Genomic DNA, 43,474 nt, shown 5'->3' on the forward strand with positions numbered 1-43,474 from the left:
GATGTACGCAATCTTTAAGATGCATCTTGGCGCTAAAGTTAAAGCAAAATTCAAAGTGCGTAATGATGAAGATCTTGCTTCTGTTATGCCTGAGGTTAAACGCCAGATTGAAATGCTTAGTCATTTGCGTCTGGATGAAACAGGCTTAAACAACCTACGCGAGAAAGCGCCGTTCTACGATGAGACGTTCTTTGAGTACCTATCAATGTACAAACTGAACAGCAATCACATCTCAATTACGCAAACAGGTAAAAACAACCTAGAAATCGAGTATAACGGTTCTTGGATTGGTTACATTCTTTACGAAATCTACGTAATGGCTATCGTCAGCGAATGTCGTAACCTATACCTGTACCCTAATGCAACAATGGAACAATTCCAAAAACCACTTCACGAAAAAATCAAATGGCTTAAAAAGCAACGTGAGTTAGGTCGTATTGATGAAAACTTCCATTTCGCTGACTTTGGTACTCGTCGCCGTTTTTCTGGAAAAGTACATGAATATCTTGTCGAAACACTAAAGCGTGAGTTGCCAGAACATTTCGTTGGCACTTCAAATGTGCGCCTTGCCTCTCAGCACCATCTTACAGCGATTGGCACTCAAGCGCATGAATGGTTCCAAGCGCACCAGAACCTTGGATACCAGCTTGTCAATAGCCAGAAAGCTGCGCTAGAAAACTGGGTACAGGTTTTCCGTGGTGAGCTAGGTATTGCTCTAACAGACTGCATTTCAATGAAAGCATTTGTTAAAGACTTTGACCTGTTTTTTGGCAAGCTATTTGACGGACTTCGTCATGACTCTGGTTGCCCATTTAAATGGGGTGAGATGGCTATTCAAGCATATGAAGATCTTGGAATCGACCCTAACACAAAAACACTCATCTTTAGTGATGGTCTAGACTTAGAGAAAGCTGTAGACATCTACAACCACTTCAAAGGTCGTATCAAAATGTCTTTCGGTATCGGTACATTCCTAACTGCTGACATGGATATCGAAGGTTTCAAAGCAATGAACATGGTGATGAAGCTTGTTGAAACTAACGGCAAACCAGTAGCTAAACTATCTGACAGCCCAGGAAAAACCATGTGTGAAGATGAGGAATTCATCACTTACCTGAAAAAAGTTTTTGATTACAAAGAAGAAGATCTTTTAAGTTAATTATTTGATAACTATAATCTAAAAGTGCAAAGCCCTGCTTGCAGGGCTTGATTAATAATTAAATTGGAAAAGTTTATGAAAAATACGATCCGCGTGAGCACCTGCTCTCTTAATCAGACCCCTATGGACTGGTATGGCAACATCGAACACATCAAAGAAGCCATTCAGCAGGCAAACAAGGATGGCGCAGCAATTCTTATCACTCCTGAATTGTCAATCACAGGCTATGGTTGTGAGGATTTCTTCTACACGCCTCATCTAAGCGAAGAAGCTTTAAAGCACACCCTGGAACTCACTCAACACGTTCCTGAAACGATGGTTGTAGCGGTTGGCCTTCCTGTTCTGATCAACAACCGTGTTTATAACGGTGTTGCTATGCTTACCCACAATGGGATTAAAGGCATCTCACTGAAGCGAAATCTTGCAGCGAACGGTCTCCATTATGAGCAACGCTGGTTCACTCCTTGGACAAGCAAGAAAAACGCACTAATCAACCTTCCTGGCATCGAAGAAGAAGTTGCAATTGGCAATATCGTTTATGATGTAAACGGGGTAAAGGTTGGTCTTGAAATCTGTGAAGATGGCTGGGTATCAGCTCGTACAGCACAAGGTCTTTTCGATCAGGGCGTAGACATTATTGCAAACCCAAGTGCGAGTCACTTCTCAATCGGTAAATTCCTGACGCGTAAGCGTCTGGTAGAAGAATCAAGCCGCGCATATTCAGCTTGTTACGTGTATTCAAACCTGTCGGGTTGTGAGTCGGGTCGTTCGATCTATGATGCTGGCGCGATGATCGCTGTAGACGGTAAACTCGTCAAGCAAGGTAAGCGATTCCACTATTCTAACTGTGAAGTTGTAACTGCCGATATCGACCTATCTCAAAGCCGCATTGGTCAGATTAATACTAGCCAGCGTTACTACTCCGACTTTAACGCTGAAAATCAAACTATCAAGGTCAAACTTGAACACAACTTTGATTCGAAAATCTTAGATAAGACTTTCGACATTGAAGCTTGGGAATTGAGTGATAATCTGGCTCATGAGGAAGCCATTCGAGCAATTTCAATTGGCTTGCGTGACTGGTCAAGAAAAACAAAAACTCAAGGTTACGCTCTTTCTCTTAGCGGTGGCGCTGACTCAGCTCTTGTAGGTTCAGCAACATTCCTATCTGTGTACTTTGAACTTGCTGAATTGATCAGCAAGAAAGACAATGGTGCCTTCTCTATCCCTGAACATTTGCTTCAATACATGGATGATGAATTGGTTAGCAAACTAGAGTCACTAGATAGCTCTAATGATTCTTTGCATAAACTAAAAGTCGATATTTGTCCTTCAATTGTGTCCAAGTACCTAACTTGCGCTTATCAAGGCTCTAGCAATAGTGGTGATGTGACACTTAACGCAGCGAAGTCTCTTGCGCGTGAAATCGGCTCAAAATTCCACAACTTTAATATTTCTGAGCTTGTTGATAGCTATGAAGGCATGATTGGAACATCACTAGGTATCGAATTTGATTGGGATAAACACGACATCGCCCGTCAAAACATTCAAGCTCGCGTTCGTTCTCCGAGCATTTGGATGGTAGCGAACCTAGAAAACAAACTTTTGCTAACCACCAGTAATATGTCAGAAGGCGCGGTTGGATATGTAACAATGGATGGTGATAGTTCTGGTGTGCTAGCGCCAATTTCAGGGGTAACGAAAACTCGAATCCTCTCTATGTTGCAATGGCTGGAAGAACAAGGCGTAACAGTAAATGAGGAATATTCTGTATGCCTGCACTCTCTGAGCTTCATCAATAACCAAAGACCTACTGCTGAGCTTAGACCTACTGCACAACAAGACGAAGATGATTTGATGCCATTCCCTATCCTAGATCGCATCCTAATCCTTACTCTAGAAGCAGGAAAAAGCCCAACTGAAACATGGGAAGCCATCTGTGTTGAGTTCCCGAACTTCAGTAAGGCAACTTTGTGTCAATACGTAGTACGTTACTTCCAGTTACTATTTAGAAACCAATGGAAGCGAGATCGTCAAGCTCCAGGTTTCCACATTGAGATTAACAGCCTGGATCCAAAAACGTATAAGCGATTCCCTCTTCTTTCATCAGCATATGAAAAAGAAATCTTAGAGTTACAAGCAGAAGTAGATACTTTTCACTAATTAGTAAACCTCGAAAACTCCAATTCAAAGGAAACAAAAACACCCGCTTGGAAAGCGGGTGTTTTATTTTTGTTACTAGGCGGCTAGGTCGTTTATAGACGTTGGTAAGCTGGGAGCCGTTCCAGTTCATACCCAATGAAGCTAAATTATACGAATCCATTTTCTCAGTCAAGATAATTTAAAGTCACACAATGCCCTATCAGTTTTTTTACAAAAAAATAAAAAAGGATTTTATTAGTTTAAATAATGATTTAGACTTATGAAAAATATAAATAAATGGAAAATGATTAAAAATGAATATATTAGAAAAAATATCCGACTTTCTGGATAACCTTTCAAAAAAGCCAGACATGTCTACTTATGAGTTAAGGCAAGCTCGATACAAGGAAACCCTTCCTTGGTTTGCTTTTTTTACTATCTGCATGATTGGCATCATATTCTTAATGCCAATGACTATCGATAGTGGTAATTCTAAGAGTTATTTGGGCATTGCATATCCGTTAATGTTCGTTACAGCTTTGTATACTTTCGGAACCATGTTTATTCCGTTTATGGATACATATGCAAGCATTGATGATGAAAGCTTTTTGGATAAGATATTACCGTTTAAGCTTCTAAAAAGCATCAAGAGAAAACACCCTTTTAATGTTAGCTACTTATGGTTTCACGCTATTATGCTAGCCGCTCCAATATACATGGTTATTACCATATTATATCCATTATATGGGACATACCCACTTATGGAGCCAAGCGCTTTATTCTTTGAATCTGAGAAAGTAACAAGCATTTACGAAGGTATATCAATTTTTGTAATGTTCATTTACCTATTCGGAAACACCAGAGAGCAGAATTATGTTGAATTTCAAGCAAAAGAGAAAAAGTTTGAAGAAAAGAACATAGTAATCGCAAAGCAAAAGATCACATATAAACACCTACAATTAGCAAAAGTATTGTGTATCTTATCCATCATGATGGTTGTATTGATAAATTTTGCTAACATGAATAAGAACTTGTTAGAAACTAACCTTCCAGTTAAGTACGTCAGCGAATCAGAAACAAAAATTATTCCATATAATCAGATAAATGCAATTTCAAGCTACGGTTCTCCTGACATAAAAATGTACAATGCTTCTTTGATGGGTGATCCTCTTGGTCAATTAATTTTATTAAGCGCATTTACAGAAGTTGAATATAAGGAAACGCCTGAACTATCTAGAGCAGTTGCTTTCTCGTTAATGAAAGGATTAAACGAATTTCAATCAAGCAAAGCTAGGGTGGCACTAATGGTTGAAAAATATCCGATTCTGCAAATGCAAAAAACACATTATGAACTATTCAAAAATCAGGATATAGACTTAGAAGTTAAGATTCTCGATTTAATATACAAAAATGATTTAACAGCACTCAAATCAGAACTGGAAAAGCATCATTCGGAAATCTTTATATCCCCTAAAGATGCGGTAAAAGAAGGGAAAGACTCTATTGCCCCACTTTCTGCCATGACTATCAGCCATATGGTTAAATCAGGGAATTTTGAATATGAAGTGTCATACTTTAGAACAAAGAATCGAATTGACTACAAACCTAAACATGAAGCTGCAAAAGAAATGGTTAAGCTAATGAAGTTTTTTGAATCTGCTCATCGAGTTAAATAATAAAAAACGGACAAATCGCTCATGCACTGTCATGGGCGATTTTTTATACTCAATTTAATTAGACTGTTAAAAAATAAAAAACCCAAAGCGATAACTTTGGGTTTTGTATTCAACAGCTACTTGCTATCTCATCATTTTCTTCGGTTTCTGCATTATCTATCTCAACATCCACCTTCGTACTTGGAATCAAATCAGCAACTGAAATTTTTAACATATCATCAATTTCTAAATCACTTACCCTATCCAAAACCACATCATAGAACGAGGTAATACCATGTAGCTTGTGCTTTAACTCATCACTTACGAAGCTCAGCTTTGATAAGTATGAGATTTGGAAAACCCTACCTGCCAGCTCTTTTGCCGTAAATGACTGACCTTTATAGATCTCTGTCATTTCAAACTGTTCGTAAGCGACAAGGTAAGAGAAAATTGATCTTAGCTTAGCATTATCTACGAATGATACACCTTCAGCCTTTGTTATGGCTGAAAAAATTGATATCACCGAATCTCTATTTTTTACAGAAATTTTAGATGTTCCGTAAACGTTGTCGAGGATTGTTAATGCCATATCGATATAGTCAGAAACAAGCTCGTCAATCAACTCATACCATTCGGTTTCAACGGATTCATGGATGACCATTGCCCTGATGATAAATGCCTTCTCAAGCTTTTGAGCAATTGAAGACAACTCGCGTTTCTTGAACTGTTTGATATCTCCGTCTTCGATTTCAAAAGCTTTCATTCTCTCTTTCAGGTTCATATAAGAGCGATAAAGAGAAGCAAGCATTCCAACAACCGTACAGTGACGATTGATGTTTTGATCGATTACGTCTTCCTTGATATCTTTAATAAACAAAAGCTTTGGCTGATCAATCAAATAGGCAATTGCCTCATGATAGTCATCTTCGCGCTTTTGTTGATTACGAAGCCTGTCAAGCTCCTTCCTTTCTTCTTCTGTAAGAACTGGTTTTGGATCTTCATTTAAAGGTTTTGCGCTTTTATTTACTATTAATTCAGACGCAGCTTCTTTCTTTTGTTCAATTTTTTGTTCTTTCCTGTAAAGCTCTAAAGCATAATCAAGCATTTCCTGATGGAAACCCTTATCCTCATCTTTGAGGACTGTTATTACCTTTAGATGCTCTACACCTCCGATCACGCCCATTGTTTTGCAGATGAAATACGCACCACTATCGGATACTAAGAAACGATATTTATGACGTTCAGATTTTTTAATACGCCTATACGAAAGCGTACCTGAGATAAAGCTTAAATCTTTAGCTTTACATGGTGTTAGAGTCTTTATTTCATTACTTAAAACTAAACCTGGAAATCTTTGATTAAATCTTTTGTTAGCGTGATCAGAGAAAACGAATTCATACGGATTCATCCTCTCCACCTTTTATTAATAAATTTATATTTTATTTAGGTCAAAAAGACCCTTTTTCATAAATGATACTAACAAAAGAATCTGATGTTGTACATAGAATTAATAAACAAAAGCCCCGTATTTACGGGGCTTTAAGGCTATTTTTAATTTTATACTCTATATTTTTTAACTCTTGAACCTGAGAGATAAGCTGTATAAATTTTGTCCATTGATGTGGATGGTTGATAGAAATTCCCTTGCATTAACTTAAAGCCTCTGTCCCTAAAGTTATTGCTTGATTTTAGGTTCTCTACCATCTTTATAACTACATCAATAGACTTACCTGCCATATTGTCCTTAACTTGAGACATGATTTTCATATCAGCCTTATTCGATATCATCATTGAGTTTATTTTTACGCCTGTGATGTTCACATTGGCGGATAACTGGCTAACGATCAACGGGCTAGTCATATCATCTACAACAACCCCGAATCCGAGATTGCTCAGGTTAATCAGGTTCTCCAGTACCTGAATATTCCTTTTCATAGCTATAGACTCAGAGACCTCAAACTCAATCATTTCAGGCTTAACTAAAGATGAAGTTAAATGCTTATTCACGATAGAGATAAGCTTTTTCTCCAGCAACTGCTTTTCTGAAAGATTGATTGAAATTTTAAGGTCAGTCCTACCTAGCAACTCAAACTTACGCGCCTCTATGAAGACCTTTTTAACAATAAACTCGGTTAATTTACCCAACCCACCATTCATATAGAACATGTCTATCAATTGCGCTGGTGATACTTGCTCATTTGTCTTATCCCATCTCAGAAGCGATTCTAGAGACACCATACGCTCTGATTTGATATTTATCACTGGTTGGTAGACTAGTGACAACTCGTCGTTCTCCAAAGCAGACGGAAGCTTTAAAGAGCACTCGCTTACATCCGTTTCAATATCAAAGAACTTCTCCTGGCAAACTAAGATGTCATCATCGTGTTTTGTAAATGCATAAAGGAGCTTATAGACAGAAATATCCACCTTATCTTCCATGCTTACAGGAAGAGCAAAAATTCTAAAGTGGCAATATGAAGAGTGGTCAGAAAGTCTATTATGAATAGCAATAAGATCTTGTCTTGTAAGAGGCGCTTCTGAACTTACAAAAGAGATCACCCTCTTGAAATCAAGGGAACCAACGTGATTTAAGAAAAGACCGTTTGACTCGTTAATATAGAAAGAAAACGAGTTGATAAATGAATTTACAGTGAAGTTTTCGTTTCTTGTAAGGGCAATATCAAAGACATTCGTGACCTCAAGAACAAAAATGAAGTGATACTTGTATCCAGAATAAACATAGTCAGAGACCGATCCATTTAGCATCTTTTCTCTGAATACCATGACATCATTTTTGGTCTGAAATAGGTCTTTATCAACTCTAAAGAGCTTCTCTGAAGACTCTTTCTTCAAAAGCTTCCCAAACAGCAAATCTTTGGTGCTAAGATCACCTGAGCCAATCATTCTTACTACATTATTTAACCGATCAGACTCTTTAGAATAAACTGAAGATTTTCTCATCAAGATAAGCAAGCAGCCAAGAAGAAGACTGATAGTAATCACATAGGAAGACACATCCACCAGCCTGAAGGCAGAAAAGTAGCTGTTATCATAAGATGGGATGGCGACTATAATATCGACTCCCATTTCACTGTGTTGCTTTGAAACATAGAACCCATCAATCTTAGTCGCTCTTTGCGCTAGGTTCGAATTATAGATTAAATTACTGACAAAACTAGGTTCTATTACTGTACCATTCTCTTCAATGATAATGATTGTATTGTTTACAATATTAAAATAGTCGAAATGGTGCGATTCTTTTAAAGCATGAGTTTCCTCACTTATATTAAAAGTAACCAAAATCGCGTAATCCAAAGGAATGCCATTTTCCAATTTCTGAAATTGGTGATATACACTCACTGATTGATTAGGAACATCATATTTAATCTGATAGAACTTATCAGCAACAATAAGACTCTTATAATTTTGTACACTTAAGACCTTAGGGAACTCCGCCGTTCTACCTATAAAATGACACTCCCACTTTTCGTTATTTTGGGAATAAACGATACTGTCTATTTTATCTTTATCATACATATTTGCTTGTGTTAGCATGATATATGATTGCTTATAAGTCTCTATCCTGTGTATCACCCTAGATAAGTTAGTTTTAGCAATATCGCTTACATGGTAAGACCGCTCGGTTGTAGCTTCTAGATCTTCATATTCTATTTCTAAGATCTCGATAAATAAATTAAAACACAGCACTAATATTACAAAAACGACAATAGCAATTGACTTGGCAAAATTCATACACACCTCTACTCAGGGCGCGAATTCTAACATAAATCAAGTTGTTATAAAAATATAATAAATTAAACAAAATCAGCTAGTTATGAAAAAGAAAATTTATCAAACCATTGACTCTGCCAGCACCGCTGAAAGATATGAAGTAGCAAGAAAGTTAAGGGAGGAATTTCCTGACATGGTTGCGTGTATTGATAGCGCAATGGAAGTGTATATTGATGAAGACATTTTTTCTAAAGACGAAAATGTGCGTAGTCTTGCATATATTGAAAAATTCAAGAAACAGAACAGCCAGAATAATCTGGCATTTATCGATTCTTTGTTTTCTCGTCGTGTCCTTACACTGACGAATACCAAGTCAGGCGGTGGATGGGTCGTTTTCGTAAAAAAGAACCGCGTTATTAGCTCTCAATTTGACAAAAACTTAAACTTTACGAGCAAATTTTCAATTGAAACCAATAAATACAAAAGACTAACCAATCCAGTGAAAAACCTTTATGGGGATTCTGTCATTAACAACGAAGAAATGAGTAAAAAAATCATTACGGCTTTAAAAAGCAAAGTTAGTAAAGAATCATCCGAATTGACTTTTCAATAATTTATGGAACTCATTTACTTTTTCAGTGTTTTGGCAAAGATCTGGGTCTAATAGAACAATAGCCATACATGCTTCAGAGTCTAGCGTATTATTCGTTATTTCATCTTTGCTAAACACCAATTCTTTATTAATTTGATTCAATATATCGAGCTTTACAAGGCTGAGCGCAGCCAAAAATTTCTTTTGGGCGACTGAAAGTTTTGATGATACTAAAATCACTAACCTTTCATCCTCAACAGAAAAGTAAGCAATATCGTTACCATGTAAATTTGCATTTACGATTTGCATTCTTTTCGATTTTATTAGTTTATCAAATGAGTAATTCTTGTTGCCTGTTGTTTTTTCGATATAATTTAGCGCCAAGTTTATTCTTTTCATTATTATTTATGTCACTCTTAGCAGCGTCCTAGATAACTCTTCTGTGAGTGATCCCTCCACATTTTTTTCAACCACAGTCACTCCAAACCCATACTCACTTAAGAAGTATTGGATGTAATCTAGGTCTCTGGGTTGGTTTTCATGATCCATATTGATTGGCTTTCCATAATCGAAAGCATAAAAATTTTCATTTTGTACGTAAAAACAAATCCTGATCTTACCTGTTTCTTCGCAGCTTGAAACGACAACCTTGTAATCACTAGGTTTAGCAATAATTGCTTGCTTCGCAATCTCGTATAAGCACTTCTCAATTCGAACAAACGACAATGCACCCCAAAGCGCTTCATTTGCAAGCATTGGGTTTACAACGGATACGTTATACTTAGATGATTTAAAGATAAACTGAACTAGGCATCTAATATCATCTTGAAATGATTCAAATGATTCATAAGTGCTCGCGCTGTTGAATGACTCACCATTATCAAAGAAGTGGTTTTCAGCATCACGTTTAAGTGAAACTCGCATTGGTATCATGAATAGTTCATGCTTGTCACCGCTAACTGAAATCTCGTCTTTTGCGATTATTTTGAAGTATTTTTCATACTCTACATAATCAAAAATGCCTGGTTTGTAATCTTCATAGTTAAAGATTGAACCTTCAACTTTAACTGTACAAGTCATACCGTTAGCCGAAAAGAATTGCTCAAGCTTACTTGAAAGATTGTTGCGAATAATTGGCGGTAACACACCATTCTCTTGATGAGAGCCAAAATGTGATTTTATGATAACTGGCAACATCACCAAGTATTCGACACGCTTATCATCATTTTCTTTGTAGTACCTGCTTGATGAAAGTCGTCTGATCAGGTCAATGATGTACGAGCGAGTCAAGTCACTATACAGCGAGTGATTCTTCAATTTTTCCAGAAGATCACTTAAAGACTCTTGGTTTTTTAAAGCAAAATTAAATGCCAACTTAACAAAAGATTCTACATCTCTGTTCTCTTCAATACTTTTAACGATCTCTTCTAGAATTAAGCCAGGATTATCCATCTTTTTAGCCGCATCGTAGATGCTGTTTGTAGATTCCTTCATTCACTTGCCGTTCATTTTATATTGAAATTGAGGGAATGATACTCCCTTAGTAAGAAAGAATCAATCCCTCAAGATGGTTTTTTAAGCAGACTTTATGTTGTTGATTTTGTTAGCCTTGTGCGAGTTAAGAAAGCTTGCGCTTAGGTTATTGATAAAGAAATCAGCAAGCGTTTTGAACTCTTTTTCTTTAGAATCTTTTTTATTTATCATTCTAAAAACATTGAATCCAACTTTGCTTTTACCATCAGAACCTACTCTCACTTCCACTCTAAACGCAGCTCCGTTGTCAAAGTTAAAATCGTATTGCTTAACACTTGCATCGGTAGCGCAACATTCTTGCTCAGAAACCAAATCAAAACGTCCCATGTAACCTCTACTGCACTTGATGTTTGCAGACTTAGTTTCATAGAATTTTTGAGAGCACATATAAGTGAAATAAACTTCTATTAAACTCTTTAATGATTCGTACTCAAATGGATTGCTTATGTAACCGTTGTAAGCCTCAACTCCTACAACCTGCATGTTCTTATCGCAGATAGAACGCGCCTCGAAGTATAGTTTTGGAAACAACTTAGACATCCCTAACAGAATCTCTGTGTCGATTCCCGCATCCTGAGAATTAACCGTTCCTGAAACTAAAGCTGTTGAGTCATTGACCAAGCTTACACACCTCATACCAATAGAGTAATCCGCATTTTTGATTATCGACTTAATTGAATTAAGGGAGTATCCCTTACTCTTAAAGTCCTTTAGGTTATGCTGATTGCAGTATGCTACGAAATCTTTAACTACCGATGAATCGCCTGTTACTTTTATTTTATATTTCATTTTATTATTCTTTTCTTTTCTTATTATTTGATTTTTTATTTGGTTTTTTATTTGTTTAATTTATTTTCTCATTTCTTCTTTCCAGTGCTTTCTGCAAAAAGAGACGTATTTGTCATTGCCACCGATATCGACCTGACTACCACTTTTTACAGGATTACCCTCCGAATCATATCTAACAACAAACGTGGCTTTTTTACCACACTTACAAATCGTTTTGACCTCTCTGATCTTATCAGCGAGCGCCAGAAGTCTCTTGCTACCAGGAAACAACTCACCAAATGAGTCTGTTCTTAAGCCATACGCCAACACTGCCAGTCCGAGTTCGTCAGCAATATCTGACAATTGGTCTACTTGAGATTCTGACAAGAACTGAGCCTCATCAACAAACACAGCCCTTACAGGCAGTTCACTCTCTTGTGTTTTGATGATCTCTTTAACTTTTTCAAATAGGTTGTCATTCGGCTTCACAGCATGGGCATCTGCCTTAAGACCAATCCTTGAGCCTATTACACCAACTCCTGATCTGTCATCTACCATAGGAGTCATAAGTATCGTACCCATACCTCGCTCATTGTAGTTGTAGCTTGCTTGCAAAAGTGATGTGCTTTTACCAGCATTCATACTTGAATAGTTGAAATATAGACTCATTTTCTTCCTACCTTTATTTTTTGCTTACTTAATCGTGGGTTAACTATTTCTTTCCTGAAGGCTCGATACAAGCTTTCAAATCCTTCACCATGATGAATCGAGTACTTACTACCCATCTCTAATTCATGCTGACAAAACTCTTGGATTCCATGAGCTGCCTGATGACAAAACATGGTCAACATATGAAACTGCCATATCTTTGTAGAAAACTGCCCTATATCGGGATCATTTTTGAAAGATGAGTACTCTTCTCTAGTTAGATTAAGAGGTTTGCCTGATGGAGAAAAAAATGACTTCATTGCTAAAATTACTTCGCATTGGACGAGACCGTCCTCTGAAAGATTGATTTCTTCATAAAAACCATATGAGTGCTTTCTAGACCGATCCCAATCGAGAGTAACTTTAATGTCAAAGTTCTTTGGAAGTTGTGGTATAAGTTTTCGCGCTACCGCGATACATTCTTTTTTAAGAGGGTCAACAAGCTTACTGGAATCTTCCTTGAGCTTGTCAAAAACTTTATTAATTGAAATTTCTTTTTTTTCTTTCTCTATGTCTCTACTCATTGAGTAGACCCAAGACTTTGCTTTATCCCTGCCTATTAACGGCTTACAGACACATAGATAATCAATACGGTCTCTAAGTAACTCCATCTGCTTCACGTCAGAAAATTTGAATGAAGTATCCTTCCCATTAACTTTCTTATTGTTAATGTGAAAAACGCTCGTCATTCTAGTTTCTATGTCTTGAGCCAGCACAAAGTCTTCAGCGGATAATGAATCCTTGTCCATGCCATGATCATGAACATAGCTAAAAACCAGCATTGGTATTTTTTTTACTATACTCATAGATTTGTCTTATCCAAATTGATTTAATGGTCTTATTTTGATAACTTTACATTCTAAATAAACTAAATAACTTTATCAATTATTATGGAGTCATAATGTGTGATCAAATTCGGCTGAATTCTCAGGCTATTAAAATGCTAAAAAGCAAAACAGTTCGCCCTGAGACTAGCCTTAACCAACAAATAATAACAACACACACTAAGTTTGCTCGCACCAATTTCAAGCTAAACTCTGACAAGGTTGTTATCATCTCGAACGATTTTCAAAAGTCTTGTAAGCTTACAAGCTTGTTTATCCATAAAATTCTAACATTGAGAGATATTGAAACTCTTGATTCAGTTATTTATTTAAATAGGTTTGTTGGCGATCATATTATCATAGATTTTGATCAGCTTAACCATTTACTCACTCATGTTAAATCTGGCACTTCACTACCGAAGTACAAGAAGGTCTACATTATCGCGGGTAAAGATATATGTGATAAACGTATTTATGATGCCAGTATCCTTCTAAGAAATCCGACAGAAACTCAGAATGTTATCTTATGCCATTTTGATTCAGAATCTGAAACCGTTGAAGCTGATGAAGCTAGGAATCCTTTTTCGATGCTGGAAACAACAACATCGACAAGTACAGACACGTTAGAAGATAACGACAATGTACTCATCATTAATAATAATGATAAAAACACAAAAAATGAAAAGCCAGCTTTGGTAACTGACTCTTCAAGTGAATATGTAGAGGGAATCCCAAGCTTTTTGCAGGGAAAGAAGATATCTAACGGTTAAATCCTATTTTAAACGTTAAAGCTTTCACCGCAGCCGCACTGGTCTTTTACGTTCGGGTTAATGAACTCAAATCCTTTATTTAACCCTTTTATTTTATAGTCAAGTATTGAACCATTTAGCAGCACTAAGCTTTTTTCATTTGATACCAATGTTACACCTTTATCCTGGATAATTACGGATTCAGGCTTCTCTTCGTATGGAGCTAAATCGTCTATAAACTCTAAAACATAACTGTAACCTGTGCATCCAGAGGTTTTGACCCCCACAAAGAGTCCTACTCCCTTTTTCCTTGCTTTGAAGGACTCTTGTACCACTCTTGCTGCTTCATCGCTAATTCCAATAGTTTGCATCTGTACTCATTCCTAGTTTTGTTTTGATTTGTAGTTTGCTATCGCGGCTTTTATTGCATCTTCAGCAAGAATTGAACAATGAACTTTCACTGGTGGTAATTCTAGTTCTTCTGCTATCTGGCTATTGGAGATTTCTATAGCCTCATCCACAGTCTTGCCCTTTACCCATTCAGTGACTAAAGAGCTTGACGCAATTGCGGAACCGCACCCATATGTTTTGAACTTCGCATCCTTTATAATTCCATTTTCAACTTGAATTTGAAGTTTCATTACGTCACCACAAGCAGGAGCGCCTACCATACCAGTACCAACATCTTTCGATTCTTTATCCATTGAACCAACATTTCTTGGGTTTTCGTAATGATCGATTACTTTATTAGAATATGCCATTTTTAATACCTGAGTAATTTACTATGGTATTATGTTTTCATATTTAAAGATTAAATTCAAACAATATCTATAAAACCTTATCCGCACATTAAAATTGAATATAAAATCAAAAATACCCATTAATTGACAAACACTTGCGTTTGCAGTAAGTTCTATGCATCGTTCTTTATATTGGTGCTGATATGAATAGAGAATCACTTTTACACTCTATAAGTGGTGAAGTCCTAATTGCTACAGAATTGTTCATAGATAACATGTCCACTGTTCAGCTCAACGGAAGTTGCAATAAGGTAAATGTTCAAGACCTGGTAGAGGATATAGTGATACTATCTAGCTTTCAGGCTTTCACTATATCTGATGACACGCTTAAAAAGGGATTTATTGAGTTTATAAATGATAGTAACCTCAACACGGCATATCAAAAAAGCTCCAGTGGCAATGACCCACTTCTCGGTATGAATCATGATGTTTTCGGCAATCTAGTACTTAAGTACAACCACTTTAATGAGGTAAAGCCAAAATTTCACGATGAACTTTTCGAAAATTCATTTGATTCAGGCATCGAGTTAAAAGATGCTTGTCTTATACAAAAACACTTTTCTGGGAAAAGTGAATTCAACAAACTCCATCCTGTCCTTCGCCGCTCTATGCTCCCTACGCAAATGGTTCGAAATTTTGAAACCACGGGAAATAGTTATTTCTTATTATACATAGATTGCATTCTAAGGTACATTAATGTAAGATATGTGGAATATGCTGAAGCATGTGCAAGAAAAATTGGCATAGCAACGCAAAAGAGAAAAGAAAACCATTGATGATTGAAGCAGGCTCGCCCTGCTTCTCTATTTAAATCATTAATTAATTAAATAAATAAATTGAAGGAAAGAGACAGATGAATTCTCCTGCTCAGATTTTAGATAACAGTGCAATTGCAACATATCAATCACTAATGTTACGTGATGATAAAGGCAGCTATGAACACTACTTGGCTATGGTGTCATTTGCGAACAAATGCAGCACTCAGTATTACGTAAATGATGTTTCAATCATTCCTGATGCAGATTATGACATTCTGTACCGAGAGATTCAAAAGTTCGAAAAATCCAACTCAAACAATATTGAGTCTACCTCACCAACTCAGCGTGTTGGTGACAAGCTTTCTGATAAGTTCAAATCCGTTAAGCATAAGAAGCCTATGCTTTCACTTGATAACGCCTTCGATAACGAAGAACTTAAAAAAACAATGCAAGGTAAAGCAAGCGTTGGTGGCAAGTACGTAGCGGAATTAAAACTGGATGGTCTGGCACTATCTATTTTTTACAAGAACAACAAGTTTGCATACGCTCTAACAAGGGGCGATAAAGAATATGGCGAGGACGTGAGCCATACAGTTAAAACCATCACTGACATCCCTATGGAGCTTGATTGCGACATTATCATCCCTGAACTTGAAGTTCGCGGTGAAGGCTTTATGCTCAAGAAGCAATTAGAAGATTACAATGCCAAAGCCGAAGCAAATGGCAAAAAAGGTTTAGCAAACGCAAGAAACGGTGCTGCTGGCGCAATCCGTCAACTTGATCCTAAACTGAGTAAAGAAAGAAACCTTAGCTTTATTCCTTATGGTCTAGGTTATATTGAAAGTGGCGATCTTGAAATTTCTAACAGTCATTTTGAACGACTATCCATGTTGCATAAGTTTGGTTTCCGTAAAAGCCCATATACTAAACAACTTTCATCAATCGAAGATATGTATAATTTCTACGATGAAATTGAAAAAATTCGATCTGATATTCCTTTTGACATTGATGGAATTGTTTTCAAAGTTGACGATGTTGAAAGACAGGAAGAGCTAGGATACACGAACAGAATCCCTCGATTTGCTATTGCTAGAAAATTCCCTGCAATGACAGCCAACACGGATTTAAAGTCATCTGATGTTCAGGTAGGTCGTACAGGCATTTTAACTCCTATGGGGCGCGTAGAGCCTGTGCATTGTGGTGGTGTTACTGTATCCAACATTACACTTCACAATTTTGAGAAGGTAGAAAAGCTTGGTTTACGAATCGGTGACACTGTAACTATCTCTCGCAGAGGCGATGTAATCCCACATCTTGAGGGCGTACTTGAATCAAATGGTGGAGAGTTAATTAAACCGCCGACTCACTGCCCAGTATGTAATGCACCTACTATGACCAAACCAGATATTATTGGTATCTTTTGTAGTGCAAGGTTAACTTGTCCAGCGCAGGCTATTGAAGCGATCTCGCACTTCACTGGCAAGAAGCAGATGAATATTGAAGGTATCGGTGACAAGATTGTTGAAGCGCTATATGAAAAAGGGGCAATTAAAAATGTCCTTGACCTGTACAAACTAGATATTGACGACATTCAATATCTACCAGGCAAAGGTATCGCAAGCGCTAAGAAAGCGATTGCGAGCATTCAAGCTTCAAAACATTGCCGCTTGGATAAGTTCATTAACAGCATTGGTATTCCTGGTGTTGGCGAATCAACGTCGAACGACTTAATGAAATACTTTGGCTCACTCGACGCGATTATGAATGCCAGCCATGATGAATTAATCAAAGTAAATGATGTGGGTGATGGTACTGCAAGTAACATCATTGAGTTCTTTGCTAGTCAAGAAAACATTGACCTTATCAATGGTCTTCTTGAGGTAGGGATTACCTTTGAAGAAATCGAAGCTGCATCAAGTGAATTAGCAGGTCAAACGTGGGTTGTGACTGGCACATTGGAAAACTTTGACAAAAACAGCATCAAAGAACTCCTTCAACAGAAAGGCGCTAAAGTAAGCGGCTCTGTAAGTAAAAAGACAAGCGCTGTTCTTTATGGTGATAAAGCTGGAAGCAAGCTTTCTAAAGCACAAGAACTACAAAACAGCGGCGTTGATATTAAGATCTTAAACGAAGCCGACTTCATGGCTCAATATATGAGCTAAGAATCAATCTTCTTGCAAATCAAAGCCGCATCAATGATGCGGCTTTTTATTTGAATATAAATATTGTTGAGCGATCTGTCGGATGATATAATTCACATAATATAAATAATAATAAAAAAGAAATGACATGATTTTAAATAACCAAGCTCGCCCAACAAGAAGCTATCAATTTGATAACGCTGACAACGCAATTTTATTCTCTGCAAGGAAAAGACCTCGCATATCTAAATCATATGCTGAATCGCACTTATCCTTATTAGAAGATATGAACAGATGCAAGCAAACCATTTCTGAATCAATTACAGAGTCATTACAAAATGTAAGTGGAAAGGTTTGGAAGATTGATATCAAATCACTTCCATCTATAGGCTTAATTTCATATGTTAGTGAATTAGGACGCGGAATAAGTAAGCCGAACTTTTCAATTGGTTCTGGTTACTTTTACAATGAATTAGATGGCTATCAAATTTCGGATGACCATGTTTATATAGTTTCCAAAAAGCCCATAGAAAAGGACGTAATATCTGATGTTATTGCTTACTCTGTAGCTGAAGAAATTGTTGCCACGATTGAATCCTTATCATCAGAGAATGAGATTCAGATGAAAGCCGAAAAAGTAGGAACCAACCTTATTCTTACGATACCAAACGGAAAAAGGCTCGTCACCACACCAGAACTGGAAAATACGATTTAATAAAAAAAGACTGATTAATAATCAGTCTTTAATTTTTTATTTCGGCATAAACTGTAGGATCTTACCTGCAACATCATTGCAAACAGACTCAAAATCTACTTTAGAGATCTCATTTGCGAATCCTTTATAGCCACTAATAATGCCAATTTGTTTAGAGCTAAAAGGTGACTGTTCAGAGTTTCTCCAAACTTCCAAAATAGGAACCTTACCTGGTCTATCTTCGCATATTACGGCAACCTGAAGCTGTGAATCCTTATAGATTAGCTTCATTGCCCTTTTCAATTCTAGTGACCCAAAATATTGAATAATCGCTTCTTGGTTATTCATCTTAATTTCTGCTTAATTTATTAGTTTTGTTGATTCACAGTTCGTCATTTTAAATAAAACGTAACTTCTAACTTTTGTGGCATCAATCGGGGATAACTTCTGGATTTCGTTTTCTAAAAATGACGTTCTTTCGCAAGATTCACAAGTATCAATGTACCAGTATCTTTCCAGTGGAGTAAGCTTGCTTAAACAGCTTTTGCAAGATGTTGATTCAGAGCTAACTGATACAGCCTCTAAATTTTGCTTATGATTAATAACACCTAACCTCGCTTTATCATCGAAAATCAAGGTCATTCTTTCGATTATAGACTCTGCCTTTTGCGATATATCAACACTCAAAACTTTTACCATTTGATTATTTTGTTTCATGCTATATCAAAAGCAAGGCAATAGTCAATAAAAAAGAAGCACTTAAAGTGCTTCATTCGACAATGTTTCTACTTTGTTCTGTAAATTGGTTTTCTGTTGTAGTCAATTCTACCCTGATTTTGCTTTTCGTAATTCCACCAAAGCTTACATTCCTGGTAGTCATCCCAATCTGACATTTCATGAACCTGATCTCTACCGCTATACGGTACTTTAGATAACTGTGTTTTGATATCTGAAATTGTTTTTTGAGTATTGTATTCTTTTTGCTTAATCAATTTAGCGCGGTTTTCTTCATGCATTTCATTCTGCATTTGATAAGTGGATTCATATTGACCAACCAACTTCTCATAGCGTTGAATCTGCACCTTAAACTGAGCTAATGCCCTATAGGTATTGTATTGGAATTCATGCGCCTTACGCATGGTTTCATCAATAAATGCTCTATTGCTAGAACCGATTCTTGAAACCTTATCCAATTCAGCAGAAAAATGACCAAGCTCAGGGTAAGGACCATCATAGTCAGACACTGAACCAAATTCTCGGCTATAACCTACATTTTTGTACGTATCACAGATTGACATATAAAGCTTTACGTCAACATACCCATAGGAATCTTTTTGCAAAGAGACGTTTTGAGTTGAATATGCCATTGCTGGACTAGCTAATAAAGCAGTTAAGATTCCTGGTAGCATTAATTTCTTAAACATTTTTATGCCTTTGATTATTTATTGTTCTTTTAAATGTATGTTAAACCAATTTGTTTGACATGGCAAAGCATATGAATTAGATTTTAGTTGTGAAATTAAATAAGGAATAAAAATATGATTAAAATTAATAGCAATAGCTTAGAAGTCACTGATGCAATCCGTGCTCATGTTGATAAAGTAATCGGTAAGATCAGTGAGCACTTCCATATGGATTCCGCTAACATTTCATACTCTGCCGAAGGAAGTCAGTTCAAAGCAGTGATTGAGTTCCGCAGCGGTAAGCTTCAAGCTACTGGTACTGCAACTGATCACGATCTGTACAAAGCCTTAACTGATTCGGCAAATAAGGTAGAGAGACAACTCAAAGACCAAAAAGAGAAATCTCTATAACAAGAAAACCCAGACAAGAGTCTGGGTTTTTTTATAAATATAAACTTTGTTGTATAGTAATCCACCAATATGTTAATATTTAAATAATAAATAAAAAATAATAAAGGATTGCTTATGAACATTACTGATTTCAGAAAGGCTCATGACCAATTGTTCGATTGCTTATCAAAAAGTGAACAATTAAAAAATCAAAGCATTCGAGATACAATCAATGCACACGCTGACACCTATTCTCAGAGTGGAACCTTTACTGCAAGTGACGTTGTCACACTATTGAAGAATCAAAACATAAGCAATCCAGACTACATCTCGTACCTGAATAGCTTATCTTCTATTTTGGAGAATGAGCAGTATCCAGAAATATCTGAGAAGGTAAAAAAGATCACTGAGCACATGAAAAAGTCTAAGGACATCCCTGAAGATATGGTTTCTGGTGTTCATTATGCCCTTAAAGAAATTGAAGGCTACAAGGGTAATGATTTGAAATTGCATACCGCTTATCTTAAGAAGATGCTTGGCAACAATGAAGACAAAGGGTTTGTAAGCGGCGCATTGCAAACCATAGAGTTCTTTAACAGCACCTATAAGGCTCCCGTAACATCTAGGTCTAACAATATGTCTACGAAGCTTGGTATGCCAAAAAAGTTTGTGGATTTTTTAGGAAAGCATGAAAATTTATTTAACTCCCTCAGTGAAACTGATAGACATATTTTTAAGCCATTTAAAAATAGGTTAAATAATTATATTGAGAAGTTATGCAGAGCTGGTGGAAATATAGAAAATATTTCTGTTTGCGATACAATTACTTCCCTATTGTACCAAAGCCGAAATGATCCAGAATATTCAAGATACTTAAAGCTTGTTGATAATATATTAGAAAACGAGCAATACCCTGAAGTATCTGAAAATAAACTGCAAATCATCACCCACATGAGGGAGTCGTCTAAAATACCTGAAGAGGCAAAAGACGGAGTTCAGTTTGCTTTGGAGAAAATAGAGGCATACAAAGGTAACGCATTAAACAAATACATCAGCGTTATGATGATAGATCTCGATGAAATGAAATCCGAAAAATCAAAAGATTTTATTAGCGGAGCAACACAAGCGTTGAAGTTTTTTAATCAACAATTCAAATTCCCGACACAGCAAAAATCGGTATCCATCGAAAATACAATGAGTTAAAAAAGGAGGCATAGCCTCCTTTTTATATTTTGCTATGGATTATGCGCTCTTGATAAGAAAGTCTTCCTTACTCGCGCCGCTATCAATAGCCTTCTGAATTGGAGCTGGTGTACGACCTTGACCAGTCCAGGTTTTTTCATTGCCTTCTTCGTCTTTGTAAACGTATTTAGGCGGAAGCTCTTTGCGCTTACCCTTTGACACAGCCTTGCCTTTAGCTCTTGCTAAGACATCTTCAGCATCAATTCCATCTTCTAGCATCATCTTAACGATAAGATCAAGTTTTTCAGCTTTTAGAGCTTCTTGCTCAGCTAATTGCTCGTCTTCCTTTTGACGCTCAACTAATAACTCAGCAGCATTCTCTTGAATACGCTCAATTTGCTCAGTACTTAATTCACGCAACGCTGGACGCATTGAACGCAAAGACATTAGCTGCTTAATCTCAATAGTTTCAGACATTGTTTCACCTCGGTATTGTTCGGTAGCACCCTACTGTGAGAATACTAGACCAACACAACTTTCTATGTCAATTAAATAATTAATATTTATTAGTCATTTACGCAAATCAGTCATTATTTTTTTTCGGTTCATAGCAAAATTGATAGTTTTAGGATTGATACAAAAACCCATACAATCAACCCCTTAGGTGATTTTATCCTGCGTAGCGTTCTTAACAATAATAAGAACTATGTATTTTACTGTATATAATCACAGATAAAGATAAGTCAATTTTTGTGAGGTTGACCTAATTTAATTGATTATATGATCAGCAATTGACAGCATTTATCGATTTAAATCCCTATGATTTCCAGACTTTTATTGAAGTATTTTGAATTTTTCTGTAGTGTTCTAGAAACAACAATAATGAATCCAACTCATGAAAATCCGAAAAAAGTATAAGAAGAGAAAGATTGTGATGAAAGACAAAGAAGTGATGGTCTATCACTGCCCTTTCAAGGGTTGCCCTGCGAGCAAAGAATGGTTTGGTGATACAAAATCTTTACTCACACACATAGTTGAAACCCACAGTGAAGATGAAATTGAAAAAAGGCTTAGAGTAAAGAAGAAAGCTGTTAAAATAAGCCCTACAAGCGATTCAGACGGCTTTAACGTTCCTCACTCGATTAGCGTATTCGTAAACGATAGACTACTGGAAGAAGTCCATATAGAAGATGTAGGCATCTATGAGACAGAGAACGAAGCTGTCCTATCAAAATGTGAAAGCCTCATAAACCTAAAGAACACCTTCGGACTAACCTTTATCAGTCAAGAGCACCATAGTAGCTCATCAACAACATTACAGTTTAAGAGATAACCCCCGCCTTGAGGGGGCTTTTTTATGCCGCTTCTTTCAAAGAACCCACATTCCTAACATTATTTTTCACATTTATTTTCCACCGCCTTTTTGAAACGGGAATAAGCATGTTATGTTTTGTAAGCTCTCTGATAACCTTAGAAGTAGACTTTTTGAATGTGTTCTCTAGAGACTTTTTACTGACATATTCTGAGTTTTTACAGAAGCAGGTTTCAATAGTTTTTCCTGATTTAAATATAAAAATATCATAGAGAAGCTGATCCCAAATTTTCGAAGTGTAAGACGTGTCTAGGGAAGCATGTGATTCAGTTACTTCATCATGGAAACGTTGATTTAGAAGTCTGTCGTTGGAGAGTAAATGGACTGTGTCCGAAGGTGTTATATCATGGTCAGAGAGATGATTCTGCAAGCTTTTGACTAGTAGGTTGTCAGCCTTATCTTTTTCTTGCCGATTAAATATTATAAATTCGATATGGTCGAAAGGGTTCTTGTTCGAAAATATTTCTTTAGGTATTGGAACCTTATTTGAACAGCAGATAATCAGTTTTGTTTTTTCGTGCGGTATTTTCCAGTATGACAATACCTTACTATTACCAGTGTTTTCTATATCCCAGAAAAGCCAGTGCATACAGCCCCCTATATCAGGATACTAGTTTTGACTCATTGGAATCCCCATAGCTCGTAAGATTTTTGAGTTATGCCCGTTCTTTTTGGCATCCTCTATTATTGCGAGCAAAATGTCATCCAGGCTTCTATTCTCCGCCACAAAACTATGTAACCTAAACTTATCAATTTTTTGATTTTTGTTGTTAATCAGCGTATTTCTAAAGCTGCTATCTCCATCTTGGCAGCTTAAAAACAAAGGAATGTTATTTTGGAAACAAACGAGAGCAATCCTTTCAATTAAAGGATGTATGTCATCAACATATACTTGCTCAATATCTTTATTTTCATTCATCATAAAATTCCTTTATTCCATATTAACATTAATTAAATTATAAAAAAACATTATTCACATTAACATTGTATGAATTATCAAACATTGTTAAGAAATCTCTTGAAGAAGGGCTGACAAGCACAAAACCATCACCATCGTTCTGAATAAACTTTCTCAGTGTTTCTTCAGATAGCTGTAGGATTGTTGACTCTAATAAGTCACCCGTAGAAATTGCCTTAGAAATATCACACAACGTCCCATACTCACCATTTGAGTAAATCATCTGCATGATATCTTCACCATTACTAATCTTGTAAAGATTCAAGCAATCTGACGGATCGAAAGCTGGGTTCATTTTCGCCAAATCAATCAATGTATACTTCCAATACTGTGATAGCTGCTCTTTAATATGGTCAATATTGATAGTGTCTTTAGTTTTTGATAAGTCTACAGTCTGGTTAGACATCATATTGGTAAAAAGTTTAAGCCTCATTGGAGTGGATTCCATTAATGTAGCCACATCTGTACCGCTATTAACAAACCTTGCTGCGTATGAAGCTGCAACTCTAGACTTCCACGCGCTCAAAGAGTCACTATTAGGCTCCTGATATATCATAGTTGTCGCACTTAGATACCTAAATACATCATTGAAACTATTCACTTTGTCTCTAGTGAACATATAAAATGCACCTAACATAACGGAGTTAGATTTAGATACGTGTGATGGGTACTCTGATGACAATAATGAAAATGATGATCTTGATAGAACTTCAAGCGCATAGGCATTCTTATACGAAACCCCCAAGTTCTTAGCTTTACTCTCTACGTCATTTCCAACATAGACAATGTCAACACCCTGATATGACTTAAAACCTCCATTTCCAACCCTTTCAAGAAGAGATTTTACATCTGGCGTTTCAATCATCTCATACCCTTTTCCATTGGTGTCTTTATCGATTTTAATCTTCAGAGATAAATAGTAAGCCTTACTAAACAACTCAATTACACGATCTCTAGAATCTGAATCAAATGAGATAATATATCTATCTTTAAAATACGGGTGATGTGATATTCCAGGTTCACCAATTTTAGAAAATATCCGCTCATCAAAATCTGATATCAAATCATTGCTTTTGATTTCTATAGCCTTACCGTAAGAAAAACCATTAGATGTAAGGTCTCCAGCCACTGCATGGCTGGAGACACTTAGAATAGAAAGTATTGACAGTACTATTAATTTCTTAATATTCATATCCGATTTTATCATAAACTTTTTTAATTTCGTTTATTATACCTAATTCACTGAGTTTGAATAGATATTTCATTGCCAACTGCTTAAGTTCCTTTTCAGTAGTTGTGTTGTCAACCAAATACACGTACCCATTGTAAATAGACAAACGCGCTTTATCATCTGGGTGCTTGTACATTACGTAACACAATTTCCCGATTACTTTACCAGCTTTAGTAATCGTTATAGGTAACTTTCTGCAACTCCTTATCCAATTGACATTGTTTGCTCTATTTATTCCATAACCATCATAAAGATCCTTGTAGAAATCATAGTGATCAGAGAATGTATTGACAATGTCGAATCTGATACCATCAATTGTGAGTGAATCAATCAATAAATTTTTTCTTATATGAGATTGATTCAAAATTGATTTGATATCCGATTTAAATCTTTCTACCGATCTTAAAGCACTTTCTTGACTTATAAATGATCCCTCAATATCTATGTAAGGCTTATTGAGATATTCCCTGTTATTTCTATACAACTTGTACAATTGTTCATTTTCTTCAATAAACTTGATTAATGAACCATATACATTTTGATGATATTTACTCTGTATTGACTCTAACTTAGACCAAAACTCTGGGTAATAAGATACTTTATTGTACTGTTTAGAATTTAGAAGACCTTTTTCAATTTCAACATCCTTAAGAGAAATAAGGTCTTTAATAACCTCCGCATGTCTTGGCTGCCTAACAAGTGCTTTCTCAGCTTGTTTTTTCGTAAAGTTAACAGGGATCATTACATTCTTATTGCTAGAATAATAGTGATTTATGATATTTACCGCATGTTCTTTAAGAATGGCTGCGTAACCAATAACCTTACACTTAAGTCTCTTTTCGAGCAATTCTCTATGAACGCCAGATGTAATATAGTCGGGTAATTCTAATGTTGTTGTTAAATCATATAAAGTTTGTTTATCTTTTTCTTCTGAGCTACTTCTCGGAGAATACTTAAATTCTTGCAAATGATAACCTGGCATCAAATGCTTAATTGAACCATATTTCTCTAGGTAAACTTTACCCATTTTTGGGATTTTATATTCCATTACATTGCAGGAAAATGTATTGTTTCTCAACAGTGATACCAATTCAAGCTCTGACTCTAAAACATTTTCTCTAAAGGATTTATTATTGAGTAGAAGCGCCATATTCAATGCACCAAGCGTTCTTTCTTCGTCAAAATTCAATCTCAGCTCATTCTTTTTTTTAATTAGGCGGATAAGTGTATGGCTCGGTCTGGTTGCATTTGTAACTTCAAGCTTTAGCGAGTTTAAAAACATGAGAAACTGTGGCGTAAAGTAAATTTTCTTGGTCGTTAAACACACACCTACTTGAGTACAATTAATATCAAATCCTTTGAGGATGCTTGAATAATTTCCACTAGGTGATTGTACTATAACTGAGTTAATTAAACCTTTTCTAAACACATCACAGATACGGTATGTGTCATTAGATGTGGTGTTATGGTACGAAAAATACCCGTTAACTATATCAATATTTCTGGTGTGAGTTTTTTCAAGACATTTAAGGGTATCAGCATAGTCTTCAACATCAGTTTCCATATCACCTAGTCGAGAGAAATAATTCTGAATTAAATCTTGACTCTTATTTTCAAAAATAGACTTGTCTTCTGAAGACTTGAAAACCTGCAAGTTTTTTCTATCTAAAGATAAACCGTTCACTATCTGAAATGAGTTAAATTTTTGCTGCGAATAAGAGTTGGAAAACTTTTTAACAATGTGAAATATATCAATATCATTCAGAACTATTTCTTTTGATAATCCTTTTAGATACATCAAAACACCGCAAACTGCCTGACCAGCTACAAATCCATGTTTTGGTAGTTCACAACTAAAGTTCTGTTCGATGAATTTAATTATTTTCTCACCATCATTATTGTAAATATTAATCATATTGCTAATTCCTCTAATTCATATACTTCATTATTATTATTTGATTCGAAATCATCAGAGTCTGGAACTTCTTCAATCTGCTTGTATTCACTATGAGTGATTAAGCTGATGTACCATACTGCTTCATCACTAAGCTCATAGGTATCTATATAGTAATAATCCGAATTCGGATTAAACATAGTTTCTCCAAGACCTTGAAGAGCTTCCCCTTTTGTTTCGTAGTTTGGGAAGAAGAGGAAATCGGTCTCACTTTCTTCACCCAACCTGCCAAGCTCATAAGGATCAATATCAGTAATGTTTGGGTCTAGTGAAAATAGTAAGTTCCATGTTTTATCATCTACTTGATAAAAAATGAAAATTGCAAATTCATCACTCTTAATCGTTTCAACATAATCTTCGCTGATGTGCTCTATCTGCATTTTTATTCTCTTTATTATTGGTTCGCGGACGGTTTACTGTTTTTTATTATTTATTAATGACTTTTGTATGAATATCAGGCTCAAAAGGCTGCTGTTCAGTTCCATGTCATAGTTACATAGTGTATCATTAGTTTGTTTAATAAAAAATAATTAGGAGTCAAAAATGAAGCAACCTTTGCTTTTTATCAATGTGACAAGGCAATGTAATATTAACTGCCCTAGATGCTACCTCACAATTGAGCAGAGAACACGTAAGGAATGTATACCTTTCGAATACATAGACAAAGCACTTTCGGATCCGTTTTTTCTAGGGGATGATATCGAGCCTATCATTGCTTGGGAAGGTGGTGAGCTTACTTTAGTTGGTCAACATGTACTTCGCGACTACATGCAGAGGGTAAGAGATAAATTCCCTAAGGTTAGACAAACAATGGTTACTAATGCCTACAACACTCCTAATTGGCTTATTGGCCTATGTCGTGAGTATATGGATAACCATTTCGAAGTAACATATTCAATGGGTCATAAATACACGCTTGATGGCTCAAGCGAGAAATATCAAGAACGCTTTCTTCGCTCTATTCAAAAGGCAAGAAAGGCTGGTATGTCTGTGACTGTGAACGTCGAATTGAACAAAGAAACCTTTGAGGCTGGTGCTGGCGCTCTAGTCGAAATTATGCGAAAAAGTGATGCGAAAATTTGGGAATTCGACGCATCTGTACAATTTGATAAGTTTTTAGAAAGTCCTCTGTACAACCATATGATGTACCCTGTACTTCCACTATCAATCAATTACGATCAATTCTCTAGCTACTTAATTGAACTTGTTGATAAGTACGGTCATGAGCTTCAAGAAATGGGTATTCAATCAAGTATTTTATGGCATTCACAGACCCAGGCTAAATCTCAGTTCTTTAATGTTAAGAACTCGGATATGATGTTTACCTTAAACCCAGATGGAACTGTTGTAACAGACGTTCTCTGGTGTGATATGGGCGCAATGATCTTAGGAAACATTAAAGACCAAAAAATTAGTGATTTTATGGATCACCCTATTAGAAGAAAACATAGCCGATGGGAAAATAAACTTCGCTGTAAATCATGTGTAAACTGTGAATACTACCATTCATGTCAAGGTGGACCATCACACGTACCAGTTTACGATGGTGTGACAAATGAGTGCGCAGGCGCGAAGAAGCTTTATCAGTTTATGGAAAAGTACAAAGGACCATATGATTCTGAAAATCAAATGTTTGATCCTGTGAAATAAAAAAAACCTGAGCAATGCTCAGGTTTTTTATTGATAATTTCTGCGTTATGCAGGCTTATTCAAAGCTTCATTGAAGAAATTAGACTGACGGTATCTTACTCGGAATGATCGTCCTACATGAACTTTTTCACCTGTTTTAGGGTTACGACCTACACGCTCATCATACTCACGAACTGACATACTACCAACACCGCGAATTTCCAATCTTTCACCGTTCTTAAGACCATCTTTGAGCACATTAAAGATCGTATCAACACCGTGACGAACTTTATTTTTTGGCATGTCTGGAAGTTTACTTACTATATTTTCAGTTAATTGTGATCTGTTCATTTTCTTAATCCTTATTAGAATATTTATCTTTTAATATTATAGACTTAGGTTTTATTTTCATTTTTTACAATGTTATTACTTGCGCCCTATTCGAGTCAAGCAACTTTTCAACACTTTTTTTAGTTAAAATACTATCAATTAAGGATTTTTGGAAGATCTTAGCCTGCTCTTTTACCTTCTCTTCGATCTCAAGCTCTTCTTCATCTAGAATAAAAACAAACCTACCCTCAATCGGGTCATATTTCATAACTGTTTTACCATCAGATAGAGTCAACTTTTCGCTTTTTGACTCAACAATAATCGAAGGATCTTCTACAGGATTATCTTCGTAAAATGCTCTCACTTCAATTGGGCTATTCCCTGTTACAAACATGTCAACTACCCACAAACGATCTGTAAGATTGAATTTCCGATTGTCGTCAATATCAACAATATATTTACCTGATGAATCAATCAATAAAGAGGAAAAAGAACCACTTGAAATTTTCTCAGCGTTAGCTGAGTTATCAAATATTAAGTCATAACAGACCGTTACCAGCTCATCTTTATCTTTCTTTGCAAGCTCAGACTCATAAGCTTCCCTATTTGCTTCATCTGAAATATCCCCTGACTGAATCCAGGATTCAACTATTGCCTTAGATAACTTATCCAAACTAAAAGTGTTATGCAAAGTGCTATAAACTTCGCTCATCACATACTCTTGTAGGCTTTCTATTTCATTCATTGTCTTTACTTTCAAATTAATTTCTTTCATATTATTTTATGCTATTGATAGTAAAATTCAAATTACTTTAACTGTTACATTGTCACTGCTTTTAATGGCATAAAAAAAACCACCCATTGGGTGGCTTTTTGGTTATCTAGTACAAGTGAATTTCCGAGATTCGTCCATTCATTGATACGGCTTCATCGAAATATGGTGAGTTTGACACATCTATTGAGTGGAAGCGGTTCTTGCTATCCTCCGCCAATATTTTGTCAACCAAACCAATTAGCACCGAACTCTTATCGATCATAGACAAGATATGTTTCACCATTGCTGGGTTTTGACAAGCCGCTCCATCATGCACAACGCCCTTACTATGTAACAAGTGCGCTAGTACCTTAACCACAACAGATGGTTGCAGTTGCATTGCTGGATGATCAGACTCAGTATGTTCTGATCGTTTGGCTTCAAACAAAGATGATGATGCCATATCTGTTATGACTCTACAGATATCTGGTGATAGTCCCAACTCTCTTCCGAACGTGACATTAAGAATATCTGAATCGACACCAAACAAGCTTCTAATGATGCTTGCAATGTGCTGATGTTGATTGACACTCATATAGTCTGTAAATCGGTTGAAATCTGAAAACTCCAAACAAGAGAACAAAGCCAAGTCACTGAAGTTATACAGGCGAGACGCTAAACGCATTTCGTCTAAATAGTCATCAGATAGACCAGTAAATGAATCACAATCCGACATCATCTCAATAATGGTGTACAAATAATGAACCATTTTTTCGTGCCTAGTTGTAAAGAACGCCTGCTCATTACAATCAATAACACTAGCCTGACTCATCCATAGAAGCATTTCATTTAACTCTTCAAGACTAAAACATCGTGATAGACGAGAAGGTGTTAAAGGTTCCCTGACAGCTTCTAGCTTAGAGTCACCCTTGATTTGGCTAAATTTCACCGCATTACAGTAAAATGTAATAGATTTTTCACACAAAGATTGAATATCATCTTGAGAAAAATCACTATCAATCAAGATCTCTAGCTCATCTTTGACTCCAGCAGTGATCGGCAAGATATCATATGTCTTGTCAGAAAACTTGAAGCCACTTTCATTAATAAGACATCTACGCTTCTTAAATGTACCAGAAACCAAGCTGCTTTCATGATTGAGTGATGAGGTGATATCGCCTTTTAGGTAATCGCCAAAGTAGCACTTAAGCTTATCTGGAGAGCACCATAAAGTATCCATACCAGGCTTACTGAAATTATTATCCCTTAAATTCACCATATCCTCCTGAAACACAGAAAGATCAATGATTGTTTGACAACCTTCAGGATTTAAAATCGGATAAGCCCTAGAAACAGAATAAGCGTAACAATGGTTTGTTATCCTGTAATCCGCCGATAATGATAATTCGCCAACTAACTCCTTGACTTTTTCAATTGAAACCAACCTTTGCATCGGAATGAGGATCTGATAGTGCCGACCGCTCTTTCCCGTGAGAAACACTGCGTGGAGAGCATTATTTGGTCTTGGGATAACACTGTATCCAACACCTGCGTAAGACTCTGTCGCAGATTTATTTATTGCTAATTTTTGCACATCAACCTCTAATGAACCTGATATGGTTTATTTTCGATTTGATAATCGAAGCGCATGTTATATTAATTAGTCACTTAGGTCAAAGTTTTCTCTTACAAATTGTCGGGAATTATCCGACACACATCACGGAATTGTCTAGTGAGATGCAACATTTTGCATAAAAAAGCTATGTAAGTGATTGTATATCTGAAAAATCCTATTTATCTGTACGAATTATCTGATATTTGCAGGATGATATCACAGCGAGTGTTGTTCTCGAAGTCTCAATATTAGTTTTCACATTATCCCAAAAAGTGTCCGTTTCAGCTAATGAGTCAATAGAGTTGATAAGGTCGTCAATATATTGACTTAAACTCGATAAGTCTTTTGTTTTATATAGGCTATCGTGGTTAATCGTTTGCTTTTCCGTAATTGACACATGCCTTGATACCCACTCATCGAGAAACTCACTTCTGCTTTTCTTACCCAGCTCTAACAAGAAATTATTGGACTCATGAATGTATGAGTAATAGCAGATATGCGCCAGCGCAAGCTGAATGTTATTGCATATCCCCATCAACTCAAGCAGTAATAAGCCACTCTTAATTTTATAGTGACAGCTTTTTGCAATAACAATTGAGTTTTTAATATACTTACAAATATCACCTTCATCAAAGGGTGCGTCATCAATAAATTTAATATTAATTTTACTAATTGTGTCGCGGTACATCGTTGAAGTTTCTGAAAGCCCTCTAAACTCTTTAATCAGCCTAGCTTTATACCTAACCATTAATCTATTATAAAAGTTCTCAGAAAGTCGCTCCTTCTCTTTCCTTAGCCCGTTTACTCTTGAGTTATCAAACTCTTTTTCTATCCAGTAACTTGCTGTATTGAGGACTTGTTCACAAAATTTAATATCATCTAAACCTTCTAAATAGGCAGCTAAATCGCTTTTTGTGTTTTTTAATCTATAAAGCATCGTTTTCTTAATGATGACCTTGTCAGTATCGGTGATACCACCAACACCAAGACCGAGTATAAACCCAATCTTCATCATATTATCATCGATTAAGCTCTCAATTCTTTTACTGTTCACAGGAGGGTGCGCTATTTAATATTTATTACAATGGTTTAAAAAACATGATATCTTATAGGTTGCACTCTATCAACAGCAAAAAAAATAAAGAGAAAAGAAATGAATGGAGCAGAATTTTTAAGTAATTTAGAACAAATAAATAGACCTGTAAAATCCATTAAAAAGATTAGGAAGGCATTATTAAATCTGAAAGAAATTGATCTTATTGACACTCCTGTAATGACATCCATTGAGAGAGACGATCTCATTCTGAAAGGGAAAAGCTTAGCTGGAACAAAATACAGCTACAATATCCTATCTGGAGTTAAACCTATCCATACTCTTGGTTTTCTAAGCGCGATAGTAATTGGAGCACCTACTCTTGCACTGACTAGCTCAGTCATAATTTCTAGCGCTTTAACATCAGGTGTTTTTTATTCATCATTCAAAATGAGAAAGAAATGGATAAGAGAAAGAATAGAACTCCTTTCTGAGCGAAAGGAATTTAAAAACGAAATAAATATCATAGCCGAAGGCATAAAGTATCTTGAAAGCTTAGAATTGACTTATAATCTAGGCTCAATTAAGCAGACCACATTCAAAATCCTTCATACTACTGATGAAATCTCTGCTGGAGAGATTATAACTCTTGTTGATGAGTTGGAAAAAGCATTCATTTTTAATGAAGAAATCGGTTTCTTAAGAGAACAAGCATTTGATGAATGCTATGTTCCACTCAACTACAGATCAGATGATGAGAATCTAAGTAAATTAGACTTCCTCACTATTGATCCAAACTACAAAACTGTCAAACAAGAAGCAGAAGAGGTTCAATCAGAATTTGAGCAGCTAATAGACAGACCGTTCAAAGAACGTGATGTTGACGCTGTGAGGTTATCTAAGACACTTGCAGAAGCTAAGAAGGAAACACCTTTAGTTAAACATAAGTCTGATCCAGTCACAGAACATTCTCAATCAAATAATGATAGCCGCGAGGGTGTTTCTAAAGCTGCTGTTATTGCTACTGGTGTAGCTACGGGTATCGCGATAACAGATAGCATTTCCGATAAGAGCGAAGAAACAGTTGATGTTGATTCTGAAGCTGATAGCGCACCATCTATTGATACTGATAGAAAAGAAGAGAATCAAGATTCTGGAAGTAATGAACTAAATACAAATGATCTAAATACTGAGATTCCTCAGTATGATTTGGATAAAGCTGAAAAAGCTGAAGACGAGTCTTCAGCCATAGAACAAAGTTTTGTTTCTGAGCAGAGTCTCTCTGAATTACTTTCTTCTGATGAAGATGAGGAAGATGACGAAAGTAATCTGGGCGATGATTTTGGTGATATTGAGGATGAACTTGATTTTGATTTACACGCTTCTGCTAGCGCACCTGATATAGAAATTGATGATGATTCAGATGATGGTCTATCCGAAGATGAGTTAGGTTCATTACTAAATGGTTTTGAAGACTAATCTATAAGCGGCTAATTGAGCCGCTTTTCTATTACCTATTATTAATTAAAAGACTTGATTTAGAGTGCTCAAACTATTGTTTAATTTGGGCATTTTTATTGACTTTGCACTATAATACTGATAGCTTATTCTCTGATTATTTGAGGAAGCTTGATGAACATCACTATTAATGCTGACAATTCTTTGCGTCTATGTCCTATAAGAACCACTGAGAAAGATATCGATGACATGAAGAATAGAGTAGCTTCCTATGTAAGAGTTGGAATAGATCCAAGACATATTATTAATGGCTATTTAAGTAAAGAAGATATAGACAGTCAACACAAGGTACTTCAATTGCTAGTGTCCCTTGCTCTATATGAACAGGTAATAAGTATGAGCGACTTAAATAATGATGTATCTCTATTTGTTAATCCACTAACCCTGGACATAAACAAATACAATCCAGAACAGGATTTGGTAGTAAATGTTATAAAGTCATCTGGTGAAAAGCTCGATTTTTCATTCAAAACAGATGAGTTTGTAAGATTTGCTATTGATTCAATGGGTTTGTCTGACAGCGACTTAGTCCCAGAAGATCTTCCAGCTAATTCCATTCTTTTTCATTCTGTATCCGTTGTAGCTAGAAACAACTCACAGATGTTTGGTGAACAGATATCTGATGGAAAAGTTTCAGTCCTTCTATCTGAATGTAGACCAATGCTAATAAGCAATAGCTCTACTGTATGCAGCCTTCATACAGAAAGCACCCCAAGATTACCACATTAAAAAACCGCACAGATAAACTGTAGCGGTTTAACATATTCATCAAAGATGCAAGCTACGCTTGCATCTTTTTTATTTGTAAAACTGTAGCTCGACTCTACGGTTACATGCTTTACCTTGACTGGTTTCATTATCGCAAATAGGTTGGCTTTCTCCAGCACCCTCAACCTTAATTCGACTGTAACCGACCCCATGAGATGCAATGTACCTAGCTACCTCATCAGCACGTTCCTGGCTTAGCTTTTGATTATGAACTTCTTTACCTGATGCATCTGCATGACCAGTTACTGAAAGCTTAACATCGCCAAACTCTTTCATTACTTTAGCCACACTTCGCAGTGTTGGTTTAGCTTCATAGCTTAACTCCTTAGAGTCAACTCCAAAAGCTAAGTCACTCTCCATCACTAGTGTTAATTTGCCTTCTTCTTTTGAAACCTGCACACCAGTTCCGACAAGTTCTGATCTCAGAGCTTCAGCTTCAGCATCAAGGTTTACACCTTCAATTCCAGCAACGATAGCTCCGCCAATACAACCAATAGCTGTGCCTCCACCAGGAGCAACTACAGTACCAGCAAGTCCACCAGCGGCACAGCCCATGACAGATGATGATGACTGACTAGTAGGAACCTCATCACCAGTATATGGTTCTTCACGCGTTAACTGACACCCTGAAAGCGCCATGAGACCTGTAGCAATTAAAGCTAGCTTCATACCATTTTTCATTATAAACTCGATTTATTTTTATTTATTTAAATAAATATACAATGAATAAAATACTGAAACAAGACATATGAATAAGAATTTGAGTTTTTTTATTATTTGACATATAATTACCTTCTTTTAACGGAGAATTTTATGTCTTGTTGTAATTTACTTCAGGTTTCGCCAAACTCTTTATCAGGGCAGTTCTTCGGCAATATTGATTACATATCTTTCGATTTTAAGTCGATAATTCACTCTCTTTCGAACTCTCAGTGGTTTAGACCTACAAGTTCAAAGTCAAGTAATGATGCTATATTAAGTCACTCAAAGCTATTATCCGAACGAGTACAATCATCCACTTTTAATATCATGGTGATTGATTTCAGTAACTTTGACTCTCTCGAAACAATCAAAGCTGATTCTCTTTATCATTCAATACATAACTTAGCAGAATTACACGATATAAGTGCCGTATTTGCTGTGAACACATATAAAGTTCACATGCAAGGACTCAACGGGATTTTTGATCTTTGGGGGTTTGACGAGATTGTAGCCAATATGTTCATAAAAGACATGAACTCCAAACCTATCGGTTTAGAGTTCGAAACTTACAGGATTAATCATTTAACATCAATTTAGAACTACCTGAAAATAGCCTATACAGCTATCCTTATGCCTTTCTTTATCTTTTATAAATGAGTTTATGTATCGTTCTGGCGGTATAGAAACGAATTTAACATTGCGATCCTGGATGTTGAAGCTAAGTGTTCTATCCATACCGCAGTCTATGAATGACTTAACACACAGTGATAAAAATTCATTCGCATTACGGGTATTTTCAAACGGTACGTAAAGTATTTCAAAGCCTAGAAGACTCTCTATGCCATCGCTATAGTAAGCGATTAGCTCACCATCTTCTTCAGATATTTTGGTGCAGAGATACCTATTTAGATATTCTTCTATCAGTGATGCCGTAATCTTTTTTTGAGAAAACATGAAAAACCCTTAGTAACGCAACTAAGGGTATGTTATATCAGAGAAAGCGACAGTGCAAAGATTACCTTACTTTAAGGTTTCTCTTCTGCTCCATATCCTGCGATTTCTTTTTCAGACTTTCGCGCTTATCGTAATTATTTTTGCCTTTAGCCAAAGCAAACTCTACCTTAACCTTTCCATTTTTCCAATAAACAGAAGTCAGTACGCATGTCATACCCTGCTTGTTGATATCGCCTACAATTTTGGCAATTTCTTTTCTGTTAAGCAGTAGTTTTTTGATTCTTAATGGATCTGCTTTAACGTGCGTACTAGCCATAGACAGTGGTTCAATGCGAAGATTGCTTACAAACATCTCCCCGCCTTTTTCGAAAACATAGCTTTCCGTAACATTAATTTTCCCTTCACGTAAAGCTTTGACTTCCCATCCTTCTAGGCAAACACCTGCTTCAAATCGATCCTTTAGGTGATATTCAAAAGAAGCCTTTCTGTTCTTTGCAATCGCTTTCATTATTAACCTTTTTTCATAAAAATCTTTCAGTATTGATAGCTATGTTACTATGTGGTACATTCCCGTTCTTTTAAGTAATTCTCAATAACAGATACTATCGTGAATCGCATAATCTTATATGTAAACATAGCTTTAACTATGGTTGCTACTATAGCTATAAGCCAAGTTTTTTTAAATTCTATTTTAAATGAAGAGTCAATTGTTGACTCTGAGCTATACTACATCTCTAATAAGATAAATACAATACCTTATGAGGAAAAACATAAAGAAATTCAAGCGATTCTTGAAAGCAGCATACTTTCTAAAAGTGGGTATTATCTCGAATTCCGTGAAAAGGATACCCCATTAATCAGAATCAACCCTGATAAACTACCTGCGCAATCAAGCAGTAGCTTTAAGAACTTTATAGACAAGATTTTCGGAAGAAATCTATCAAAGTCATATCGAGTAAGTCAGCAAGCAACAATCTATGTAAATGGTAAGTTATTAGATATTACATTCTCTAAATTTTTCCTAAGCAGTACTCAACTGCCATTCTTATTGATTGCAGTCTGGTACGCAATATTTTCCATTTACTCCGCGATTGCTTACCGAGATGCAGTCAATTATATCCATAATGCTAAAAATTCTCTTATCAAAGGCTTACCTATCAGGACATCTAGAAGACATGTTTCATATAACATATTCAACGAGATAGAAGCATTTATTGATGAGATTAAAAATAAACATCAATGTAACATTGATTACATAAAACTGTCATCAAAGAATGAAATCATCAATCTCCATAATCAAATTGATGAAATTAATAATCAGCTTGATCATATGATCCTAGAAGCGTCTTCCCTTGCTTCTTCTCAAAAGAAACTCATCAACAATCTAATGATGATGACTGAAGAGCTAAAGGGAAGAACTACTGATAAGGACAGCACCCTAACTATTATACAGATGGAACGTATGCTTAACTCATTGATGAGTAACAATAATAATTTTATCGATGCTCACGACATTTTAAGGAAGAAATTTGAGCCAATTGCTCAAGACTTTTTCTATCTTAGTGATGAATGTTGTATCAGCATTAATACGATTGCAGATTTGAACAACATTGATATTTTCTATGTTGAGCAAACTGACATTCCTACTGAATTATTCATTAATAGCGCCATATTCAGAGATACACTACTTGAAATGGTTGAGCACGAGGCTTCAAGCTCGTTTACTAAATCAATTAATGTGTCAGTGAGTTATATTGACAGCCAGGACAGTCACTTGCTCATTGAGGTAAACACATGCTTCAATGGAACTGGTCTGGTTTCGTACACAAGAAACCATCAACCCAGCTTTTCAAACCTACAGAAAAGCTTAAAAGCCATTGGAGGCAATCTTAAGTGCAAGTTCATCACAGACCATAATCAGAATAATTTAACTGTTGAGATACCAGCAATTCAAACAGGTAATGAAAGCTCATTGTATAAATCAACCCTGCTAAAGCTTTCTGATAAACAGACAAACATCTTGGTGATCGACACCAATCCGTCTACCACCTTTATTCTTACATCTAAGCTTCGTAAGCTTCTGTTCAACTACAAGAAGGTATCATCCATTCAACGCGCAAAAGAGCTGAATCAAGAGTTCGATGTAGTGTTTGTTATTGATGCACAAAATAATCAGAGCCTTATCTCTCAATCAAGAGAAATTGCTAGCCTGATCGTTGGCATCGAAAACACTTACTCACAATCAAAGCTTGATGAGATCCAGCGGAGAACGGACATTGATGTCGCACTCCCGTTAAACATTCCTTACGGAAGGCTGACAAACTGCCTAATGAAATGTGCAGAATATTGCTGCACAACAATCAAGAATAAGAGGGTTCTAAATGAATTCATCGCTACTGAGAGCTTATTGCATAAGCTCTCTTCAGATAACAACAGCTTTCAAGTAACAGGTAAACCAGCATTCGCACTTAGCAATAGCGTAGTAGAATCAGTTAAAGCTAGGCAGAGTGTTGTTAGTGGCAAGCATGTGCTTGTTTACTCTCGTGACAGTGAGGATATGGGACAAATGTCTCAAGTTTTGTCCTCAATGGGAGCAACTTGCACTAGCACAACCAGCTATAATGAACTATACTCCTTCGCAATAAGTAGTGACGTGGATTGCATTTTTATCTGCTTACACTCACCACTGAAAGAAGAGTATGATGTTATTTATAAGCTTAAAAGAACACTGAGTGGGGAAAAGCCCTCGTTTTATCTCTTAGGTGCTCAAATTCCGAGCATACAAGATGTTGAGTTTTTGAATATTTTTAGATCCATATTGATCTATCCTATCACTCAGGATAAGGTTACAAAGGCGCTAAGCCAATAAATTCTCAGAGGTTAAATCAACCTCTACAAGATGAGAGAAAAGTCATGCTAAGAGTAGTTGGAGATAATGCTAGTTACGAACAACACTGTTCTAACTATGAAAACTCTCCTTACATGATCCTTTTGAGTAGTGAAGCCTTAGAACAAGTAAAATCGGTTCAGCTACTACCTCTTAATGGCACTTTTGAATTCAATGCATTAGTGCGAATCAGCAACGACTATCGCTGGCATTGGATTACAGACCATATATCAGACATTGATTTTATAACCGAATCAATTTCTCAAATGATAGACAGACATTTATCTCTATTCCCTGAGGATGAAGAAGTGTTCATCGATTGGAAGCGAGAGTTAAAAAATACAGATAGAATTGAAACTAATGGCATATCATTGATGTACGAAGAATTACACTAATAAAAATCCAGCACTCAGATGCTGGATTTTTTAATATTACCTTGCTGTTAATTTTGTTTTTTGTAATACTCTCTTTGTTATTAACTAATAAAAAACAAAGATATTTATGAAAAAGACTATTATTTGTATGGCATTAGCCGCATCAGCAATGTCAGGTTCAACCCTGGCAAACCAAAACAAACCAGCAAATCCATTTATTGATCTAAATACTGATATTGTCGATATTTATCACGACTATATCCAAGCAAGCTACAATGTAAGTGAGTCTCAAAATGGATTTTCTGTAAAAGCCAGCAAAAGCCTGAATCGATTTATGTTTGTCGATCTGGGCTTGAACTACATTGATCCAAAAGAAGAAGTGATGGCTAACAGCTATGGAAAATCTATCGAAGTTGGTTTTGGTCTTAACTACCCACTTCCCATACCTGTAGATGTTATGGTCGCGGATCTGTACGTTAGAGGCTTTGGTCACTACTTAGATTCTGGCAATTACAGCTACAAAAATGTAAATATTGATGATATCAACAGAAGTTTAATTAGCAGTAATTCATACGGCGCAGTTGCGGGTCTTAAATCTAACTTCGGTAGTGATAGCTTATACCTAAATCTTTATGGTGGATTTGAGGTGAACAGCTTTACAGATAAAGTTGACTTTAAAGACAAAGACAACAAAGTAATTAATGATATTGATGATGAAACACTCCCAATTTACGGTGCAGAGCTTGAGTTTATGATTGGCAAGAAAACATCATTAATCTTTGGTGGTGAGCATCGTCTAGATGAAAACGCTCTAAAAACATCACTAAGATACAGCTTCTAACTAAAAAGGTGCTTCATAGCACCTTTTTTACTTTTAAGCCTACTGACAAGAGAGCTTCTTACTAAAACCGACTTATCAAGGTTTTGATTTCTGATTCGAGCTTGAAGTTGAGTAATGTATGCATACTTCTACATGCTCTATCTTTCATTTCATCAATATTTACCATTTCGTAAAAGTCTGCCTCAGGAACTTCATACTTTAGCTCATCAATGAATGTGCTTCTACACTTCAACTCTTTTACATCAAGAGAATCCACTTTTAGCATGTAAAGGTACAGATCTTTAAACTTATTGTAAAAAAACCAGCCGATCTCAATAAGATCTTCTTCTTTTACTACCAAGCCCGTTTCTTCTTCCAGCTCGCGTACCGCCGTTTCTTTGGTAGTCTCGCCAGGATTTTGCGTACCTTTAGGGATATCCCAGTGATCTTGACCTGTCACATGCTGCATTAACACTAAATTGTTACTATCAACAACTATAACACCGCATGACAGCTTCTTTTTTTCTATCATATAGCTCTCAATCCTTTATTTATTATTCGATTTAGTGAACCGACTCTTTATTATTCATCAAAACACCTAAAAAATAAAGACATCTATATAAAATTGTTAACAGTATTTTCAATCAAAAATAAAAAAGGCGCGACAAACTGCCGCGCCTTTAATTAAAGCATTTCTCGTGCAATCTTGCTTGCCATAGGCTTTTCAAACTTACCTGGATACTGTTGAGAAAGCTGCTTCATAGCATCCCCAATCGTTTCAAACTGGAGTTCTGACATTACCTTCCTTAGCTCGTCTTCACCCATCACATCAGGCAATAGAGTCTCTAAAAAGGCAATTTCCGCTCTAAGATTTGCACACTCTTTGTTTTCTAGCAGATCTTTATTAGCTGAAATTGTTTTATTGATACTATCGAAGATAGCAGCGTCAGAAGGCTCTGCTCCAGCGGATCCCCCTACTAAGCCATCTTTAGTATTTGCCATGCTTAGCACGTATGGGATCAAGCGTTTTGCAACACTGTCTTTTTCCTTGAGCGCTCTTACTTTTTCACTTCTTAATCTTTGATACATGTTCATTTTATTGACTCCTTTTGTATTTAACGTATCATAAATCAATTCCAATTGAATTCAAAATAAAAATTAAGTATTTATGAAAAATCCAATACCTTTATTAAAAAAAGTTTCAACCATAATCAGTTACAATCTAGATTTTTTCAAAATGCTAGGTAACTACATACTTTCAGCATGTTTAATTATCTATGCTGCAAACCTATGGCCTGTAATGGACGAACTACTAACCCTAAGCGAAAAAAGCTTAAAAGCAGGTGTAATTTCCACGTCCACCCTTACAATTCTTATTTTGTGTTCAACTTTATTTTTGAATTTTATACTAAGACTCGTTGGTCTGTTTCAACATGGCTTAGCGGGAATTACGGCTGTTAAAATCTCTGTTGAGATTATGCTAATGTTATCTGTAATTTCGTTCGCTAGTCGCGATTCGGTCTCAGTCATAATTGACCAACCAGAAAATCAGGCAATTATTTTATTCCTATTAATTGTGTTTTGTTATCTGTTCAACCCTTTAAGACTATTCGAAAGAACAAGCTCAGATATGCAAATTGCAACTGCTGTAAAATACGTAAAATCATTCGATGACTCTCAATCCCGTCTTATCGCTTATCATGAGTGCGGTCATCTTATCGCCTATCTTGATGGTCTTGGAGATCAAGAAGACAATGGGCTTAATATTTACACATCAAAAGAAAGAGGTTGTGTTTACACTCCTAATAGCCATCTATTGACATATGAGCAACATATCTACCTTTGCCTTGCTGGGTACGCAGCAGAATTGCTATATATGCCTTCTCTCGCTAACAACTGGCAGACATTTAGACAATCCTCTGACTATCAAAATGCTGCTAAACTAATTTATGCTATTAAAGGTACAGAAGAACCTCTTCATGATGATGAATTTGATTTGTATATGAAGCACACAATTGAGATTTTAGTCAGAAATAAACAATTATTTGAGAAGTTTTTTGATGAGGTTTTAAGCAAAAAAATACTATTGAGTAATGAAATTTACGAAATAAAAAGGGGCTTTGCCCCTCAATAACAACTTTTTCTTTTGCTTTGTTTATATGGTGCCTCGAAGTGGAGTTGAACCACTGACGCAAAGATCTTCAATCTTCCGCTCTACCAACTGAGCTATCGAGGCATAATTGGAAGCGAGAGGGGGAATCGAACCCCCGACCTCCAGGATATGAACCTGGCAAGCTAACCTCTGCTCTATCTCGCAAACTGGTGGAGGCGAAGGGAATCGAACCCTCGACAACTGACTTGCAAAGCCAGCACTCTACCTACTGAGTTACACTCCCAAAAATGGAGCCTAGAGACGGTTTCGAACCCCCGACCTGCTCGTTACTAATGAGCTGCTCTACCAACTGAGCTATCTAGGCATGGTTCCCCTTGCTGGACTTGAACCAGCGACCTCACCCTTATCAGGGGTGTGCTCTAACCAACTGAGCTAAAGAGGAATTATTTCTGAAGTGCTCTCGTAAAAGCACTTGAGAAATGGCACTGCCAGCGAGGATCGAACTCGCGTTACAAGCTTGAAAGGCTTGTGTCCTAACCAACTAGACGATGACAGCGCAATGGTGTGTCGGGCAGGAATCGAACCTGCGACCTACGGGTTAAAAGCCCGTTGCTCTAACCTACTGAGCTAACGACACAAAATGGCGGGTGATCCAGGAGTCGAACCTGGCACCTGTTGGTTAACAGCCAACCGCTCTAACCAGATGAGCTAATCACCCAAATTTGGTTCCGCCTGCTGGACTCGAACCAGCGACCTTACCCTTATCAGGGGTATGCTCTAACCAACTGAGCTAAGGCAGAATTGTAATGGCGGAGATGACGGGGATTGAACCCGCGACCTCTTGCGTGACAGGCAAGCGTCATAACCACTAGACTACATCTCCAAATGTGGAGCACTGTGGCAGATTTGAACTGCCGAATAATGGATTTGCAATCCACCCTCTTAACCGCTTGAGTAACAGTGCATGGTGCATCCTACTGGTCTCGAACCAGTGACCTCTTCTTTGTAAGAGAAGCGCTCTCCCAACTGAGCTAAGGACGCAAAATATGGTGGAGGCAAAGGGAATCGAACCCTTGACAACTGACTTGCAAAGCCAGCACTCTACCTACTGAGTTATACCCCCAAAATGGTGCCTCGAAGTGGAATTGAACCACTGACGCGAAGATCTTCAATCTTCCGCTCTACCAACTGAGCTACCGAGACAAATTGGATGCGAGAGAGGGAATCGAACC

At 36.5% G+C, this 43,474-nt stretch carries 45 protein-coding genes and 14 tRNA genes (1 of these 59 only partly in view); 18 read left to right on the top strand and 41 right to left on the bottom strand.

Annotated features, from left to right (window positions below):
- The 3 genes from pncB to R7P80_RS02555 form a co-directional block, all read left to right on the top strand.
- A protein-coding gene (gene pncB, locus R7P80_RS02545) for a nicotinate phosphoribosyltransferase (protein ID WP_080930758.1) crosses the window boundary here: on the top strand, window positions 1-1,159 show its 3' portion. 149 nt of this gene lie to the left of the window's left edge; 1,159 of the gene's 1,308 nt are visible here — the last part of the coding sequence; the start codon falls outside the window, past its left edge; it ends in the stop codon at window positions 1,157-1,159.
- A gap of 75 nt (window positions 1,160-1,234) precedes the next feature.
- Entirely contained in the window at window positions 1,235-3,322 is a 2,088-nt protein-coding gene (gene nadE, locus R7P80_RS02550) for an NAD(+) synthase (protein ID WP_229623783.1), read from the top strand.
- 293 nt (window positions 3,323-3,615) lie between these two features.
- Complete coding sequence (locus tag R7P80_RS02555; protein ID WP_116921157.1) at window positions 3,616-4,977, top strand: hypothetical protein; 1,362 nt, start codon at window positions 3,616-3,618, stop codon at window positions 4,975-4,977.
- Window positions 4,978-5,086: 109 nt separating this feature from the next.
- On the opposite strand, the gene R7P80_RS02560 is transcribed toward R7P80_RS02555, so the two are convergent.
- Window positions 5,087-6,364, bottom strand: a complete 1,278-nt coding sequence (locus tag R7P80_RS02560; RefSeq protein ID WP_229623782.1) for a hypothetical protein — start codon at window positions 6,362-6,364, stop codon at window positions 5,087-5,089.
- A gap of 149 nt (window positions 6,365-6,513) precedes the next feature.
- Window positions 6,514-8,709 carry an EAL domain-containing protein gene (locus R7P80_RS02565; protein WP_229623781.1) on the bottom strand — a complete coding sequence of 732 codons (2,196 nt, stop codon included), beginning with the start codon at window positions 8,707-8,709 and terminating at the stop codon, window positions 6,514-6,516.
- Window positions 8,710-8,791: 82 nt separating this feature from the next.
- Between R7P80_RS02565 and R7P80_RS02570 the strand changes: the two genes are divergently transcribed.
- Window positions 8,792-9,301 carry a hypothetical protein gene (locus R7P80_RS02570; RefSeq protein ID WP_045593025.1) on the top strand — a complete coding sequence of 170 codons (510 nt, stop codon included), beginning with the start codon at window positions 8,792-8,794 and terminating at the stop codon, window positions 9,299-9,301.
- Here the strand turns inward: R7P80_RS02570 and R7P80_RS02575 are convergent.
- The 5 genes from R7P80_RS02575 to R7P80_RS02595 all read right to left on the bottom strand — a co-directional run bounded on the left by R7P80_RS02575 (window position 9,278) and on the right by R7P80_RS02595 (window position 13,095).
- A complete protein-coding gene (locus R7P80_RS02575; RefSeq protein ID WP_045593026.1) occupies window positions 9,278-9,679 on the bottom strand; it encodes a hypothetical protein in 402 nt (133 codons plus the stop codon). The two genes, R7P80_RS02570 and R7P80_RS02575, sit on opposite strands and share 24 nt — an antisense overlap.
- 6 nt (window positions 9,680-9,685) lie before the next feature.
- Window positions 9,686-10,774, bottom strand: a complete 1,089-nt coding sequence (locus R7P80_RS02580; RefSeq protein WP_116921154.1) for a hypothetical protein — start codon at window positions 10,772-10,774, stop codon at window positions 9,686-9,688.
- A gap of 81 nt (window positions 10,775-10,855) precedes the next feature.
- Window positions 10,856-11,602 carry a hypothetical protein gene (locus R7P80_RS02585; RefSeq protein WP_020331401.1) on the bottom strand — a complete coding sequence of 249 codons (747 nt, stop codon included), beginning with the start codon at window positions 11,600-11,602 and terminating at the stop codon, window positions 10,856-10,858.
- Window positions 11,603-11,662: 60 nt separating this feature from the next.
- Entirely contained in the window at window positions 11,663-12,250 is a 588-nt protein-coding gene (locus R7P80_RS02590; RefSeq protein WP_038129075.1) for a thymidine kinase, read from the bottom strand.
- Window positions 12,247-13,095, bottom strand: a complete 849-nt coding sequence (locus tag R7P80_RS02595) for a hypothetical protein (protein WP_045593028.1) — start codon at window positions 13,093-13,095, stop codon at window positions 12,247-12,249. Before R7P80_RS02595 ends, R7P80_RS02590 begins: the two co-directional genes overlap by 4 nt.
- A gap of 95 nt (window positions 13,096-13,190) precedes the next feature.
- On the opposite strand from R7P80_RS02595, the gene R7P80_RS02600 reads away from it, so the two are divergent.
- Window positions 13,191-13,883: a hypothetical protein gene (locus tag R7P80_RS02600; protein ID WP_229623779.1), complete on the top strand. Its 693-nt coding sequence runs from the start codon at window positions 13,191-13,193 to the stop codon at window positions 13,881-13,883.
- 8 nt (window positions 13,884-13,891) lie between these two features.
- Here the strand turns inward: R7P80_RS02600 and R7P80_RS02605 are convergent, their stop codons facing one another.
- Window positions 13,892-14,233: an iron-sulfur cluster assembly accessory protein gene (locus R7P80_RS02605; RefSeq protein ID WP_038129078.1), complete on the bottom strand. Its 342-nt coding sequence runs from the start codon at window positions 14,231-14,233 to the stop codon at window positions 13,892-13,894.
- A 12-nt stretch (window positions 14,234-14,245) separates the two neighbouring features.
- A complete protein-coding gene (gene iscU, locus R7P80_RS02610) occupies window positions 14,246-14,623 on the bottom strand; it encodes a Fe-S cluster assembly scaffold IscU (protein ID WP_020331406.1) in 378 nt (125 codons plus the stop codon).
- 182 nt (window positions 14,624-14,805) lie between these two features.
- Between iscU and R7P80_RS02615 the strand changes: the two genes are divergently transcribed.
- The 3 genes from R7P80_RS02615 (at window position 14,806) to R7P80_RS02625 (ending at window position 18,276) form a co-directional block, all read left to right on the top strand.
- On the top strand, window positions 14,806-15,438 hold the full coding sequence (locus R7P80_RS02615; protein WP_038129080.1) for a hypothetical protein: 633 nt from the start codon (window positions 14,806-14,808) through the stop codon (window positions 15,436-15,438).
- Window positions 15,439-15,515: 77 nt separating this feature from the next.
- Window positions 15,516-17,582: an NAD-dependent DNA ligase LigA gene (gene ligA / locus R7P80_RS02620; RefSeq protein WP_052697537.1), complete on the top strand. Its 2,067-nt coding sequence runs from the start codon at window positions 15,516-15,518 to the stop codon at window positions 17,580-17,582.
- Window positions 17,583-17,709: 127 nt separating this feature from the next.
- Window positions 17,710-18,276, top strand: coding sequence for a hypothetical protein (locus R7P80_RS02625; protein ID WP_038129083.1), 567 nt, complete (start codon window positions 17,710-17,712; stop codon window positions 18,274-18,276).
- A gap of 36 nt (window positions 18,277-18,312) precedes the next feature.
- Here the strand turns inward: R7P80_RS02625 and R7P80_RS02630 are convergent, their stop codons facing one another.
- The 3 genes from R7P80_RS02630 to R7P80_RS02640 form a co-directional block, all read right to left on the bottom strand.
- Window positions 18,313-18,603, bottom strand: coding sequence for a hypothetical protein (locus R7P80_RS02630; protein WP_038129085.1), 291 nt, complete (start codon window positions 18,601-18,603; stop codon window positions 18,313-18,315).
- Window positions 18,604-18,615: 12 nt separating this feature from the next.
- Window positions 18,616-18,972, bottom strand: coding sequence for a hypothetical protein (locus R7P80_RS02635; RefSeq protein WP_038129087.1), 357 nt, complete (start codon window positions 18,970-18,972; stop codon window positions 18,616-18,618).
- 68 nt (window positions 18,973-19,040) lie between these two features.
- Window positions 19,041-19,679 (bottom strand): hypothetical protein, encoded by a 639-nt coding sequence (locus R7P80_RS02640; RefSeq protein WP_038129090.1) that lies wholly within the window; start codon window positions 19,677-19,679, stop codon window positions 19,041-19,043.
- 114 nt (window positions 19,680-19,793) lie between these two features.
- Between R7P80_RS02640 and hpf the strand changes: the two genes are divergently transcribed.
- Together hpf and R7P80_RS02650 are read left to right on the top strand one after the other, a co-directional pair.
- Entirely contained in the window at window positions 19,794-20,069 is a 276-nt protein-coding gene (hpf, locus tag R7P80_RS02645; protein ID WP_020331409.1) for a ribosome hibernation-promoting factor, HPF/YfiA family, read from the top strand.
- 114 nt (window positions 20,070-20,183) lie between these two features.
- Window positions 20,184-21,251 (top strand): hypothetical protein, encoded by a 1,068-nt coding sequence (locus R7P80_RS02650; RefSeq protein WP_116921152.1) that lies wholly within the window; start codon window positions 20,184-20,186, stop codon window positions 21,249-21,251.
- A gap of 39 nt (window positions 21,252-21,290) precedes the next feature.
- Here the strand turns inward: R7P80_RS02650 and R7P80_RS02655 are convergent, their stop codons facing one another.
- Complete coding sequence (locus tag R7P80_RS02655; RefSeq protein WP_020331412.1) at window positions 21,291-21,707, bottom strand: H-NS family nucleoid-associated regulatory protein; 417 nt, start codon at window positions 21,705-21,707, stop codon at window positions 21,291-21,293.
- A 418-nt stretch (window positions 21,708-22,125) separates the two neighbouring features.
- Between R7P80_RS02655 and R7P80_RS02660 the strand changes: the two genes are divergently transcribed.
- Window positions 22,126-22,563 carry a hypothetical protein gene (locus R7P80_RS02660; protein ID WP_085762427.1) on the top strand — a complete coding sequence of 146 codons (438 nt, stop codon included), beginning with the start codon at window positions 22,126-22,128 and terminating at the stop codon, window positions 22,561-22,563.
- 22 nt (window positions 22,564-22,585) lie between these two features.
- Here the strand turns inward: R7P80_RS02660 and R7P80_RS02665 are convergent, their stop codons facing one another.
- Genes R7P80_RS02665 through R7P80_RS02685 form a run of 5 tightly spaced genes read right to left on the bottom strand, consistent with a single transcriptional unit; the run spans window position 22,586 to window position 27,125 of the window.
- Window positions 22,586-23,191, bottom strand: a complete 606-nt coding sequence (locus tag R7P80_RS02665; RefSeq protein WP_116921151.1) for a hypothetical protein — start codon at window positions 23,189-23,191, stop codon at window positions 22,586-22,588.
- A 21-nt stretch (window positions 23,192-23,212) separates the two neighbouring features.
- The gene (locus R7P80_RS02670; RefSeq protein ID WP_133297319.1) at window positions 23,213-23,524 is read right to left on the bottom strand and encodes a hypothetical protein; all 312 of its coding nucleotides are present in this window, start codon (window positions 23,522-23,524) and stop codon (window positions 23,213-23,215) included.
- Between the two features lie 34 nt (window positions 23,525-23,558).
- Window positions 23,559-24,752: a hypothetical protein gene (locus tag R7P80_RS02675; RefSeq protein ID WP_133297318.1), complete on the bottom strand. Its 1,194-nt coding sequence runs from the start codon at window positions 24,750-24,752 to the stop codon at window positions 23,559-23,561.
- The gene (locus R7P80_RS02680; protein WP_241619797.1) at window positions 24,742-26,706 is read right to left on the bottom strand and encodes a hypothetical protein; all 1,965 of its coding nucleotides are present in this window, start codon (window positions 26,704-26,706) and stop codon (window positions 24,742-24,744) included. The genes R7P80_RS02675 and R7P80_RS02680 overlap by 11 nt, the downstream gene beginning before the upstream one ends.
- The gene (locus R7P80_RS02685) at window positions 26,703-27,125 is read right to left on the bottom strand and encodes a hypothetical protein (RefSeq protein ID WP_038129101.1); all 423 of its coding nucleotides are present in this window, start codon (window positions 27,123-27,125) and stop codon (window positions 26,703-26,705) included. Before R7P80_RS02685 ends, R7P80_RS02680 begins: the two co-directional genes overlap by 4 nt.
- 163 nt (window positions 27,126-27,288) lie before the next feature.
- Between R7P80_RS02685 and R7P80_RS02690 the strand changes: the two genes are divergently transcribed.
- Complete coding sequence (locus R7P80_RS02690; protein ID WP_318096659.1) at window positions 27,289-28,395, top strand: radical SAM protein; 1,107 nt, start codon at window positions 27,289-27,291, stop codon at window positions 28,393-28,395.
- Between the two features lie 45 nt (window positions 28,396-28,440).
- Here the strand turns inward: R7P80_RS02690 and R7P80_RS02695 are convergent, their stop codons facing one another.
- From R7P80_RS02695 to R7P80_RS02710, 4 genes are all read right to left on the bottom strand, one after another.
- Entirely contained in the window at window positions 28,441-28,725 is a 285-nt protein-coding gene (locus R7P80_RS02695; RefSeq protein WP_051141203.1) for an HU family DNA-binding protein, read from the bottom strand.
- A gap of 64 nt (window positions 28,726-28,789) precedes the next feature.
- The gene (locus tag R7P80_RS02700; protein ID WP_241619799.1) at window positions 28,790-29,479 is read right to left on the bottom strand and encodes a hypothetical protein; all 690 of its coding nucleotides are present in this window, start codon (window positions 29,477-29,479) and stop codon (window positions 28,790-28,792) included.
- Between the two features lie 106 nt (window positions 29,480-29,585).
- Window positions 29,586-31,052, bottom strand: a complete 1,467-nt coding sequence (locus tag R7P80_RS02705; protein WP_133297317.1) for a hypothetical protein — start codon at window positions 31,050-31,052, stop codon at window positions 29,586-29,588.
- Window positions 31,053-31,248: 196 nt separating this feature from the next.
- On the bottom strand, window positions 31,249-32,127 hold the full coding sequence (locus R7P80_RS02710) for a hypothetical protein (RefSeq protein WP_133297316.1): 879 nt from the start codon (window positions 32,125-32,127) through the stop codon (window positions 31,249-31,251).
- Window positions 32,128-32,226: 99 nt separating this feature from the next.
- On the opposite strand from R7P80_RS02710, the gene R7P80_RS02715 reads away from it, so the two are divergent.
- Entirely contained in the window at window positions 32,227-33,585 is a 1,359-nt protein-coding gene (locus R7P80_RS02715; protein WP_229623773.1) for a hypothetical protein, read from the top strand.
- A gap of 153 nt (window positions 33,586-33,738) precedes the next feature.
- A complete protein-coding gene (locus R7P80_RS02720; protein ID WP_045593048.1) occupies window positions 33,739-34,353 on the top strand; it encodes a hypothetical protein in 615 nt (204 codons plus the stop codon).
- Window positions 34,354-34,422: 69 nt separating this feature from the next.
- On the opposite strand, the gene R7P80_RS02725 is transcribed toward R7P80_RS02720, so the two are convergent.
- From R7P80_RS02725 to smpB, 3 genes are all read right to left on the bottom strand, one after another.
- Window positions 34,423-35,061 (bottom strand): OmpA family protein, encoded by a 639-nt coding sequence (locus tag R7P80_RS02725; RefSeq protein WP_165851153.1) that lies wholly within the window; start codon window positions 35,059-35,061, stop codon window positions 34,423-34,425.
- A gap of 621 nt (window positions 35,062-35,682) precedes the next feature.
- A complete protein-coding gene (locus tag R7P80_RS02730; RefSeq protein ID WP_116921144.1) occupies window positions 35,683-36,048 on the bottom strand; it encodes a hypothetical protein in 366 nt (121 codons plus the stop codon).
- Between the two features lie 61 nt (window positions 36,049-36,109).
- Window positions 36,110-36,556: an SsrA-binding protein SmpB gene (gene smpB / locus R7P80_RS02735; RefSeq protein ID WP_020331422.1), complete on the bottom strand. Its 447-nt coding sequence runs from the start codon at window positions 36,554-36,556 to the stop codon at window positions 36,110-36,112.
- A 99-nt stretch (window positions 36,557-36,655) separates the two neighbouring features.
- Between smpB and R7P80_RS02740 the strand changes: the two genes are divergently transcribed.
- The 3 genes from R7P80_RS02740 (at window position 36,656) to R7P80_RS02750 (ending at window position 40,150) form a co-directional block, all read left to right on the top strand.
- Window positions 36,656-38,917 carry a hypothetical protein gene (locus tag R7P80_RS02740; RefSeq protein WP_133297315.1) on the top strand — a complete coding sequence of 754 codons (2,262 nt, stop codon included), beginning with the start codon at window positions 36,656-36,658 and terminating at the stop codon, window positions 38,915-38,917.
- Window positions 38,918-38,961: 44 nt separating this feature from the next.
- A complete protein-coding gene (locus R7P80_RS02745) occupies window positions 38,962-39,330 on the top strand; it encodes a hypothetical protein (protein WP_045593054.1) in 369 nt (122 codons plus the stop codon).
- A gap of 106 nt (window positions 39,331-39,436) precedes the next feature.
- Window positions 39,437-40,150, top strand: a complete 714-nt coding sequence (locus tag R7P80_RS02750) for a hypothetical protein (protein WP_116921142.1) — start codon at window positions 39,437-39,439, stop codon at window positions 40,148-40,150.
- A 61-nt stretch (window positions 40,151-40,211) separates the two neighbouring features.
- Here the strand turns inward: R7P80_RS02750 and R7P80_RS02755 are convergent, their stop codons facing one another.
- Entirely contained in the window at window positions 40,212-40,661 is a 450-nt protein-coding gene (locus tag R7P80_RS02755) for an NUDIX domain-containing protein (protein WP_045593056.1), read from the bottom strand.
- 152 nt (window positions 40,662-40,813) lie between these two features.
- Entirely contained in the window at window positions 40,814-41,224 is a 411-nt protein-coding gene (locus tag R7P80_RS02760) for a GatB/YqeY domain-containing protein (protein ID WP_116921141.1), read from the bottom strand.
- 73 nt (window positions 41,225-41,297) lie between these two features.
- Between R7P80_RS02760 and R7P80_RS02765 the strand changes: the two genes are divergently transcribed.
- On the top strand, window positions 41,298-42,263 hold the full coding sequence (locus tag R7P80_RS02765) for a hypothetical protein (RefSeq protein ID WP_116921140.1): 966 nt from the start codon (window positions 41,298-41,300) through the stop codon (window positions 42,261-42,263).
- A gap of 26 nt (window positions 42,264-42,289) precedes the next feature.
- Here the strand turns inward: R7P80_RS02765 and R7P80_RS02770 are convergent.
- The 14 genes from R7P80_RS02770 to R7P80_RS02835 all read right to left on the bottom strand — a co-directional run bounded on the left by R7P80_RS02770 (window position 42,290) and on the right by R7P80_RS02835 (window position 43,445).
- Window positions 42,290-42,365 (bottom strand) — tRNA-Phe (locus R7P80_RS02770).
- A gap of 5 nt (window positions 42,366-42,370) precedes the next feature.
- A tRNA-Met gene (locus R7P80_RS02775) sits at window positions 42,371-42,446 on the bottom strand.
- Between the two features lie 3 nt (window positions 42,447-42,449).
- Window positions 42,450-42,525: transfer RNA gene (locus tag R7P80_RS02780), tRNA-Ala, on the bottom strand.
- Between the two features lie 5 nt (window positions 42,526-42,530).
- A tRNA-Thr gene (locus R7P80_RS02785) sits at window positions 42,531-42,606 on the bottom strand.
- A 1-nt stretch (window position 42,607) separates the two neighbouring features.
- Window positions 42,608-42,684: transfer RNA gene (locus R7P80_RS02790), tRNA-Ile, on the bottom strand.
- A 38-nt stretch (window positions 42,685-42,722) separates the two neighbouring features.
- Window positions 42,723-42,798, bottom strand: a tRNA-Glu gene (locus R7P80_RS02795).
- 4 nt (window positions 42,799-42,802) lie between these two features.
- A tRNA-Lys gene (locus R7P80_RS02800) sits at window positions 42,803-42,879 on the bottom strand.
- 4 nt (window positions 42,880-42,883) lie between these two features.
- Window positions 42,884-42,960: transfer RNA gene (locus tag R7P80_RS02805), tRNA-Asn, on the bottom strand.
- 5 nt (window positions 42,961-42,965) lie between these two features.
- Window positions 42,966-43,042: transfer RNA gene (locus R7P80_RS02810), tRNA-Ile, on the bottom strand.
- 7 nt (window positions 43,043-43,049) lie between these two features.
- A tRNA-Asp gene (locus R7P80_RS02815) sits at window positions 43,050-43,125 on the bottom strand.
- 5 nt (window positions 43,126-43,130) lie between these two features.
- Window positions 43,131-43,206, bottom strand: a tRNA-Cys gene (locus R7P80_RS02820).
- 1 nt (window position 43,207) lies between these two features.
- Window positions 43,208-43,283 (bottom strand) — tRNA-Val (locus R7P80_RS02825).
- A gap of 6 nt (window positions 43,284-43,289) precedes the next feature.
- Window positions 43,290-43,365: transfer RNA gene (locus tag R7P80_RS02830), tRNA-Ala, on the bottom strand.
- Between the two features lie 4 nt (window positions 43,366-43,369).
- A tRNA-Phe gene (locus tag R7P80_RS02835) sits at window positions 43,370-43,445 on the bottom strand.
- Window positions 43,446-43,474 lie beyond the last annotated feature (29 nt).

Source organism: Vibrio sp. 2092 (assembly GCF_033339635.1).
Classification (GTDB): domain Bacteria; phylum Pseudomonadota; class Gammaproteobacteria; order Enterobacterales; family Vibrionaceae; genus Vibrio; species Vibrio alginolyticus.

What these genes read in the sequence shown, in the direction of transcription:
- nadE (WP_229623783.1), top strand. Translation starts at nt 1,235, where the DNA reads ATGAAAAATACGATCCGCGTGAGCACCTGCTCTCTTAATCAGACCCCT.
- R7P80_RS02555 (WP_116921157.1), top strand. Translation starts at nt 3,616, where the DNA reads ATGAATATATTAGAAAAAATATCCGACTTTCTGGATAACCTTTCAAAA.
- R7P80_RS02560 (WP_229623782.1), bottom strand. Translation starts at nt 6,364, where the DNA reads ATGAATCCGTATGAATTCGTTTTCTCTGATCACGCTAACAAAAGATTT.
- R7P80_RS02565 (WP_229623781.1), bottom strand. Translation starts at nt 8,709, where the DNA reads ATGAATTTTGCCAAGTCAATTGCTATTGTCGTTTTTGTAATATTAGTG.
- R7P80_RS02570 (WP_045593025.1), top strand. Translation starts at nt 8,792, where the DNA reads ATGAAAAAGAAAATTTATCAAACCATTGACTCTGCCAGCACCGCTGAA.
- R7P80_RS02575 (WP_045593026.1), bottom strand. Translation starts at nt 9,679, where the DNA reads ATGAAAAGAATAAACTTGGCGCTAAATTATATCGAAAAAACAACAGGC.
- R7P80_RS02580 (WP_116921154.1), bottom strand. Translation starts at nt 10,774, where the DNA reads ATGAAGGAATCTACAAACAGCATCTACGATGCGGCTAAAAAGATGGAT.
- R7P80_RS02585 (WP_020331401.1), bottom strand. Translation starts at nt 11,602, where the DNA reads ATGAAATATAAAATAAAAGTAACAGGCGATTCATCGGTAGTTAAAGAT.
- R7P80_RS02590 (WP_038129075.1), bottom strand. Translation starts at nt 12,250, where the DNA reads ATGAGTCTATATTTCAACTATTCAAGTATGAATGCTGGTAAAAGCACA.
- R7P80_RS02595 (WP_045593028.1), bottom strand. Translation starts at nt 13,095, where the DNA reads ATGAGTATAGTAAAAAAAATACCAATGCTGGTTTTTAGCTATGTTCAT.
- R7P80_RS02600 (WP_229623779.1), top strand. Translation starts at nt 13,191, where the DNA reads ATGTGTGATCAAATTCGGCTGAATTCTCAGGCTATTAAAATGCTAAAA.
- R7P80_RS02605 (WP_038129078.1), bottom strand. Translation starts at nt 14,233, where the DNA reads ATGCAAACTATTGGAATTAGCGATGAAGCAGCAAGAGTGGTACAAGAG.
- iscU (WP_020331406.1), bottom strand. Translation starts at nt 14,623, where the DNA reads ATGGCATATTCTAATAAAGTAATCGATCATTACGAAAACCCAAGAAAT.
- R7P80_RS02615 (WP_038129080.1), top strand. Translation starts at nt 14,806, where the DNA reads ATGAATAGAGAATCACTTTTACACTCTATAAGTGGTGAAGTCCTAATT.
- ligA (WP_052697537.1), top strand. Translation starts at nt 15,516, where the DNA reads ATGAATTCTCCTGCTCAGATTTTAGATAACAGTGCAATTGCAACATAT.
- R7P80_RS02625 (WP_038129083.1), top strand. Translation starts at nt 17,710, where the DNA reads ATGATTTTAAATAACCAAGCTCGCCCAACAAGAAGCTATCAATTTGAT.
- R7P80_RS02630 (WP_038129085.1), bottom strand. Translation starts at nt 18,603, where the DNA reads ATGAATAACCAAGAAGCGATTATTCAATATTTTGGGTCACTAGAATTG.
- R7P80_RS02635 (WP_038129087.1), bottom strand. Translation starts at nt 18,972, where the DNA reads ATGAAACAAAATAATCAAATGGTAAAAGTTTTGAGTGTTGATATATCG.
- R7P80_RS02640 (WP_038129090.1), bottom strand. Translation starts at nt 19,679, where the DNA reads ATGTTTAAGAAATTAATGCTACCAGGAATCTTAACTGCTTTATTAGCT.
- hpf (WP_020331409.1), top strand. Translation starts at nt 19,794, where the DNA reads ATGATTAAAATTAATAGCAATAGCTTAGAAGTCACTGATGCAATCCGT.
- R7P80_RS02650 (WP_116921152.1), top strand. Translation starts at nt 20,184, where the DNA reads ATGAACATTACTGATTTCAGAAAGGCTCATGACCAATTGTTCGATTGC.
- R7P80_RS02655 (WP_020331412.1), bottom strand. Translation starts at nt 21,707, where the DNA reads ATGTCTGAAACTATTGAGATTAAGCAGCTAATGTCTTTGCGTTCAATG.
- R7P80_RS02660 (WP_085762427.1), top strand. Translation starts at nt 22,126, where the DNA reads ATGAAAATCCGAAAAAAGTATAAGAAGAGAAAGATTGTGATGAAAGAC.
- R7P80_RS02665 (WP_116921151.1), bottom strand. Translation starts at nt 23,191, where the DNA reads ATGCACTGGCTTTTCTGGGATATAGAAAACACTGGTAATAGTAAGGTA.
- R7P80_RS02670 (WP_133297319.1), bottom strand. Translation starts at nt 23,524, where the DNA reads ATGATGAATGAAAATAAAGATATTGAGCAAGTATATGTTGATGACATA.
- R7P80_RS02675 (WP_133297318.1), bottom strand. Translation starts at nt 24,752, where the DNA reads ATGAATATTAAGAAATTAATAGTACTGTCAATACTTTCTATTCTAAGT.
- R7P80_RS02680 (WP_241619797.1), bottom strand. Translation starts at nt 26,706, where the DNA reads ATGATTAATATTTACAATAATGATGGTGAGAAAATAATTAAATTCATC.
- R7P80_RS02685 (WP_038129101.1), bottom strand. Translation starts at nt 27,125, where the DNA reads ATGCAGATAGAGCACATCAGCGAAGATTATGTTGAAACGATTAAGAGT.
- R7P80_RS02690 (WP_318096659.1), top strand. Translation starts at nt 27,289, where the DNA reads ATGAAGCAACCTTTGCTTTTTATCAATGTGACAAGGCAATGTAATATT.
- R7P80_RS02695 (WP_051141203.1), bottom strand. Translation starts at nt 28,725, where the DNA reads ATGAACAGATCACAATTAACTGAAAATATAGTAAGTAAACTTCCAGAC.
- R7P80_RS02700 (WP_241619799.1), bottom strand. Translation starts at nt 29,479, where the DNA reads ATGAAAGAAATTAATTTGAAAGTAAAGACAATGAATGAAATAGAAAGC.
- R7P80_RS02715 (WP_229623773.1), top strand. Translation starts at nt 32,227, where the DNA reads ATGAATGGAGCAGAATTTTTAAGTAATTTAGAACAAATAAATAGACCT.
- R7P80_RS02720 (WP_045593048.1), top strand. Translation starts at nt 33,739, where the DNA reads ATGAACATCACTATTAATGCTGACAATTCTTTGCGTCTATGTCCTATA.
- R7P80_RS02725 (WP_165851153.1), bottom strand. Translation starts at nt 35,061, where the DNA reads ATGAAGCTAGCTTTAATTGCTACAGGTCTCATGGCGCTTTCAGGGTGT.
- R7P80_RS02730 (WP_116921144.1), bottom strand. Translation starts at nt 36,048, where the DNA reads ATGTTTTCTCAAAAAAAGATTACGGCATCACTGATAGAAGAATATCTA.
- smpB (WP_020331422.1), bottom strand. Translation starts at nt 36,556, where the DNA reads ATGAAAGCGATTGCAAAGAACAGAAAGGCTTCTTTTGAATATCACCTA.
- R7P80_RS02745 (WP_045593054.1), top strand. Translation starts at nt 38,962, where the DNA reads ATGCTAAGAGTAGTTGGAGATAATGCTAGTTACGAACAACACTGTTCT.
- R7P80_RS02750 (WP_116921142.1), top strand. Translation starts at nt 39,437, where the DNA reads ATGAAAAAGACTATTATTTGTATGGCATTAGCCGCATCAGCAATGTCA.
- R7P80_RS02755 (WP_045593056.1), bottom strand. Translation starts at nt 40,661, where the DNA reads ATGATAGAAAAAAAGAAGCTGTCATGCGGTGTTATAGTTGTTGATAGT.
- R7P80_RS02760 (WP_116921141.1), bottom strand. Translation starts at nt 41,224, where the DNA reads ATGAACATGTATCAAAGATTAAGAAGTGAAAAAGTAAGAGCGCTCAAG.
- R7P80_RS02765 (WP_116921140.1), top strand. Translation starts at nt 41,298, where the DNA reads ATGAAAAATCCAATACCTTTATTAAAAAAAGTTTCAACCATAATCAGT.